This window comes from Asanoa sp. NPDC049573 (assembly GCF_040676615.1).
Lineage (GTDB): Bacteria > Actinomycetota > Actinomycetes > Mycobacteriales > Micromonosporaceae > Asanoa.
The window spans coordinates 119,843-175,844 of sequence record NZ_JBFAPI010000010.1; the positions used below are offsets into that span (position 1 = coordinate 119,843).

52 protein-coding genes and 1 pseudogene (1 of these 53 only partly in view) are annotated in these 56,002 nt (G+C 73.7%); 22 read left to right on the forward strand and 31 right to left on the reverse strand.

The genetic code is table 11. The features are described from left to right. Positions 1–74: 74 nt before the first annotated feature. Both AB0J74_RS22595 and AB0J74_RS22600 read left to right on the forward strand, forming a co-directional pair. Positions 75–881 (forward strand): SDR family NAD(P)-dependent oxidoreductase, encoded by an 807-nt coding sequence (locus AB0J74_RS22595; RefSeq protein ID WP_363450956.1) that lies wholly within the window; start codon positions 75–77, stop codon positions 879–881. A gap of 16 nt (positions 882–897) precedes the next feature. After that, entirely contained in the window at positions 898–1,764 is an 867-nt protein-coding gene (locus tag AB0J74_RS22600; RefSeq protein ID WP_363450958.1) for a fumarylacetoacetate hydrolase family protein, read from the forward strand. Here the strand turns inward: AB0J74_RS22600 and AB0J74_RS22605 are convergent. Beyond that, positions 1,739–2,158, reverse strand: coding sequence for a MarR family transcriptional regulator (locus AB0J74_RS22605; protein WP_363450960.1), 420 nt, complete (start codon positions 2,156–2,158; stop codon positions 1,739–1,741). The genes AB0J74_RS22600 and AB0J74_RS22605 overlap by 26 nt on opposite strands. Positions 2,159–2,251: 93 nt before the next feature. Between AB0J74_RS22605 and AB0J74_RS22610 the strand changes: the two genes are divergently transcribed. Continuing rightward, positions 2,252–3,148 (forward strand): NAD(P)-dependent oxidoreductase, encoded by an 897-nt coding sequence (locus tag AB0J74_RS22610; protein WP_363450962.1) that lies wholly within the window; start codon positions 2,252–2,254, stop codon positions 3,146–3,148. Here AB0J74_RS22610 and AB0J74_RS22615 read toward each other — a convergent pair. Next, complete coding sequence (locus AB0J74_RS22615) at positions 3,145–5,214, reverse strand: MFS transporter (RefSeq protein ID WP_363450964.1); 2,070 nt, start codon at positions 5,212–5,214, stop codon at positions 3,145–3,147. The two genes, AB0J74_RS22610 and AB0J74_RS22615, sit on opposite strands and share 4 nt — an antisense overlap. A gap of 91 nt (positions 5,215–5,305) precedes the next feature. On the opposite strand from AB0J74_RS22615, the gene AB0J74_RS22620 reads away from it, so the two are divergent. Next, positions 5,306–5,752: a MarR family transcriptional regulator gene (locus AB0J74_RS22620; RefSeq protein ID WP_363451246.1), complete on the forward strand. Its 447-nt coding sequence runs from the start codon at positions 5,306–5,308 to the stop codon at positions 5,750–5,752. Here the strand turns inward: AB0J74_RS22620 and AB0J74_RS22625 are convergent. Continuing rightward, positions 5,742–6,530 (reverse strand): endonuclease/exonuclease/phosphatase family protein, encoded by a 789-nt coding sequence (locus AB0J74_RS22625; protein ID WP_363451248.1) that lies wholly within the window; start codon positions 6,528–6,530, stop codon positions 5,742–5,744. The genes AB0J74_RS22620 and AB0J74_RS22625 overlap by 11 nt on opposite strands. A 121-nt stretch (positions 6,531–6,651) precedes the next feature. Here AB0J74_RS22625 and pgm point away from each other — a divergent pair, with 121 nt between their 5' ends. Further along, positions 6,652–8,304, forward strand: a complete 1,653-nt coding sequence (pgm, locus tag AB0J74_RS22630; protein ID WP_363450966.1) for a phosphoglucomutase (alpha-D-glucose-1,6-bisphosphate-dependent) — start codon at positions 6,652–6,654, stop codon at positions 8,302–8,304. Here pgm and AB0J74_RS22635 read toward each other — a convergent pair. Beyond that, positions 8,301–8,726 carry a DUF1810 domain-containing protein gene (locus AB0J74_RS22635; RefSeq protein ID WP_363450968.1) on the reverse strand — a complete coding sequence of 142 codons (426 nt, stop codon included), beginning with the start codon at positions 8,724–8,726 and terminating at the stop codon, positions 8,301–8,303. The two genes, pgm and AB0J74_RS22635, sit on opposite strands and share 4 nt — an antisense overlap. Before the next feature lie 100 nt (positions 8,727–8,826). Between AB0J74_RS22635 and AB0J74_RS22640 the strand changes: the two genes are divergently transcribed. Beyond that, positions 8,827–9,297 carry a GNAT family N-acetyltransferase gene (locus AB0J74_RS22640; RefSeq protein ID WP_363450970.1) on the forward strand — a complete coding sequence of 157 codons (471 nt, stop codon included), beginning with the start codon at positions 8,827–8,829 and terminating at the stop codon, positions 9,295–9,297. Here the strand turns inward: AB0J74_RS22640 and AB0J74_RS22645 are convergent. The 5 genes from AB0J74_RS22645 to AB0J74_RS22665 all read right to left on the reverse strand — a co-directional run bounded on the left by AB0J74_RS22645 (position 9,294) and on the right by AB0J74_RS22665 (position 14,902). Further along, positions 9,294–9,869 (reverse strand): helix-turn-helix domain-containing protein, encoded by a 576-nt coding sequence (locus tag AB0J74_RS22645; RefSeq protein ID WP_363450972.1) that lies wholly within the window; start codon positions 9,867–9,869, stop codon positions 9,294–9,296. The two genes, AB0J74_RS22640 and AB0J74_RS22645, sit on opposite strands and share 4 nt — an antisense overlap. 58 nt (positions 9,870–9,927) lie before the next feature. Further along, positions 9,928–11,166, reverse strand: coding sequence for an MFS transporter (locus AB0J74_RS22650; RefSeq protein WP_363450974.1), 1,239 nt, complete (start codon positions 11,164–11,166; stop codon positions 9,928–9,930). Positions 11,167–11,249: 83 nt separating this feature from the next. Next, positions 11,250–11,735, reverse strand: coding sequence for an SsrA-binding protein SmpB (gene smpB, locus AB0J74_RS22655; protein ID WP_363450976.1), 486 nt, complete (start codon positions 11,733–11,735; stop codon positions 11,250–11,252). Positions 11,736–11,780: 45 nt separating this feature from the next. Continuing rightward, a complete protein-coding gene (locus AB0J74_RS22660; RefSeq protein ID WP_363450978.1) occupies positions 11,781–12,161 on the reverse strand; it encodes a hypothetical protein in 381 nt (126 codons plus the stop codon). 77 nt (positions 12,162–12,238) lie between these two features. Continuing rightward, complete coding sequence (locus AB0J74_RS22665) at positions 12,239–14,902, reverse strand: caspase family protein (protein WP_363450980.1); 2,664 nt, start codon at positions 14,900–14,902, stop codon at positions 12,239–12,241. A 59-nt stretch (positions 14,903–14,961) separates the two neighbouring features. Here AB0J74_RS22665 and hrpB point away from each other — a divergent pair, with 59 nt between their 5' ends. From hrpB to AB0J74_RS22690, 5 genes are all read left to right on the forward strand, one after another. Further along, positions 14,962–17,370: an ATP-dependent helicase HrpB gene (hrpB, locus tag AB0J74_RS22670; RefSeq protein ID WP_363450982.1), complete on the forward strand. Its 2,409-nt coding sequence runs from the start codon at positions 14,962–14,964 to the stop codon at positions 17,368–17,370. Between the two features lie 75 nt (positions 17,371–17,445). After that, positions 17,446–18,843: a M1 family metallopeptidase gene (locus AB0J74_RS22675; protein ID WP_363450984.1), complete on the forward strand. Its 1,398-nt coding sequence runs from the start codon at positions 17,446–17,448 to the stop codon at positions 18,841–18,843. Continuing rightward, a complete protein-coding gene (locus AB0J74_RS22680; protein ID WP_363450986.1) occupies positions 18,840–19,856 on the forward strand; it encodes a nitronate monooxygenase in 1,017 nt (338 codons plus the stop codon). The genes AB0J74_RS22675 and AB0J74_RS22680 overlap by 4 nt, the downstream gene beginning before the upstream one ends. Before the next feature lie 30 nt (positions 19,857–19,886). Continuing rightward, positions 19,887–20,831, forward strand: a complete 945-nt coding sequence (locus AB0J74_RS22685) for a serine/threonine-protein kinase (protein WP_363450988.1) — start codon at positions 19,887–19,889, stop codon at positions 20,829–20,831. Between the two features lie 254 nt (positions 20,832–21,085). Next, entirely contained in the window at positions 21,086–21,634 is a 549-nt protein-coding gene (locus AB0J74_RS22690) for a GNAT family N-acetyltransferase (RefSeq protein WP_363450990.1), read from the forward strand. A gap of 3 nt (positions 21,635–21,637) precedes the next feature. Here the strand turns inward: AB0J74_RS22690 and AB0J74_RS22695 are convergent, their stop codons facing one another. The 3 genes from AB0J74_RS22695 to AB0J74_RS22705 form a co-directional block, all read right to left on the reverse strand. After that, the gene (locus AB0J74_RS22695; RefSeq protein WP_363450992.1) at positions 21,638–23,611 is read right to left on the reverse strand and encodes an AarF/UbiB family protein; all 1,974 of its coding nucleotides are present in this window, start codon (positions 23,609–23,611) and stop codon (positions 21,638–21,640) included. Positions 23,612–23,661: 50 nt separating this feature from the next. Next, the gene (locus tag AB0J74_RS22700) at positions 23,662–24,678 is read right to left on the reverse strand and encodes a LacI family DNA-binding transcriptional regulator (RefSeq protein WP_363450994.1); all 1,017 of its coding nucleotides are present in this window, start codon (positions 24,676–24,678) and stop codon (positions 23,662–23,664) included. A gap of 80 nt (positions 24,679–24,758) precedes the next feature. Further along, positions 24,759–25,271: a MarR family winged helix-turn-helix transcriptional regulator gene (locus AB0J74_RS22705; RefSeq protein ID WP_363450996.1), complete on the reverse strand. Its 513-nt coding sequence runs from the start codon at positions 25,269–25,271 to the stop codon at positions 24,759–24,761. A gap of 88 nt (positions 25,272–25,359) precedes the next feature. Between AB0J74_RS22705 and AB0J74_RS22710 the strand changes: the two genes are divergently transcribed. Beyond that, positions 25,360–26,220 carry an EamA family transporter gene (locus AB0J74_RS22710; protein WP_363450998.1) on the forward strand — a complete coding sequence of 287 codons (861 nt, stop codon included), beginning with the start codon at positions 25,360–25,362 and terminating at the stop codon, positions 26,218–26,220. A gap of 5 nt (positions 26,221–26,225) precedes the next feature. Continuing rightward, entirely contained in the window at positions 26,226–26,876 is a 651-nt protein-coding gene (locus AB0J74_RS22715) for an NAD(P)H-binding protein (protein WP_363451000.1), read from the forward strand. 6 nt (positions 26,877–26,882) lie between these two features. On the opposite strand, the gene AB0J74_RS22720 is transcribed toward AB0J74_RS22715, so the two are convergent. The 4 genes and pseudogenes from AB0J74_RS22720 to AB0J74_RS22735 form a co-directional block, all read right to left on the reverse strand. Next, positions 26,883–29,435 carry a DUF3376 domain-containing protein gene (locus AB0J74_RS22720; RefSeq protein WP_363451002.1) on the reverse strand — a complete coding sequence of 851 codons (2,553 nt, stop codon included), beginning with the start codon at positions 29,433–29,435 and terminating at the stop codon, positions 26,883–26,885. Positions 29,436–29,498: 63 nt separating this feature from the next. After that, positions 29,499–29,663: pseudogene (locus tag AB0J74_RS22725) on the reverse strand (UBP-type zinc finger domain-containing protein); the annotation flags it as partial. A 243-nt stretch (positions 29,664–29,906) separates the two neighbouring features. Further along, entirely contained in the window at positions 29,907–30,344 is a 438-nt protein-coding gene (locus tag AB0J74_RS22730; protein ID WP_363451004.1) for a hypothetical protein, read from the reverse strand. A gap of 71 nt (positions 30,345–30,415) precedes the next feature. Beyond that, the gene (locus AB0J74_RS22735; RefSeq protein ID WP_363451006.1) at positions 30,416–31,657 is read right to left on the reverse strand and encodes a beta-ketoacyl-[acyl-carrier-protein] synthase family protein; all 1,242 of its coding nucleotides are present in this window, start codon (positions 31,655–31,657) and stop codon (positions 30,416–30,418) included. A gap of 29 nt (positions 31,658–31,686) precedes the next feature. On the opposite strand from AB0J74_RS22735, the gene AB0J74_RS22740 reads away from it, so the two are divergent. Continuing rightward, entirely contained in the window at positions 31,687–32,337 is a 651-nt protein-coding gene (locus tag AB0J74_RS22740; RefSeq protein WP_363451008.1) for a TetR/AcrR family transcriptional regulator C-terminal domain-containing protein, read from the forward strand. Here AB0J74_RS22740 and AB0J74_RS22745 read toward each other — a convergent pair. The 5 genes from AB0J74_RS22745 to AB0J74_RS22765 all read right to left on the reverse strand — a co-directional run bounded on the left by AB0J74_RS22745 (position 32,313) and on the right by AB0J74_RS22765 (position 36,765). After that, entirely contained in the window at positions 32,313–33,089 is a 777-nt protein-coding gene (locus AB0J74_RS22745) for an ABC transporter permease (protein WP_363451010.1), read from the reverse strand. The two genes, AB0J74_RS22740 and AB0J74_RS22745, sit on opposite strands and share 25 nt — an antisense overlap. Continuing rightward, positions 33,086–34,039 (reverse strand): ATP-binding cassette domain-containing protein, encoded by a 954-nt coding sequence (locus tag AB0J74_RS22750; RefSeq protein ID WP_363451012.1) that lies wholly within the window; start codon positions 34,037–34,039, stop codon positions 33,086–33,088. Before AB0J74_RS22750 ends, AB0J74_RS22745 begins: the two co-directional genes overlap by 4 nt. Positions 34,040–34,125: 86 nt before the next feature. Continuing rightward, positions 34,126–34,968, reverse strand: a complete 843-nt coding sequence (locus AB0J74_RS22755; protein ID WP_363451014.1) for a DUF4097 family beta strand repeat-containing protein — start codon at positions 34,966–34,968, stop codon at positions 34,126–34,128. Between the two features lie 32 nt (positions 34,969–35,000). Further along, the gene (locus tag AB0J74_RS22760; RefSeq protein ID WP_363451016.1) at positions 35,001–35,519 is read right to left on the reverse strand and encodes a toxin-antitoxin system HicB family antitoxin; all 519 of its coding nucleotides are present in this window, start codon (positions 35,517–35,519) and stop codon (positions 35,001–35,003) included. Positions 35,520–35,586: 67 nt separating this feature from the next. Further along, a complete protein-coding gene (locus tag AB0J74_RS22765) occupies positions 35,587–36,765 on the reverse strand; it encodes an FAD-dependent monooxygenase (protein WP_363451018.1) in 1,179 nt (392 codons plus the stop codon). A gap of 121 nt (positions 36,766–36,886) precedes the next feature. Between AB0J74_RS22765 and AB0J74_RS22770 the strand changes: the two genes are divergently transcribed. Further along, positions 36,887–38,002, forward strand: a complete 1,116-nt coding sequence (locus AB0J74_RS22770; protein WP_363451020.1) for a Ku protein — start codon at positions 36,887–36,889, stop codon at positions 38,000–38,002. Positions 38,003–38,040: 38 nt separating this feature from the next. After that, positions 38,041–39,396 (forward strand): AI-2E family transporter, encoded by a 1,356-nt coding sequence (locus AB0J74_RS22775; protein ID WP_363451022.1) that lies wholly within the window; start codon positions 38,041–38,043, stop codon positions 39,394–39,396. Here the strand turns inward: AB0J74_RS22775 and AB0J74_RS22780 are convergent, their stop codons facing one another. Next, complete coding sequence (locus tag AB0J74_RS22780) at positions 39,397–40,044, reverse strand: NAD(P)H-binding protein (protein WP_363451024.1); 648 nt, start codon at positions 40,042–40,044, stop codon at positions 39,397–39,399. 10 nt (positions 40,045–40,054) lie between these two features. Further along, entirely contained in the window at positions 40,055–40,840 is a 786-nt protein-coding gene (locus tag AB0J74_RS22785) for a helix-turn-helix domain-containing protein (RefSeq protein ID WP_363451026.1), read from the reverse strand. A gap of 63 nt (positions 40,841–40,903) precedes the next feature. Between AB0J74_RS22785 and AB0J74_RS22790 the strand changes: the two genes are divergently transcribed. Both AB0J74_RS22790 and AB0J74_RS22795 read left to right on the forward strand, forming a co-directional pair. Further along, a complete protein-coding gene (locus AB0J74_RS22790) occupies positions 40,904–41,470 on the forward strand; it encodes a TIGR03086 family metal-binding protein (RefSeq protein ID WP_363451028.1) in 567 nt (188 codons plus the stop codon). A 97-nt stretch (positions 41,471–41,567) separates the two neighbouring features. Next, positions 41,568–44,492 carry a glycosyl hydrolase gene (locus tag AB0J74_RS22795; RefSeq protein WP_363451030.1) on the forward strand — a complete coding sequence of 975 codons (2,925 nt, stop codon included), beginning with the start codon at positions 41,568–41,570 and terminating at the stop codon, positions 44,490–44,492. A gap of 21 nt (positions 44,493–44,513) precedes the next feature. Here the strand turns inward: AB0J74_RS22795 and AB0J74_RS22800 are convergent, their stop codons facing one another. From AB0J74_RS22800 to AB0J74_RS22815, 4 genes are read right to left on the reverse strand one after another with little or no spacing between them, the layout of a single operon-like run. Beyond that, positions 44,514–44,849, reverse strand: a complete 336-nt coding sequence (locus AB0J74_RS22800; RefSeq protein ID WP_363451032.1) for a DUF952 domain-containing protein — start codon at positions 44,847–44,849, stop codon at positions 44,514–44,516. Continuing rightward, entirely contained in the window at positions 44,846–45,403 is a 558-nt protein-coding gene (locus AB0J74_RS22805) for a GNAT family N-acetyltransferase (RefSeq protein WP_363451034.1), read from the reverse strand. The genes AB0J74_RS22800 and AB0J74_RS22805 overlap by 4 nt, the downstream gene beginning before the upstream one ends. Positions 45,404–45,449: 46 nt before the next feature. Next, the gene (locus AB0J74_RS22810) at positions 45,450–46,280 is read right to left on the reverse strand and encodes an ABC transporter permease (protein ID WP_363451036.1); all 831 of its coding nucleotides are present in this window, start codon (positions 46,278–46,280) and stop codon (positions 45,450–45,452) included. Next, complete coding sequence (locus tag AB0J74_RS22815; protein ID WP_363451038.1) at positions 46,277–47,119, reverse strand: ABC transporter ATP-binding protein; 843 nt, start codon at positions 47,117–47,119, stop codon at positions 46,277–46,279. Before AB0J74_RS22815 ends, AB0J74_RS22810 begins: the two co-directional genes overlap by 4 nt. Before the next feature lie 146 nt (positions 47,120–47,265). Between AB0J74_RS22815 and AB0J74_RS22820 the strand changes: the two genes are divergently transcribed. From AB0J74_RS22820 to AB0J74_RS22830, 3 genes are all read left to right on the forward strand, one after another. Next, a complete protein-coding gene (locus AB0J74_RS22820) occupies positions 47,266–48,180 on the forward strand; it encodes a helix-turn-helix domain-containing protein (protein WP_363451040.1) in 915 nt (304 codons plus the stop codon). A gap of 164 nt (positions 48,181–48,344) precedes the next feature. After that, a complete protein-coding gene (locus AB0J74_RS22825) occupies positions 48,345–49,130 on the forward strand; it encodes an MHYT domain-containing protein (RefSeq protein ID WP_363451042.1) in 786 nt (261 codons plus the stop codon). A gap of 18 nt (positions 49,131–49,148) precedes the next feature. Further along, positions 49,149–50,372, forward strand: a complete 1,224-nt coding sequence (locus AB0J74_RS22830) for an FAD-binding protein (protein WP_363451044.1) — start codon at positions 49,149–49,151, stop codon at positions 50,370–50,372. A gap of 4 nt (positions 50,373–50,376) precedes the next feature. On the opposite strand, the gene AB0J74_RS22835 is transcribed toward AB0J74_RS22830, so the two are convergent. From AB0J74_RS22835 to AB0J74_RS22845, 3 genes are read right to left on the reverse strand one after another with little or no spacing between them, the layout of a single operon-like run. Beyond that, complete coding sequence (locus AB0J74_RS22835; protein ID WP_363451046.1) at positions 50,377–52,632, reverse strand: FUSC family protein; 2,256 nt, start codon at positions 52,630–52,632, stop codon at positions 50,377–50,379. After that, positions 52,632–54,041: a GMC oxidoreductase gene (locus AB0J74_RS22840; protein WP_363451048.1), complete on the reverse strand. Its 1,410-nt coding sequence runs from the start codon at positions 54,039–54,041 to the stop codon at positions 52,632–52,634. The genes AB0J74_RS22835 and AB0J74_RS22840 overlap by 1 nt, the downstream gene beginning before the upstream one ends. A 35-nt stretch (positions 54,042–54,076) precedes the next feature. Then, positions 54,077–55,390: an MFS transporter gene (locus AB0J74_RS22845; RefSeq protein ID WP_363451050.1), complete on the reverse strand. Its 1,314-nt coding sequence runs from the start codon at positions 55,388–55,390 to the stop codon at positions 54,077–54,079. Positions 55,391–55,409: 19 nt separating this feature from the next. Here AB0J74_RS22845 and AB0J74_RS22850 point away from each other — a divergent pair, with 19 nt between their 5' ends. After that, positions 55,410–55,967, forward strand: coding sequence for a CGNR zinc finger domain-containing protein (locus tag AB0J74_RS22850; RefSeq protein ID WP_363451052.1), 558 nt, complete (start codon positions 55,410–55,412; stop codon positions 55,965–55,967). Here the strand turns inward: AB0J74_RS22850 and AB0J74_RS22855 are convergent. Continuing rightward, a protein-coding gene (locus tag AB0J74_RS22855) for a Gfo/Idh/MocA family oxidoreductase (RefSeq protein WP_363451054.1) crosses the window boundary here: on the reverse strand, positions 55,934–56,002 show its final stretch. 909 nt of this gene lie beyond the right edge of the window; only the last 69 of its 978 coding nucleotides appear in the window; its start codon lies beyond the right edge, outside the window — the gene reads right to left on this strand; it ends in the stop codon at positions 55,934–55,936. The genes AB0J74_RS22850 and AB0J74_RS22855 overlap by 34 nt on opposite strands.

Here is a 56,002-nt window from a genome sequence, read left to right on the forward strand (position 1 = left end):
GACCCGGTCCGCTGCCCGCGGACCGGGTCGCCGGCCCGGCGTTTCGATCAACGATGCCGGGGAAGCCGGGTGTCATGGCTTTCGACGCGCGCTCGACCGCTGCCGAGGTGGTCGCCGGCATCGACCTGAGCGGGCAGCGGGCGGTGATCACCGGGGGCGCCTCCGGCATCGGGCGGGAGACGGCCCGGGCCCTCGCCGCGGCGGGCGCCGAGGTCACCATCGCGGTGCGTGACCCGAAACGGACAGCCGGATTCACCGTGGAGCGGCTCGACCTGGCCGACCTGGACTCGGTGCGCGCGTTCGCCGGCCGCTGGGAAGGCCCGCTGCACATCCTGGTCAACAACGCGGCCGTGACGGGGCCACCGCGGTCGCGCACGGCGCAGGGCTGGGAACTCCAGTTCGGCGCCAACCACCTCGGGCACTTCGCGCTGGCCACGGCCCTGCAACCGGCGATGGTCGCGGCTGACGGTGCGCGCGTCGTCGAGGTCACCTCGGCCGCGCACCTGCGGGCCGACGTCGACTTCGACGACCTCAACTTCGAGCGGCGCGGGTACGACGCGCAGGCCGCCTACGACCAGTCCAAGACGGCCAACGTGCTGTTCGTGGTCGAGGCGGCGCGGCGCTGGGCACACGACGGCGTCACCGCCGACGCGGTCAACCCGGGCCCGGACGGCAAGACTCCCCAGCAGGGCGCCGCCACGTCGGTCTACGTCGCCACCGCGCCGTCGCTGGCCGGGGTGTCGGGGCGCTACTTCGAGGACTGCCACGAAGCCGGCCTGCACCAGCCCGGCGGGACCGGCGGCGTCGCGCCCTACGCGATCGACCCGGCCAACGCGGCCCGGCTGTGGGAGATCTCCGCGGAGGCGGTCGCCGCCGGCTAGCCGTACGCTCCCGGTCATGCACATCGTTCGTTACCGCCGGGACAACGACGACATCGCCCGTGTCGGCGTCCGCACCGACGGGGTGGTCCGGTCACTGCCGGTGCCGTCCGTCGCCGCGTTGTTGGGCGAACGCGTCGCCGACATCCGCGCGCTGGCCGAGTCGCCCGGCGAGGTCGTCGACGACGCCCGCCTGCTCGCTCCGGTCGACGGCGCCACCGAGGTTTGGGCCGCCGGCGTCACCTACCTGCGCTCGCGCCAGGCGCGGATGGAGGAGAGCAGCGAGGCCGACATCTACGGCCGCGTCTACGACGCCGCCCGCCCCGAGCTGTTCTTCAAGTCCGCCGCCTGGCGGGTCGTCGTCGACGGCGAACCGGTCGCGATCCGCGCCGACTCGGGCCTCGACGTGCCCGAGCCGGAACTGGCCATCGTCGTCAACCGGTTCGGCGAGATCGCCGGCTACCTGGTCTGCAACGACATGAGCTCCCGGTCGATCGAGGGCGAAAACCCCCTCTACCTACCCCAGGCCAAGGTGTACGCCGGGGCGTGCGCCCTGTCGGCCGGCATCCGCCCGGCGTGGGAGGTCGACGGCACCGATCTCCCGGTGGCCGTCCGGGTCACCCGCGACGGCGTGACGGTCTGGACCGGCGCCACGTCGACCGCACGCCTCAAGCGACCGTTCGCGGAGCTGGTCGACCATCTCTTCAGGGCCGACAACTTCCCGGCGGGTGCGGTCCTGTCCACCGGCACCGGCCTCGCGCCGGCGATGGACTTCACCCTGCGCGAGGGCGACGTCGTCACCATCACGATCGACGAGGTCGGCGAGTTGACCAACCCGGTCGTCGTCGGCCGCGAGCACTTCACGTTCCTGCGTCCATCTGTTTGACGATCTTTTCCAGGGCGCTGGTCAGGTGGCGCAGCTCGGTCGGGGTGAGGGTGGCCAGGGCGTGGTCGGCGATGCGGCGCCGGGCGTCGGAGATCGGCGCCCGGGCCGCCCGGGCCGACGGCGTGAGGTAGAGCCGGACCAGGCGGCCGTCGCGCGGGTCGGGGCGGCGGTCGAGCAGGCCCGCGGCCTCCATCCGGGCGGCGGTGTTGACCACCGTCGGGGTGGTCACGCCCATCCGGGCGGCCAGTTCACCGGGCGTGAGGCCGTCGTCCTGCCAGAGCACCTCGAGCACCAGGTTCTGCCCGATCCGCACGCCGTGTGGGCGCATCGCGTCGTCGGTCGCCGCGCGCAGCAGCTTCTGCGCCCGGGTGAGCAGCCGGATCACGTCGGTCACCGAGCCAGTCTAAAGGTCGTTTGCCGGCTAACGACCTCGCGGCTATGCTCTTCGTTAGCCGGCTAACGAACCCGGCCCGGGGGGAGAGCGACGATGATTCTGGTTACCGGCGGCCTCGGCTTCATCGGCTCGCACACCGCGAACGCGCTGCGCGACCTCGGCGCCGACGTGCTGCTCGGCCAGCGCCGGGCGGCCCCGCCCGACCAGGCCGGGCCGGTCGTGCGGGTCGACTGCACCGATCCCGCCAGCCTGCTGGCCGTGGGTGAGCGCCACCGGGTGACCGGCGTCGTCCACCTCGCCGCGGCGGCCCTCGGCGCCGGTCCCACCCTCGACAAGCTCTGGGCCGACACCCGCGCGCTGTTCGCCGTGCTGTGGGCGGCCCAGGAGTGGGCGGTGGAGCGGGTCGTGCTGGCCAGCACGATCGGGGTCTACGCCGGGGTTCCCGACGGCGCCCTCCGGGAGGACCTGCCGCTCCCGATGGCCAGTCCGCACGCCATCCCGGCCGCGAAGAAGATCACCGAGGTGGTCGCCGGCGCGCTCGACGGGCTGCCGCTCGTCGCCGCGCGGATCGGCGCGATCTGGGGGCCGCTGGGCCGGACGTCGTCGCCGTTCTTCGGCGCACCGCAACTGATGCACGCCGCCGTGCGCGGTGCGCCGGCGCCGCCGGGCCTGCGCGCCGGCGACGCCGTCGACATGCTCTACGCCAAGGACGCCGGTCGCGCGCTGGCGTTGCTGGCGACCGGCGGCGGGTTGCGGCATCGGACGTACAACGTGGGCAGTGGCCGGCTCACCAGCAACCGCGAGGTGGCCGCGGCGATCGCCCGGGTCGTGCCCGGCGCCGCGGTGGAACTGGCCGAGGGCGACCGGCCCGCCCACGCCGCGGCGCTGGACATCTCGCGGCTGCGGGCCGACACCGCGTTCGCGCCGGGCTACCCCCTCGACGCGGCCGTCGGTGACTACGCGGCCTGGCTCCGCGACCACGAGCGCTAGGTCGTGACCGGGCCGACCTCGGGAAGCCCGTTGTCGCCGGCCGTGGTGGGTGCCAGCCGGGTGACGGCGTCGGGCATCGGGCCGACCATGAACACCTGGGTGAACCCGCCGACCGTGACGCCCGCGAACGACGCGACGGACGGCACCTCCGCCGGCAGCGCGACGACGTGCGAGCCGGCGTCGAGGCCGCCCTCGAAGACACGCGCCGACGCGCTCCTGGGCTCCGGCGGCGTGAACGTGGTGCCCCACCACGCGTCGACCGTGACGGCGGCGGGCGCGTCGAGCGTGACCAGCACCGCGCGCCGGGACTCGTCGTAGCCGAGCCCCTCGACCGGCGCGGCCGAGGTGGCGGCGCGCACCTGGGCGGCGATGAGGCCGGGGATGCCGGCGAGCCCCTGCACGAACGTGACGCCGGGGTTGCGGGCGGAGATGTCGTCGCGCAGTCGCTGCTTGGTGTCGGCCGGCACCATGCCGCCGAAGACGAGCACGTCGAGGTCCGTGACGTCGTAGTCGTCGAGGACGCGGTCGAACTGGTTGGTCGCGTCGGCGACGTAGCCGTCGGCGCGCAGCAGGTCGACGGCCTCGATCAGCACGTTAGGGCTGCGGCCGACCACGAGGACGCGTTCTGGCCTGGTCATGGGTGGTTCTCCTTCGTGTGTGTCGACCGTCGCGAGTGCGACGATCGCGGCGGCCACCGCGAAGGCCGCGCCCGCGCCGAGGGCGTAGCCGAGGCCGGACGTGGTGGCGACGGACGCCGGTGAGCCGGTGGCGAGCAGGTGGTGGGTGCGGGCGGCGCCGGCGGCGGAGAAGATCGCGAGGCCCAGGGCGCCGCCGATCTGCTGCGTCGAGTTGAGGATCGCGGCGGCCAGGCCGGCCCGGCTCGGGCCCACGCCGGCGTTGGCCGCGCTGGTCACCCCGACGAACACCGGCCCGACGCCGAAGGCGACCAGGAGGAGTCCGGGCAGGATGTGCGCCAGATAGCCGCCGCCGGCCGGGACCCGGCTCAGCAGGAACAGGCCGGCCGCCGCGACGAGGGCGCCGACGCAGATCACCGCGCGGCTGCCGACCCGGGCCAACAGCCGGGCGCCGACGCCCGCGCCGACGCCGACGCCGGCGGTGAGCGGGAGATAGGCCGCGCCCGCGGCGATCGCGGAGTAGCCCAGGACGGTCTGCATGTAGAGGGTCAGGAAGTAGAACATCGAGAGCATGCCGGCGAACCCGATCAGTCCGGTCAGGTTGGCCGCGAGCAGCCCCGGCACCCGGAAGATGTCCAGCGGCAGGATCGGGTCGCGTGCGGTGCGTTCGACGAGGACGAACGACGCGAGCAGCGCCGCCGCGCCGGCCAGTTCGAGCCAGGTGCGGGTGGCGGCCCAGCCCTGGTCGGGTGCCTTGACGAGCGCGTACACCAACAGCAATGTCCCGGCGGTGACCACGGCGCTGCCGAGCAGGTCGAAACGGGTGGTGCGCGCGGCCGGCCGGTCGCGCGGCAGCAGGGCCAGGACGGCCGGGATGACCAGCACGCACGCGATCGGGTTGACGAACATGACCCACCGCCAGCCCAGCCCGTCGGTCAACAGGCCACCGGCCAGGATGCCCACGGCCGACGCGAGCCCGGCCACGCCGGCCCAGACGCCCAGTGCCGAGTGCCGGTCCTTCGACGTCGTGAACGTGGTGGTCAGGGTGGACAGCGCGGCGGGCAGCATCAGCGCGGCACCGAGGCCCTGCACCAGCCGGGCGGCGACGAAGACGCCGGTGTTCCCGGCGAAGCCGCCGGCGAGCGAGGAGAGGCCGAGCAGCGCGGTGCCGGCGAGCAGCACGTCCCGGCGGCCCAGCAGGTCGGCGAGCCGGCCGCCGAGCAGCATGAACCCGCCGTAGGTGAGCAGGTAGGCCGAGGGCACCCACTGCAGGCTCTGCACCGAGAAGCCCAGGTCTCTCATGATGTGCGGCAGCGCCACGTTGGTGATCGACGCGTCGACGAAGTCGAGGAACGCCACGGCGCACAGCAGCGCCAGGATCCGCCGGCCATGCCAGACCCGCAGCGTCAAGGATGGGGAAACAGTGGTCACGGCGGCTCCAATGTTGGTCTCGCCAATGTTGGCCTCGCCAACATAGCAAGTGTTGGGGCGACCAACAAACTGTTAGGCTTGCCGGGTGCCAATGCCGCAACACGACCCTGGCCGCACCCCCGCGCGGCTCCAGGGACGGGCGACCTGGCTGGTCAGCCGGGCCCAGGCGCGGTCATCGGGCCTGCTCGGCGCTGCGTTCGAGGCCGCCGGCGGCGGGCTGCGCAGCTACCACTACCGGCTGCTCGCGGCGCTGGAGGAGTGGGGCCCGGTGAGTCAGGCCGAGCTCGGCCGCTCGACCGGGATCGACCGCAGCGACATCACCGCGGCCCTCACCGAGCTGGAGGCGCGCGGGCTGGTCGCGCGGGAGGTCGACCCCGAACACCGGCGCCGCAACATCGTCACGATCACCGCCGACGGCGTCGCGCGGCTGGTCGAGCTGGACACGCTCGTCGACGGCGTCCAGGACGAGTTCCTGGCCCCGCTGACCGCTGCCCAGCGCCGCCAGTTCCTCGACCTGGTGGCCCGACTCAGTCGCTGAGGTCGGCGACCACCGCGGCGTGGTCGGAGGGCCAGACGCCGTCGACCGCGGCCGTTCCGGCGCGGTGCACACCGAGCACCCGGCCCGCGCGGTGCGCGGTCTGCAGCACGTGGATGTAGTCGATCCGGCTGCTCGGCGCGACCCAGGCGGCCGCGTGCGGGTTGGCCCGGTCCCAGGTGAAGCCCGGATCGCCCGGGTCGCCGTAGAGCCAGGCGTCGAGCAGCACCTGGCCGGGCACGGACGGCACGGTCAGCGCGCCGGCGAAACGGCGCATCTCGTCGGAGTCGGGCATCGCGTTGAAGTCACCGATCACCAGCGGCGGGTGCTCGTCGGCCGGCAGGCCGGCCACGTGCCGGGCCAGCCAGTCCAGCTGCGCCGATCGGCCGGCCGAACCGCTCAGCACGCTCAGGTGGAGGGTGACCACCGGGATCGTCGCGTGTGGAGCGTCGACCAGCACGCTGAGCGCCGCGCGGCTGCTGTCGCCGGGCAGGTCGTAGGTCTTCTCCGCGCGGATCGGCCACCGGCTCAGCACCGCGACGCCGTTGCGCAGGTCGGGCCCGCCGTCGACGCGGACCCGCCAGGTCTCCTGGTCGCTGGCCGCGCCGAAGGCCCAGTGCAGCCCGAGCTGGTCGGCCAGCGTGCCGGCCAGGTTCTCGTCGCCGTCGGCCCACACCTCCTGCAGGCCCAGCAGATCGGGTCGCTGCTCGCGCAGCACCGCGAGGATCGCCGCGCGCCGCCGGTCCGGCTCGCCGAACCGCCACCAGAGGTTCCACGTCATCACCCGCACGCCGATCACGTTCGCACATGTCCGACCAGCCGCGCTCGCCCCACCCCCGGCTCCCGCATCGACGGCCGGGTCGGGCAGCAGATCCAAGCCCGGCACAGTGCCCGGCGTTACGATGCGGGACGTGCCAAACAACCCCCGCGCCGGTCAGCCGGCCGAGCCCGGCGACCTGATCGACGTCGACGCCGTCCTCGCCGCCTATCACGACCTGCACCCCGACCCGTCGGTCGCGGCCGAGCGGGTCGCGTTCGGCACCTCGGGCCACCGCGGTGCCAGCCTCAAGAAGGCGTTCAACGACGACCACATCGCCGCGACCAGCCAGGCGATCGTCGAATATCGCGCCGCGCAGGGCACCACCGGTCCGCTGTTCCTCGGCCGGGACACCCACGCGCTCTCCGAGCCGGCCACCCGGACCGCGATCGAGGTGTTCGCCGCCAACGGCGTGACCGTGCTGATCGACAGCCGCGACGGGTTCACCCCGACGCCGGCCGTCTCGCACGCGATCCTCACCTACAACCGGCGCGGGCCGGCCGCCCGCGCCGACGGTGTCGTCGTGACGCCCTCGCACAACCCGCCCGACGACGGCGGCTTCAAATACAACCCGCCGCACGGCGGCCCGGCCGACACCGACGCCACGAGCTGGATCCAGGACCGGGCCAACGAGTTGCTCCGGGACAAGCTGGCCGGCGTACGCCGGATGCCCTACGGCCGGGCCCGGGCGGCCGAGACGACCCAGGAGTTCGACTTCACCGCGTCCTATGTGGATGATCTGCCGTCGGTCGTCGACATGGTGGCGATCCGCGACGCGGGCGTGCGGATCGGCGCCGACCCGCTGGGCGGAGCGAGCGTCGGATACTGGGCCGAGATCGCCGAGAAGCACGGGCTCGACCTGACCGTGGTCAACCCGGCGGTCGACTCGCGGTTCGCGTTCATGACGCTCGACTGGGACGGCAAGATCCGGATGGACTGCTCGTCGCCGTACGCGATGGCGTCGTTGATCGCGAAGCGCGACCAGTACCAGATCGCGACCGGCAACGACGCCGACGCCGACCGGCACGGTGTGGTCACGCCCGACGCCGGCCTGATGAACCCCAACCACTATCTCGCGGTCGCGATCGACTACCTGTTCCGCAACCGCGAGGGCTGGCCGGCGGCCGCCGCGGTCGGCAAGACGCTGGTCTCGTCGTCGCTGATCGACCGGGTCGCCGCCGACCTGGGTCGCCGGCTGCTGGAGGTGCCGGTCGGCTTCAAGTGGTTCGTGCCCGGCCTGCTCGACGGCTCGGTGGGCTTCGGCGGCGAGGAGAGCGCGGGCGCCTCGTTCCTGCGCCGCGACGGTGGCGTGTGGACCACCGACAAGGACGGCATCATCCTCGACCTGCTCGCTTCGGAGATCATCGCGAAGACCGGGCGCACGCCGTCGCAGCACCACGCCGACCTGGTCGCCCGCTTCGGCGACCCGGCCTACGCGCGGGTCGACGCGCCGGCCACCCGTGAGCAGAAGGCGGTGCTCGGCAAGCTGTCGCCGTCGCAGGTGACGGCGACGTCGCTGGCCGGCGAGCCGATCACCGAGATCCTGACCGCGGCACCCGGCAACGGCGCCGCGATCGGCGGCCTCAAGGTGACCACCGAGAACGGCTGGTTCGCCGCCCGCCCGTCGGGCACCGAAGACGTCTACAAGATCTACGCCGAGTCGTTCCGCGGCCCCGACCACCTGGCCCGCATCCAGGAAGAGGCCCGCGGAGTGGTGGGCGCGGCCCTCTCCGGCTAGCTCAGCCGGGCCAGCGTGGCGTCGTCCTCGACGCCCGCGTAGAAGCGGCCGAGGACGGCGCGGAACGCCAACTCGGCCGGCGCCGCGTGGCTGAACAGGGTCATCGACGAGCGCAGCTTCATCGCGTCGACCGGGCCGAAGATCCGCTCCTCGTCGGCCTCGTCGCCCTCGACCAGGGCGGTGGCGCACTCGCGCAGGCGCGGCCCGAGCACCGGGTGGTCGAGGTAGGCGCGCGCCTCGTCGAGCCCGGAGATCGCGTAGGCCTGCGCCATCGAACTGCGGCCCAGGCCGGCGATCTGCGGGAAGATGAACCACATCCAGTGGCCGCGCTTGGCGCCGGCGCGCAACTCGGCCAGCGCCTGGTCGTAGACGCCGTCCTGCGCCTCGACGAAGCGGCCCAGGCGGTAAGGATCGTCAGTCACGACCCCAGCCTCACGACTGGGCGCCACACCGGTCAAGCCGCCGCTCCGTGGCCGCCGCCGGCGAACTCGTGGCGACGGCGCGGATATTCTGGACGGCATCATGGCCTTCACGCTGGTTCCGTTCACCGCGGACCGCGCGGCGCTGGTCGCCGGTTGGGTCCGTTCGGCCGACGAGGCCGACAGGTGGTGCTCGCGCGCCGAGCACCCGTTCCCGCCCGAGGCGGTCGCCTCCTGGTCCACCCAGGACGACGTCGCCGCCTACCTGTTGCTCGACGGCGGCCGGCCGGTCGGCTACGGCGAGGTCTGGTCCGACGACGAGGAAGACGAGGCCGAGGTGGCCCGGCTGCTGGTCGCGCCGGGGGAGCGGGGCCGGGGCGTCGGAAAGGCGCTGGCCACCGCGCTGGCCGGGCGGGCCGGGTTCGACGACGTGTTCCTGCGGGTGCGGCCCGACAACGCGGTCGCGCTGGCCGCCTACCGCGCGGCCGGGTTCGCCGACGTCGCCCCGGAGTTGCAGGACGAATGGAACGCGGGGCAGCCCCGGCCCTACACCTGGCTGCGGTTCACCGGCTAGCGGTCGGCGCCCAGGGCCGCGTCGAGCAGGGCGGCCGCCGTCGCGCGGCCGGTGGCCAGGGCCGCGACCGGGGTGCGGTCCATCCGGGCCGTGATGGCGACGCCGTCGTACACCATATGCAGTTGCTGGCCCAGCGTGGCCGGGTCGGCGGCGCCGGCCTGGGCGGCGAGGTCGACGAAGAGCGCGCGTACCCAGGCCCGGTAGTCGTCGGCCGCGGCGACCGCGGCCGTGCCGCTGCCCGCCTCGGCGGTGGCGGACATGAATGGGCAGCCGCGGTAGTCGGGCGCAGTGAAGCGGGCTCCCTGGATGTCGAAGACGCCGAGGATCTTCTCGCGTGGCGTCGGGTAGGCGACCAGGCCCTCGGTCACCCGCTTCTCGATCGCCGCGTGCCGGCCGCGCAGGTAGGCCCGGATCAGCTCGTCCTTGCTGCCGAAGGTGTTGTAGAGCGAGGCCTTCGCGACGCCGGCGTGCTCGATCACCTTGTCGATGCCGACGACGTGCACGCCGTCGCGGTAGAACAGTTCGTCGGCCGCGGACAACAGCCGCTCGCGGGCCGACGGTCGCGTCGCCATGGGACCCACCGCCTCTCGACCACGTTGTCGCGTCGTCCGCCGGTCATTCATCGTACGGTCAGCCAGCCGTCCGGATCCGCGGCGCCCGGCGACGGAGCAGGCCGGCGCCGGCGAGCGCGGCCAGCACGATCACGGCGACCCCGTACTCCCGGGCGGTGTCGGTCAGGCCGCCGGCGTGCACGACCAGGTAGCCGGCGATCACCGCGGGCACGCCCAGACCGAGGTAGCAGACCACGTACAGCAGGGCCAGCACGCCGGCCCGTTCGTGCGCGGCGACCAGTGGCACCACCATCCGGATCGCGCCCTGGAAGCCGCTGCCGAAGCCGATGCCGGCGACGCCCGTCGCGATCAGGAACGCCACGACCGACCCCGCGGAGATGGCGACCAGTGTGCCGGCCACGCCGACGATCAGGCCGACGATGCCGACGGCGAGCGCGGTGTGCGCCGGTCGCTTGTCGACGGCCAGCACCGTCACCGCGGCGACGGCGGCGAGCACGAACAGGCCGAGGCCGCCGTAGACGGCCGAGGTCGAGCCGGCCAGGCCGCGGACCAGTGCCGGGCCGAGCGAGGCGTAGAAGCCGGCCAGCGCCCAGACCGCGAACAGCGCCGGCGCGGCGATGGCGACCGGGCCGCGGACCTGGCGGGGCAGCCTGACCTCCGGGACCAGCGAGCGCCGGGCGCCGGGCGCGCGGGTGACGGTCTCCGGCATCAACGCGACGCCGACGGCCTGGATGCCGAGCACGACCAGCAGGAACAGGTAGATCAGGTGGGTCGGCGCCGGGAGGAACTGCACGACCAGGGCGGAGAGCAGGGCGCCGCCGCCGGTGCCGACGCCGGGCGCGACCGCGTTCGCGGTGGTGCCGCGGGTGCGGTCGATGTCCAGCATGCCGGCACCGAGCGCGGCCAACGCGGCGCCGGTGGCCAGGCCCTGCACGACCCGGGCGGCGAGCAGTTCGGGTACGCCGCCGGCGAACGCGAAGCCGACCAGGGCGGCCGCCTGCACGAGCAGGGCGACGAGCAGCACCGGGCGGCGGCCGAGGTGGTCCGAGAGGCGACCGAAGGTCAGGAGGGCGAGCAGCACCGCGACCGCGTACACGCCGAAGACGATCGTCGTGGTCATCGGGGAGAAGCCCCATTCGGCCTGGTAGGTCGCGTAGAGCGGCGTCGGCGCGCTGGAGGCGGCCAACAGCGACACGACGATCGACGCGAGCAGGACCAGCGAGCCGGTGCGGCCGAGGCGGAAATGTCCGGTGGTGCCGGAGGGTGTTGCCGGCCGGTCGACGGTGCGGGTGCTCACGGACAACTCCCTGGATAGACCTGTCTGTCTAGTGCGTGGCCAACACTAGACAGACCTGTCTGTCCGGAGCAACGAGAGCCGGGTCACCGCCCGACGGTGCGGCCCTTCAGGTGGCGGCCCATCGCGCGGGCGATCTCCCGGTCGGCGTCACGCCGCGCCAGCACCTGGCGCTTGTCGTAGGACCGCAGGCCCCGGCCGATGCCCAGCTCGACCTTGGCCCAGCCGTTGTCGAAGTAGAGCGCCAGCGGGATCAGGCTCAGGCCCGGCTCGCGGATCTTGTCGAGGATCCGGTCGATCTCGGCCCGGTGCAGGAGCAGCTTGCGGATCCGGCGCGGGCCGTGCGGCGAGAAGCCGTGCAGGCCGTACTCGGCGATGTGCAGGCCGTAGAGATGCAGCTCACCGTCGCGCTCCTGGGCGAACGCGTCGACCAGCGAGGCGTGCCCGAGCCGCAGCGACTTGACCTCGGTGCCCAGCAGCACGAGCCCGGCCTCGTAGGTCTTGAGGATCTCGTATTCGTGCCGGGCGCGCTTGTTGGACGCGATCAGCTTCCGCGGCGTCTCCCGGCTCATGACGGACCAGTCTGCCAGGGGTGTGTCGTCGTCACCGCTGAATAATCAGCGCTCGCGGAACCCGTCGCGCATCCGCCGGAAGAAGCCGCCCTCACGGGGCAGCGCGGGCGCGGCCGGCACGGGCCGGGTCGCGCGGCGGGCCACCGGCTGGTCGTAGTCGGTGTTGGCGATCGTGTCGATCACCTGGGCCTCGGTGAAGTCTTCGGAGCCGGGGATCGCCGGCACGAAGCCGACCAGCATGCCGTCGCGCATCACCTGCGCCTCGAGCCCGGCGGTGCCGTCGGTGTCCCACAGCGCCTCGCGGTCACCGGGTAGGACCACCCGGACGCCGGTCTCGGACCGGCCGGCGCTGGCCTGGGCCATGTGAGCCGGGACACCACGGTCGCGCAACGCGTCGACCACCCGGCGGGCGCGGTTCTCGTCCATGACGTGGAAGGTAGCGCGCGGCGGTGGGAATCGGCTGAACGCCGGCCGGTATGAAGCTGAGAACGCGCTGGGGGCACCTAGAACTTCCAGGCCAGCCAGTCGCGTACGTGGGTCGCGGCGTCGGTGAGCGGCGGCACGAACCAGCCCAGCGCCAACCCGGCGACGGCGGCGCCGATCGTCGCGACCCTGACGACGGTGTCATGCCCGGCGCTCTTCGACCTGCGGACGGCGACGGTCGCCGCGGTCCGCAGCAGCAGGAGCGTGACCACCGTCGTGGCCGCCCACGCGGCCCAGTTGCCGGCGCCGAACCCGCTGTGGCCGAACACCCGGGTCAGCGAGGCCGTCACGAACAGGATCACCACGCACACGGCCGTGATCGCCGCGCGGGCGAGGGCCCGGCGCATGGTCGCCCGTCTCGCCCGCGACCGCCGCGCGGCGTCGCCGCGCGTGGTGAGCGCGATCAGCTGCTTCGCGAACTCGGGTGTTTCCGGTGCGGCCGCGGGGACCTGCTCCCAGCGGACCGCCGGCACCGCCTGGAGGAACCTCTCGACGATGGCCGGCGCGTTCGCGCGGTGCAGACCCGCGAGCACCGCCGGGAGCGTGGCGTGCGGGTAGCGCGCGGCCCTCGTCACGAGCACGTCGACCAGGGCCGGCGACGGGTCGGTGGCCAGGGCGGTGACCAGGTCGATGAGCTCGTGCGACGGGCGGTGCGCGGCTTCGCCGACCATCCGCTCCGCGGCGGCCGCGTGGCCGGCGTCGACGAGGGCGCGGACGAGCCGGCTGACGGTTTCGACCGGCGAGGCCACGGCCATGGTCGCGAGCCGCGCGAGGACCGCCGTCGATCTGGCCGGCCCCGTCACGACGAGGTGCCTTCTCAGCTCGTTGGCCCGCGCCACCGCACCGTCGCCGACCGCGGGCGGCATCAGATCCAGGCGGCGTAGCAGCGTGGCCAGGTCGGCGGGCGACCGGCGCGCGGCCATCTCGAGCATCGGACCGATGTGGTCGGCGTGCGCGGACACCGCCGCGTGGAGGATGTCGTGGATGTCGTCGAGGGTGCGCGACTCGGCCGACCGCAGCACGGCGCCGACCGAGTCGGTGCGCCCGGCGGCGTCGAGGGCCGCGACCAGCGCGGCGACCAGTGGCGGTGGCAACCGCCACCCGGCCCAGTGCAGCACCGTCTCCGCGTCGTCGGCCGCGCCCGCCGCGCGCAACCCCTCGACCAGGTCGACGACCTCGCCGACGGGCAGCCCGTCGACCCAGCCGAGCACCCGGTCGGCGGTCGTGTCGTCGCCGGCGTTCCGCAACGCCGTCACGACGACCGCGACCTGCGCCGCGGGTCGGGCCCGGACGCCGGTGAGGACCGCCGACACCGCCGCCTTGGACGCGCCGGTGAACAGTTCCGCGACCTCGGTGCCGCTGCGTACCTTGCCGAACTCGTGGAGCACCAGCTGGCCGCGCTCGGTCGGGAGCAGCCGGGCCAGCGGGCGGACCTCGGTGACCGGCCTGGTGCGGGCCGCCCAACCGAGGACGGTGGCGACGTCGTCCTCGGGCTGGGCCGGGTCGGCGCACAGCCGCACCACGTCGGTGACCTGGCGGCTGGTGCCGACGGCGGCGAGCAGCACGTCGGCGTCGGCCGGGTGCGGCCCGCCGCGGGCGGCCTCGACAAGCGCGATGATCTCGTCTATCGGCCGGACCGTCGCCGCGATCCGAAGCACATCGCCGGCGCGGTCGGCGAGCCCGCTGGCGCGTACGGCGGCGACGACCGTGACCACGTCACCGACCGGACGCTCGCGCAGCGCCCTCTCCAGCACGGCCTGATCGTCGAAGGCCCGACGGATGGCGCGCAGCGTGGCCAGTTCGGCGGCCGGACCATCGGTCGGCGGCGCCTGGCCGGACGCCCCGACCGGCGCGGGTGCGGGCGTCAGCGCCATGATCTCGGCAGCCTCCGCGACCACCCGGACCGTCGGCTGCGCGGGCACCACGACCGGACGGATCCCGACGGGGCTACGGGCCAGCTCGATCTTCCCGACACCGCCGACGACGGTGTGTGTCGGCGTCTGGTTGGCGCCGACCGCGCGCAGGTAGCCGTTGACGTAGTCGTAGGCCTCGTCGGTGGTGATCACGCCGTCGTTGTCGAGATCGGCCTCGCCGGTGCGCAATCCGTGCACCAGCGCCGTGGTGAACACCGAGCCAGCCAGCGCTCCGCCGTCGACCGGCTCGCCCTCGTAGGAGTATTCGGTGGCCCTCGACGCGGTCAGCACCACATGCCCGCGGCCGCCGCCGTGCAGCGTCTCCACGCCCACCTCGGCCGCGCCCTTGCCGCCTTTCACGAACGCGCCGCTGAAGCAGCAGTCGAGCAGCACGAGCTGGCGGGTGGCGCGGCAGTTCTCCAGCCGTTCGCGCAGCCACGCCGCGCCGATCGCGGTGCTGCCGAGCAGGTTCTTGAGCGTGTCGCCGGCGGCGAACCAGAGCTGGCCGCGGGCGTCGAGCAGCCCGTGGCACGACAGGTAGACCAGCGCGAAGTCGTCGGGCCCGCAGGCGGTCAGGAACCGCTCCACCGCGATCCGCACGTCGCGCTCGGTGCCGTCGAGCACCGGGGTGACGGTGAAACCGCCGATCGCCTGGTCGCCCAGCACCTCGACCAGTTCGGCCGCGTCCTGCGCCGGCGCACGCAGCCGCCGCAGTCCCGCGTCCTGGTAGTCGCTGGTCGCGACCACCAGCGCGAGTCGTCGACCGTCCACAGTCGGCAGGGTAGCGGGTCACCGCGCGATCACGGTCGGCTGCCCGACATCATGGTGCGGTGCTGCCTGACGAACCCGACCTGCCGATCCGCCGCGTGCTGCCCCAGGTGCGCGCGGCCCTCGACGGCCACGGCAGCGCCCTCCTGGTCGCACCACCCGGCACCGGTAAGACCACGCTGGTGCCGCTCGACCTGGCCGGGCACGGGAACGTGCTGGTCGCCGAGCCGCGGCGGCTGGCCACCCGGGCGGCGGCCCGCCGGATGGCCGCGCTGGTCGGCGAGCGGGTGGGCGAGCGGGTCGGGTACGCGGTCCGGGGCGAGCGCCGCACCGGGCCGCTGACCCGGGTGGAGGTGGTGACAACGGGGCTGCTGGTCCGCCGGATGCAGCACGACCCGGCGCTGGACGGGGTCGACACGGTGATCCTCGACGAGTGTCACGAGCGGCACCTCGACTCCGACCTGGCCCTCGCGTTCTGCGTCGACGTGCGCGCCAACCTGCGGCCCGACCTGCGGCTGCTGGCCACCTCCGCGACCGCCGACACGGCCCGGCTCGGCGCGCTGCTCGGCCCGACCGTCGCCGCCGACGACGCGCTGCACCCGGTCGAGGTGGTCTGGGCGCCGCCGCCGAAGGTCGATCCGCCGCACGGGCTGCGGGTCGACCCGCGGCTGCTCGACCACGTCGCCGCCACCACTCGCCGGGCGTTCCGCGAGCGCGACGGCGACATTCTGGTGTTCCTGCCCGGTGCGGGCGAGATCAACCGGGTCGCCGAGCGGCTGCGCGACCTGCCGGTACATCCGTTGCTGGGCCGGCAGGACGCGGCCGAGCAGGACGCCGTGCTGCGCCCCTCCGGCAGCCGCCGGGTGGTGCTGGCCACGGCGGTCGCGGAGAGCAGCCTGACCGTCCCGGGCGTACGGGTCGTGGTCGACGCCGGGCTGGCCCGGGTGCCGCGCACCGACTACGCCCGCGGGCTCGGCGCGCTGGTCACCGTGCCCGTTTCGAAGGCAGCCGCCGAGCAGCGCGCGGGCCGGGCCGGGCGCGAGGGGCCGGGCACCGTCTACCGCTGCTGGTCGGAAGGCGCCCACGACCGCCTGCCGGCCCGCCCCGAGCCGGAGATCGCGGCCGCGGACCTGACCGGCTTCGCGCTCGACCTCGCGATGTGGGGCGCGCCGGGCGGTTCGGGGCTGGCGCTGCCGGATCCGCCGCCGGCCGGCCCGCTGACGGTCGCGACCGAGACGCTACGGGCGCTGGGCGCCGTCGACGATGCCGGCCGGGTCACCGAGCGCGGCCGGCGGCTCGCCGGCGTCGGCACCCACCCGCGGTTGGCCCGGGCGTTGCTCGACGGCGCGCCGGTGGTCGGCGCCGACCGGGCCGCGGAGGTGGTCGCGCTCCTGGACCAGGAGGCCGCGGGGGAGGACCTGGTCGCGGTGTGGCGGCGGGTCCGCGCTGACAATGCCTTCCAGCAGGGGGTACGCCGCCTGCGTGCCGACCTCGGCAGCGTGCGCGCCGGGCGGGGACCGCGGCTGACCGACGACCTCGCGGCCGGGCTGGTGGTCGGGCTGGCCTACCCGGAGCGGCTGGCCCGGGCGCGGGGTGCCGGCTCCACGGCGTACCTGATGAGTGGCGGGACCGCGGCGGAGGTCGCGCCAGGGTCGCCGCTGGCCGGCGCCGAGTGGCTGGCTGTCGCTTCGGCGGACCGACCGCCGGGGCGGGCTTCGGCGCGGGTCCGGGCTGCTGTGATCATCGACGAGGCGACCGCGCGGGAGGCGGGCGCGGCGCTGCTCGCGACCTCGGAGGAGGTCGCCTGGGTCGGCGGCGACGTGGTGGCCCGGCGGGTGGAGCGGCTCGGCGCGGTGCCGCTCGTCGAGCGTCCACTGTCGACATCGTCGCGCGCGCTGGTCGCCGCCGCGCTCCTGGACGGGTTGCGGCGGGAGGGTCTCGGGCTGCTGGCCTGGGGCCGTGGTGCGGTGGCTTTGCGGCAACGGCTGGCGTTCTGTCATCAGGCGCTCGGTTCGCCGTGGCCGGACGTCAGCGACGCCGCGTTGCTCGACGGTGCGGCAGCCTGGCTCGGGCCGGATCTGGCCGCCGCCCGCCGGCGCGCCGACCTGGCTCGGATCGACGTCACCGCGGCGTTGCGGCGGTTGCTGCCCTGGCAGATCGCCGGGCGGCTGGAGCAGGTCGCGCCGGAGCGGGTCGAGGGGCCGGGGGAGCGGCGGCTGCGGGTCGACTACAGCGATCCCGAGGCGCCCGTCGTGGCGTTGAAGGTGCAGGAGGCGTTCGGCTGGCGCGACACGCCGACGGTGGCCGAGGGTCGCGTACCCGTGCTGCTGCATCTGCTTTCGCCGGCCGGCAGGCCGGTGGCGGTGACCCGCGACCTCGCGTCGTTCTGGCGCACGGGCTACCCGCAGGTCCGGGCGGAGCTGCGCGGTCGTTATCCCCGGCACGCCTGGCCGGCCGACCCGACCGGTTGATCGACCCGCCGCGGTGGAGTTTTGTCGGTGGGTGGTGCGAGGATCCTGCTTGTCGTTCTACTGAGGAGGCGCCCCGTGCCGTCTGTCCTGTCGCGACGCGCCCTGACCGGCGTGCTCGCCGCGCTGACCGCGCTCGCGGTCGCTGCGCCGGCAGCTGCTTCGAGTGGCTCGACCGTCGGCTCGTCGGGGCTCGGCGACCCCTATTTCCCGCTGGCCGGCAACGGCGGTTATGACGTCAGGCACTACTCGCTCGACCTCGACTACACCCGCGCCGGCAACCACCTCGACGGCACCGCCGTGATCAGTGCGCGGGCGACGCAGAACCTGAGCCGGTTCGACCTCGACCTGCGCGGTTTCACGATCAGCTCGCTGCGGGTCGACGGCGCCCCGGCCCGGTTCACCCGCGACGGCCAGGAGCTGGTCATCACGCCCAAGCACCAGGTGCGGGCGGGTCGCTCGTTCACGGTGCGGGTCGACTACGCGGGCGAGCCGACCGAGGTGATCGACCCCGACGGCAGCAGCGAGGGCTGGGTGACCACCGAAGACGGCGCGTTCGTGGTCAACGAGCCGCAGGGCTCGCCGGGGTGGTTCCCGGCCAACGACAACCCGCGCGACAAGGCGACCTACGACGTCTCGATCACCGTGCCCGAGGGGATCACCGCGATCGGCAACGGCAGGCTGGTCTCCAAGCGCGACCACAAGGGCCGGACAACCTGGCGCTGGCGCGAAGACTCGCCGATGGCGACCTACCTCGCGACGGCCACCAACGGCGTCTTCGAGCTGCGGGTCAGCAAGGTCGGCCGGATCCCGCTCTACCACGCGGTCGACCCGGCCGAGGTGCCCAAGGGCGCGTTCGACCGGCTCGGCGCCGAGGCCGAGGTGATCACGTTCTTCTCCGGCCTCTACGGCGCCTACCCGTTCAGCAGCGGCGGCGGCATCGTCGACAACGCGCCCGAGGTCGGCTACGCCCTCGAGTCACAGACCAAGTCGCAATACGACCAGACGCCCGACGCGTCGACGGTCGTGCACGAGATCTCCCACCAGTGGTTCGGCGACAGCATCAGCCTGACCTCCTGGCAGGACATCTGGCTCAACGAGGGCTTCGCGGCCTGGTCCGAGTGGATCTACGCCGAGCGGCACGGCGGCGAGACGGCCCAGCAGTCCTTCGACGCGTCGTTCGCCCGTCCGGCCAACGCCTCGTTCTGGCGCCGCCCACCGGCCAACGTCGGCGGCCCGGAGTTCATGTTCGGCAGCGCGGTCTACGACCGCGGCGCCATGACCCTGCAGGCGTTGCGCGTGAAGATCGGCGACCGCGCGTTCTTCGCCCTGCTCCGCGACTGGTACGCCAAGAACCGCGACGGCAACGTCACCACCGCCGACTTCATCCGCCTGGCCGAGAGGCACGGCGGCCAGCAGTTGGACGCCTTCTTCGACACCTGGCTCTACCAGCCGGTCAAGCCGACGACCTGGTGAGCCAGCCGATCCTGGGCGCCACGCTCCCGGTCATCGCGGCGCCGATGTCCGGCGGCGCCGGCACCACCGACCTGGCGATCGCCGCCGGCCGCGCGGGCTCGTTCGGCTTCGTGGCCGCCGGCTACCAGCCCGCGGCGGCGTTCGCGGCCGACATCGCGTCGGTCGCGGCGGCCGGCGTGCCGTTCGGCGTCAACCTGTTCGCGCCCAACCCGGTTCCGGTCGACCCGGCCGCCTACCGCGACTACGCCGTGCTGCTCGCACCGGAGGCGAGCCGCTTCGACGTGCCCCTGCCGGCCACGCCGGTGGAGGACGACGACGACTGGCGGGCGAAGGTCGACGTGCTGCGCGCGCGTCCGGTGCCGCTCATCAGTTTCACCTTCGGCCTGCCACCGGCCGCCGACCTGGCGCTGCTGCGTGCCACGGGCGCGCTGCTCGCCCAGACGGTCACGTCGGTGCCGGAGGCCCGCGCGGCGGCCGAGGCGGGCATCGACGTCCTGGTCGTCCAGGCGGCCGGCGCCGGGGGCCACTCGGGCACCTTCACCCCGGAGCGCTCGCTGTCGGAGGCGCCGCTGCCCGACCTCGTCGCGGCCATCCGGGCGGCCGTCCGCCTGCCCGTCGTCGCGGCGGGTGGGGTCGGCACGGCCGCCGACGTCACCGCGGCGCTGGGCGCGGGCGCGTCGCACGTCGCGGTCGGCACCGCGCTGCTGCGGTCGGCCGAGGCCGGCACCGCGGCGGCACACCGAAGGGCGCTCACCGAACCCCGGCCGACCGTGGTCACCCGCGCCTTCACCGGCCGTCCGGCGCGCGGCCTGCGCAACACGTTCACCGACCGCTACGGCGACGCGGCGCCGCTGGGCTACCCGGCCCTGCACCACCTGACCCGCCCGATCCGCCGCGCCGCGGCGGCCGCCGGCGACCCGGAGCCGATGCACCTGTGGGCCGGCACCGGCTACCGGCACACCACCGACGAGCCGGCGGCCGCCATCCTCACCCGGCTCAGCGCGGGCGCCTGAGGGTTTCCGCATTCGCCCTGGTGGGTAGCTATGCCGGCGATGGATGGCGAGGGCATGCGGCTGCTCAATGACCGCTACCGGCTGGAGCAGCGGATCGCTGTCGGTGGGGTCTCCGAGGTGTGGCGCGGCCACGACGAAACGCTAGGCCGGCCGGTCGCCGTCAAGATCATCGCTTCGGGTTCGCCCGACGACGTGGTGACCGAGGCCCGCTCCGGTGCCGCGCTGGCCCACCCCAACATCGCCGAGGTGTTCGACATCGGCGTCTGGCGGGCGTTCCGCTACATCGTGATGGAGTATGCCGAAGGCGAGACCCTGGCCCAGCACCTGCGCGCGGGCCCACTCGACTGGCGCATCGCGACCCGCGTCTGCGCCGAGGTCGGCGCCGCACTGGCCGCGGCACACCTGACCGGCCTGGTCCACCGCGACGTCAAGCCGGCGAACGTGGTGCTGACCCCCTACGGTGCCAAGGTCCTCGACTTCGGCATCTCGATCATGGCCGGCAGCCACGACCGGCTGCCCGACGGTTCGATCCTGGGCACGCCGGCTTTCATGCCCCCGGAACGCTTCCGCGGCCTCCCGGCCGCTCCGGCCAGCGACGTCTACGCCCTGGGCGTCCTGCTGTTCCTCTGCCTCACCGGCCGGCTGCCGTTCACGCCGCGGTCCGGACCCGACAACCGGATCGCCCCGCCCACGGCCGAGCCGCCCCTCCTGCCCCCGATCAAGGACCTGCCGGCGGAGGTCGCCGAGGTCTGCCTCTCCAGCCTGAGCCCGGACCCGGAGACCCGCCCCAGCAGCTTCGCCGCCGCGGTGCTGCTGGCCGCCGCCGTCGACGCCCGGGTGCAACTGCCGCCGGTAGCACCGCCGCCGCCGGTGGTTAAACCGGAAGACGAGGTGTCGCCCTGGACCCGCGCCGCGGCCGAGGCAGCCACGGGCGTGGCGCCCGAACCCAACGGCGTCGGCCGGCACCGCGCCTGACCTGGCGATCGTTTCGGCTTGAGCCGTGCGGTGGCTGAGGTGGCGAGCTGGGGCGACGTCGTCGTGCGGGGGCTTAGGTGGCGACCCGGAGCGACATCGTCGGCCGGCACCGCGCCAGGCCGGGCGGTCGTATCGGCTCGGACCGGTTGCGGGGGCTGAGGCGGTGAGCCGGCGTGACGTCGTCGGCCGGCACCCGGGTGGCCGCTCGGCTATATCGGTTGGTGACTTGCGCGCGGTTGGCCCAGGATGGGCTGGTGTCCGATCAAGGCGTCACCACTGCCCGCCTGACATTGCGGGAGCCGAGGTCGGAAGACCTGCCCGACCTGTTCGCGCTCTATTCCGATCCACAGGTGTGGGCGCCCGACCCGGTGAGCCGGCAGGACACGATCGCCCAGACCGAGACCATGCTCGCCAACTGGCGGGCCGCCTGGGCGCGCGACGGCCTCGGCATCTGGGCCTGCCACCTCGCCGACGGCACGTTCGTCGGGATCGGTGGCTGCTTCGTCCGCTACGGCGTGGCCTGGAACCTCGCCTTCCGGCTGGTCCCGCGGTTCTGGGGCCAGGGCTTCGCGCAGGAGATCTCCCGCGCGGCGCTGGCCGCGGCGCGTGAGCTGCGGGCGGACCTGCCGGTGACCGCCTACCTGGTGGAGAGCAACGACCGGTCCCGCCGGTCGATCGAGCGCCTCGGCCTCGAGCTGGTCTGGCGCGGTCCCGACGCCGGCAACCCCGACACCTCGGCCGTGCGGCTGCTCTTCAGCGATCGGCCGCTGTCCGCGGCAAGCACGCGGGCGCTGGCCGGCTGAGGCTCATTCCCGCCGGAACACCACGACCAGCACCCGCAACACCAGGACGACGGCGACGATGAGCAGGCCGTAGCCGAGCAGTGGAAAGAGGCCGACCGTGGTGCCGACCCGGGGTCCGTCGCCGGCGCCGAGCAGCACCACCGCTACCACCCCCGCCGCCGATCCGATGACCGTCAGCAGCGCCCGGTGCAGCAGGTCGGTGACCAGCCGGCGGTCCTGGTCGTCGGCGAAGAGCCTGACGTTGACCCGCAGCCGCCCGTGTTCGAGCGCGTCGCCGATCCGGTCGATCCGCCGCGGCAACCGGCGCAGCACCGGCAGCAGCTCCGCCAACTCGTCTTCCAGCGACCCGCGCAGCCGCTCCGGACCGAGCGCCTCGGCGATCCGCCGGCTGCCGACCGCGCGGGCGTGCGCGACCAGGTCGAAGCCGGGCCGGACCAGGCCGAGCGTGCCCTCGAGCGTGGCGAACGCCCGGAACACGGCGGCGACGGCCGGCGGCACCCGCAGCCCGTAGGACGTGAAGGTGCGCAGCAGCGCCGGTACCGCCGCCGCGCCGGCGGTGCTGCCGGGCCCGGCGAAGCGCACGAGCAGGGCACCGATCGCACGCTGCAGCTCGCGCTCGTCGATCTCCTCCGGGCGGTCGACGACCTGCAGCAGGGCGTCGCTGACGGCGACGGAGTCGCCGCGCCCCAGCGCGCCGAGCAGTTGGCCGATGCCGGCCCGGGTCGCCGCGTCGAGCCGACCGACCGAGCCGAGGTCGAGCACGCTGAGGCGGCCGTCGTCGCTCACCAGCACGTTGCCCGGATGCAGGTCCACGTGGAAGATCCCGTGCACCAGCACCTGGTCGAGCATCGTGTCGACCAGGCCCGCCGCGATCTCGGCCCGCCGGTCGTCGCCGAGCCGGTCGAGGGCGGCGGTGGCGGCGCGCAGGGGAGTGCCGTCCATCCGTTCCATCACCAGCACCCGCTCGGAGCTCAGATCGGGGTGCGGCGCCGGCACGCGGACGCCCCGGTTCGGCGAGGTGGCCAGGGCCGCCGCCATCGCCTGGAGGTTGTCGCGCTCCACGGTGAAGTCGATCTCCTCCCGCAGCGCCGCCGCGAAACCCTCGGCCAGTGCGCGCAGCCCCAGCGGACGCCCCCACGACGTGCGTTCCTCGAGCGTGCCCGTCAGCCGGAGCAGGATGTCGACGTCGCGCTCGACCACGGCGGCGATGCCGGGCCGGCGGACCTTGACCACGACCTCGGTGCCGTCGGCCAGCCGGGCGGCATGCACCTGCGCCACCGACGCGGCGGCGAGCGGCTGCCGGTCGAAGGCGGCGAACGCCTCTTCGACCGGCCGGCCGAAGTCGTCGGCGAGCACGGCGGCCACCTCGTCCCACGGCACCGGCGCCGCCTGGTCCTGCAGTGCGGTCAGCTCGTCGGCGATCTCGGCCGGCAGCAGGTCCCGCCGGGTCGACAGGAGCTGGCCGAGCTTGACGAACGTGACGCCGCCCTCATCGAGCGCCGCCCGCAGCGAACGGCCGAGCCGCCGGCGCGCGGCGGCCGACGAAGGCCCGGGCGCCGGCCGGCCACGCAGAAAGCGGCCGAGGCCGTGGCGCAGCGCGATGCGCACGATCGCGGCGTACCGGCGGCTGCGGGCGATCCGCCGGCGCGTGCCGTGCCACAGCTCGAACGGGCCGGGCATCGAGCCGGTCGGCAGCAGCACTTCGAGGACCACCAGCGCCGCCATCGCCAGCAGGGCCGACACGACGATCGACAGGATGCCGAAGAGCAGCACCTCGCCGCCGCTGACGCTGCGCGGGTCCGGTGGCGCGAGCGCACCAAGAATCGGGGCGGCGACGAAGAGGGCCAGCACGCCGGCCAGCAGGGTACGCACGACGCCGACGCGGACACCCAGCAGGCGCCGGATGACCGCGGCGAACAGCAGCACCGTCACGACCATCGTGGGCACGAACAGCAACACGGCGATCGTGGTTTCCACGAACGAGGACGATATCGGGATCCCCGAACGTACGTACGCCCGCGAAAACGTCAGACCGGTGCCGCGGTGCTGCCGCGGACGACGAGGTGCGTCGCCAGCTCGATCCGGGTCGACTCCAGGCGCTCGCCGTTGACGATCCGCAGCAGGGTGCGCGCGGCGGCCACGCCCATCTCGTGCAGCGGCTGCCGCACCGTCGTCATCGGCGGCGCCGTCCACTCGGCGAAGTTGAGGTCGTCGAAGCCGACCACGCTGACGTCGCCCGGGATGGTCAGGCCCGCCCTGCGCACCGCCTCGTAGACGCCGGTCGCCTGCTGGTCACTGCCCGCGAAGATGGCCGTCGGTCGTGCCGGCAGGGCCAACAGCGCCTGGGCACCGCGCAGGCCGCCCTCGTGCATGAAGTTGCCGTAACGGACCAACTGTCGGTCGGCGGGCAGGCCGGCCGACTCCAGCGCGGCCCGGTAGCCGGCGATCCGGGCCCGGGTGCACTGCAACCGCTCCGGGCCCCCGATCGCCCCGATCCGCCGGTGGCCGAGCGTGATCAGGTGCTCGGCCGCCACATAGCCGCCGGCGAAGTTGGTCGCCCCGATCGAGGCCACGTCGGGCGGTGGCTGGCTGACCCCGTCGACCACCACGATGGGCAACCCGCGACGGTCGAGGTCGGCGCGTTGCCGCTCGGTCAACTCCGACAGCACCAGGATCGCGCCCTGTGAACCCCGGGCGAGCGCCGACTCGACCCAGCGCCGGGTCAACGACTGTCGGTTGTGGACTGTGGAGACGACCAGGGCGTGGCCGGCGGCCTCCAGCACCTCCTCGACCCCGGAGAGGATTTCCAGGCCCCAGACGCTGTCGAGGTCGTTGATCACCAGGTCGACGAGGTCGCTGTGGCGGCCGGACCGGCGCACCGCGCGCGGGCGGCGGTAGCCGCGTTCGGCCAGCAACCGCTCGACCCGGCTGCGGGTCGCGGCCGACACGTCGGTGTGTCCGTTGAGCACTTTGGACACCGTGGAGATCGCGACGTTGGCCTCCTTGGCGATCTCCGCCATGGTGGGCCGGCCGGTGGCTGCCATAGTTTCGAAAACCTTCGATACGAGGGGCTGTGTCGGGCACCGTACACCCCTTGTCGGCAGACCGAAACAGCTCTCGAAACTCAAGGCCCGGCGGGGCGCTCCGGGGTGTCGCCGAGCGCGGTCAGCAGGGTGCGCAGCAGGTCGGCCAGTTGCTTCTGCTCGCGCGGCCCGAGTGCGCCGATCAGCCGGGACTCGTTGGCGACGTGATCGGCCATCGCCTGGTCGACGAGGTCGTGACCGGCGCCGGTCAGGGTGATCAGGACGCTGCGCCGGTTGGCCGGATCGGTTTCCCTGCTGACCAGGCCGCGGGCGACCAGGCGGTCGATCCGGTTGGTGATGGCGCCCGAGGTGATCATCGAGGAAGCGGCGAGGTCGCCCGCGGTCAGCCGGTAGGGCGGCCCGGAGCGCAGCAGCGTGGCCAGGATGTCGAACTCCCAGAGCTGCAGGTCGCGTGCCGCGAAGTGGTCGCTCAGCCGCCGTTCCAGCAACCGCGACGCGCGCTGGACGCGGCCGACCACACCCATCGGGCTCGCGTCGAGGTCGGGGCGCTCGGCCCGCCACTGGTCGAGCAACCGGTCGACGTTGTCGGCCATCTCACTCCTCAACGTTGAACTGTTTGACATGAAGATAGCACGCGTGCTTCTCTCTCAACGTCAAAACGTTCAACGTTGAGAGGTCCCGGTGCTGAGGAGTCGATGGTCGGTCACCGGCCTCACCGCGGTCGCGCCCGTGACATGGGGAACCACCTACCTGGTGACGACGCAGTGGTTGCCGCCGGACCGCCCGCTGTTGTCCGGTGTCCTGCGCGCCCTGCCGGCCGGCCTGCTCGCCCTCGCGATCACCCGGCACCTTCCGCACGGTGTCTGGTGGTGGCGCGCGGCCGTCCTCGGCACGCTCAACATCGGGGCGTTCTTCGTGTTGCTGTTCGTCGCCGCGTACCGGCTCCCGGGTGGCGTCGCGGCCACCCTCGCGGCGGCACAACCGCTCGTCGTCGCGGCCCTCGCCCTGCCTCTGCTGGACGAGCGCCCGACCCGGTGGCGGCTCGGCTGCGGCCTGCTGGGCATGCTCGGCATCGCCCTGATGGTCCTGCGTGGACGGATCGGCTTCGACCCGGTGGGCCTCGCCGCCGGCCTCGGCGGCACCACGGTCATGGCCGCCGGCACCGTGCTCGCCAAGCGGTGGGGCCGCCCGGCCGGTGTCGGCCCGGCCGCGTTCGCCGGCTGGCAGCTCACCGCGGGCGGGTTGCTGATCGCGCCGGCCGCGCTGCTCGTCGAGGGCCCGCTACCCAGCCTCGACGGGGCGGCGCTGGCCGGCTACGCGTGGCTGTCGCTCGTCGGGACCGGCCTGGCCTACACGCTGTGGTTCGCCGGGCTGGGCCGGCTCCCGGTCGCCGCCCTGTCGTTCCTTCCCCTGCTGTCACCGGCCGTCGCCGCACTGCTCGGCTGGCTGGCACTCGGGCAGACGCTGACCGGCACCCAGTTCGCCGGCTTCGGCCTGGCCATGATCGCCGTCTGGACCGCCCAATACCCGAGAAAGAGCTGACCACGATGCACATCACCGTTTTCGGTGCCGCCGGCGCCGCCGGCAGCCGGATCGTCGCCGAAGCGCTGCGCCGGGGCCACCGCACCACGGCCGTCGTCCGCGACCCGGCCCGTTTCGCCGACCTACCCGCGGCGGCGACCCACCGGGTCGGCGACGCCGCCGACATCCGCAGCGTGAGCGCACTGAGCGCCGGCCAGGACGTCGTGGTCGCCGCGACCCGTCCGGCGCCGGGCCAGGAACACGAGTTGGCCGTCGTGGCGAGCACGCTCCTGGCCGGGCTCGCCGGCACGGGCGCCCGCCTGGTCGCCGTCGGTGGGGCGGGCAGCCTGACGGTTCCCGGCAGCGACGGCACCCTCGCGGTCGACGACCCGGTGCACGTCCCGCCGGCCTGGCGCGACATCGCCCTCGCCGGCAACGAGCAACTCGCCACCTTCCGCGCGAACGCCGACGTGGACTGGACCTACCTCAGTCCGCCCGCGCTGCTCGAGCCCGGATCCCGAACAGGGCGCTACCGGTCGGGCACCGATGCCCTGCTGCTCGACGCCGCCGGCGTATCCGCGATCTCCATCGAGGACCTGGCCGTGGCCCTGCTGGACGAGATCGAGCGGCCCCGGCACCGGCGCACGCGGTTCACGGTCGCGGCGGCTCCCGCCTGAGCAGGCTCAGGGCCCGGCGGCGGCCGGCGCCGGCTCCGGTTCGCTGCGCGGTGCCACGGTCGACTTGCGCGCGGCGACCGCCAGGATCACGGCGATCACCGCGAGGGCAATCCCGAACACCGTCCAGTGCGCGACCTCGCCGCTGCTGGCGAACAGCGCGATCACCGCGACGCCGAGGCCGCCGACCGCGACCACCAGGAAGGCGGCGAAGACCAACATCATGATCAGCCGGGTACGCAGCCGCTTGGCCAGACTCGTCGGGTCCTGCGCCAAGCCGTGCCAGAACGCGCCCCGCAACGGGCCGGTCAACCAGCGGGCCGCCCGGTTGCCCAGCGTCAACCCGTCGGGCTCGGCGACCGCGACCATCGCCTCCAGGGTCCGCTGCGCGCCGGTGCGCATCCGGGGCGACGGCGCCGCCGGGTCGCAGGCGTCCAACCGGCCGTGGGTGAGCAGTCGGGTCACCACGCCGGCGAGTTGCACCGCCGTCGTCCGGCCCAGGTCCGAGCGCAGGAACGAGCGGACCAGTTCGCGGTCGTCGCCGGCCACCCGCTGGTGCGCCGCGGCCAGCCGGGCCAGCAGCGCGGCCCCGCCGAGCCCGCCGTAGAAGCGGTCGGCCTCGTCGGCGAGGACCGCCCGCTGCACCGACTCGATCTCGCGGCCGACGTCGGGCCGGTCGTCGAGCACCAGCCGGGTGAGGTGGGCGGCGGCGTCGAGCCGACCCCAGAGCCAGTCGTGCTGTCGGGCGCCCTCGGCCGCGAACGCGCCGAAGTGCCCGACCCGGGTGCCGAACAGCTTGCGGTCGCCGGCGCCGGCGTACTGGCCGAGTTCGCGCAGCGGGCTGTCGACGTCGGGCCCGATCCGGACGAAGTCGAAGGGCGGCGTGTGTACGCGCACCGACGGCACGGCGAACGCCCGCGCCAGCACCTCCGCGGCCAGCGCGCGCTCCACGACGGCCTCGGCGTCGCCGTAGCTCTCCGCCGCGGCGCGGACGATGACCAGCAGGTGCTCGCGGACCCGCAGGTCGACGAAGACGGCGTTGAGCAGCGTGGCCAACTCGGTGTCCGGCGCCGAGGCGGACAGCCGGCCGGCGTCGGCCCGCTCGACGACGGCACCGGAGACCGCCTCCTCGATCGCGAGGATCCGGTTGAGCGCCGTGCTGAGCCCGACGGCCACGTTCGTCGGGTTGGCGAACGTCGGCCCGCCGGGCACGCCGTTGAGCTGGTCGCGCACCTCCCGCAGCATCGCCGTGACGACCTGCTGGGCCGCCGAGATGCCCCATGTCCACAACGGACCGTCCAGCGCGTTGCGCAACCCGGCGCCGGCCGGCGGCAGCCACAGGTTGTCGGTCTGGAGGAGCCCGTCGGCGTCGATCCGCGCCTGCCCGCCGAGGTCGGTGGCCAGCGGCCGGCGGCGCAGCACCCGGCGGACCCGCCAGACACCGTCGACCACCCGGGCCCGCCGGTACTCCGGCACCAGTTCGGCCGCCGTGGCCCGCAGCCGGGGGCCGTCGCCGCCGCGCAGCCGTTCGAAGAGGCGGGCGGCGGGCGACTCCGCGGCCACCGAGAGCCGGTCGTCGAGTTCGTCGACGTCGCTGCGGAAGTCGACCTCGCGGGGCAGGCTCAGTGAACCGGAGATGACCGCGTGCAGCGGCGGGCTGAGCCGGGCGACGTCGTTGGCCGGCACCCCGCCGCCGGCCGCCCGGTGACCGGAACTCGGCACCACGTAGGCCAGGATCCGCCGGTAGGGCCCGGTGACCGGGCGGTGGGCCATCTCCTCGACCACGGGGCCGAACGGAGCGTTGTCGAGCACGCCGCCGTCGACGAGGAACGTCGGGTGCTCGGCGTCGCGGGCTGCGGGCTGCACGCGTACCCCCGCGTCGAGAAGGGGTTGCTCGTATTCCGGCGCGAAGGCGCCGGGGAAGCAGGCGGACGCCCGGGCGGCGGTGACCAGCGCCCGGGTCTGGCGGAAGTCGTTGCGGCACTCCTCGCGCGGCCCGCCGTCGCGGTGGTGCACCTGCCGCGCGCCGTCGGCGACGAACCGGTAGAGGCGGCGGTGGTCTTCGTAATCGAACCGCTGGCCGAGCGCATCGGTGCCGCGCGGCTGCTGGCCGCCCGTCGCGGTCGCGGTGACGAAGAGGGTGACCGGCGTTGCCGGGCGCGGCGCGTCACCGGCGATCGGCGCGATGGCGTCGCCGACCGTCCTGGTGAAGTAGCGGCCGTCGAGCAGGCTGAGCGGGTTGTCGTCGGTCTCGTTGAGCAGCTTGCCGCTGGTCAGCGCGGCGTCGTCGAGCCAGAGCGAACGGAGCCCGTCGGGCAGCGGCTTGCCGGCGGCCACGGCCGAGGCCAGGAGGGTGCCGTTGAGACCGCCGGCGCTCGTACCCGCGATGATGTCGACCGTCACCGTCGCGTTGGCGTCGCCGCACAGGTCGCGCCAGGGCCCCTCTTTGCGGCGCAGCCGGTCGATCTCGTGGGTGACCCCCGCCATCCAGACGGCCAGGCTCACACCGCCGTTGAAGACCAGCGCCAAGCGCAGCTCGGTGGGGTGGGTGGTGGTCGACATTGCCGCTCCCGCTGAGTGTGCCCACGGACTAATCGGGCATTCTTCGCAGAAGTGTACGGGTCGTCAGCCCAGCAGCTCGTCGGGATAGCACCAGCGCCAGGACTCGCCGACCTCGGCCGACTGGATCACCGGATGCCCCGTCGCGTGCGCGTGCTTGGTCGCGTGCCGCGGCTGTGACGAGTCACAGCAGGCGACGTGCCCGCAGGTCAGGCAGACCCGCAGGTGCACGACGGGCTCCTCGGTGGGCAGGTGGTCTTCGCAGGCCGTCGGCCGGCCGACGTCGCGCGCCGGAGCGGCGGCGAGGTGCTCGCACAGCTCCGGCTCGTAGATCGGCAACTGCCCGGACCGGACCAGCTGGCGAAACAGTCGTAAGGGCTTATCGTGCCGTTCGTCGTCGGGCTCGTCGGACCCGCCACGACGGCGCCTCAGCATGGTGTCGCTCCCACAAGGTCAACGTACCGCGCCGGCCCGTCACTCGGCGTTCTGCGCCAACTCGCGCGCGGCGCGTTCGAGCCGCGCGGCGAACGCCGCCGGGTCGACCAGGTGGGCCACCAGCAGCACGGCGTGCCGGGCGGAGACGTCGGCCCTGACCGGCCGCTCGTCGGGGTCGGTCTCGAGCACGCCGAGCGCGCCGGCGAGCAGCATCAGCACCACCTGCGGGTCGACCGCGTCCACCCATTCGGTGGCCTGCTTCACAACACCGGCCAGCGTGTCACGCACGTCGTCGCTGTCGAGCCCGTCGGGATGCCCTTCCTCGAGCGCCTGCCGCACGACGGTGCCGAGCAGCAACCCCACCTGCGCCACGTCGAACCCGGCCAACCGCCCGACCGCGGCCTCGAACGCCGCACGATCCCGCGCGCCCGCCGCGTCGACCGCGTCGACTGCGGCATCGGCGATCGGCCGCGCCACCGCCGGAACCTCACTCCACCGCCCCACGCCTGGACAGTACCGGGCGTTGATCAGCGGGCCGGGCGGCGACCTCAGGCCGGGGTGAAGATCAAGGTGACGTTCTGGCCGCCGAAGCCGAAGGAGTTGCTCAGGACCGGGCCTGGGCGGGTCTTGCGGGTTTCGCCGGCCACCACGTCGAGCGTCACGTCCTTGTCCTTCTCCTCCAGGTTGAGGGTCCGGGGGATCACGCCCTCGGTGGCGGACAGCAGCGCGACCACGCCCTCGACCGCGCCGGCCGCGCCGACCAGGTGGCCGATGCTCGATTTCGGAGCCGTGAGGACCGCGTCGGGGCCGAGCGCCGCCAGGATGGCCGCCGACTCGCCGACGTCGCCGACCACCGTGGACGTGGCATGGCAGTTCACGTGGACGATGTCGGCCGGGGTCAGGTCGGCGTCGGCCAGGGCCTTGCGGATCGCGCGGATCTGGCCCGCGCCGGTCGGGTCGGGACCGGTGATGTGGTAGGCGTCGGCTGTGATGCCGAAACCGGCCAGGCGGCCCAGCACCCGGGCGCCGCGGGCGGCGGCGAAGTCGGCGCGTTCCAGGATCATCGCGGCCGAGCCCTCGCCCAGGACGAAGCCGTCGCGGGCCGTGTCGAACGGGCGGGACGCGGCCTCGGGGTCGTCGTTGCGCCGGCTCAGCGTGCGGGCCTGCGCGAAGCCGGCGATGGTCAGCGGGGTGATCGCCGCCTCGGTGCCGCCGGCGATGACCACGTCGGCCTCGCCGTCGCGGATCAGCCTGGCGCCCAGCGCCAGCGCCTCGGCGCCCGACGCGCACGCCGAGACCGGTGTGAAGACGCCGGCCTTGCCGCCGTATTCGATGCTGATCCAGGCCGCCGGGCCGTTGGGCATCAGCATCGGGACCGTCAGCGGCGAGACCTTGCCCGGGCCGCGGTCTTCGATCACGTCGTCCTGGTCGAGCAGGGTGTTGACGCCGCCGATCCCGGTGCCCATCGCGACCGCCAGGCGCTCGGGCTCGACCTCGGGGGTGCCGGCCGCGGCCCAGGCCTCGCGGGCGGCCACGAAGGCCGCCTGCTCGGCGCGGTCCATCCGGCGGGCCTGCACCCGGGTCAGGGCCTCGGCAGGTGAGACCGCCATCGGTGCGGCGATCTTCGTGGGCAGGTCGTCGGCGAAGGCGAACGCGGCGAAGCGGTCGTCGATGCGGCGGACGCCCGAGCGGCCGGCGAGCATGCCCTGCCACAGGGCGTCGACGTCCCCGCCGAGTGGGGTGGTGGCGCCGAGGCCGGTGATGACGACTTCGGCTGGGGTGGTGGACATGCCATAGTTGTATCGCATACAACTTAGAGATGTCCACCGCACAGCCGCCCAGGCTCCGCGGGCGGCGCACCCGGGCGCTGCTCCTCGACGCCGCCGTCGACCTGTTCGCCGCGCGCGGCTTCGACGGCGTCAACGTGGCCGATATCGCGGCCGCCGCCAAGGCGCACCCGAACCAGGTCACCTACTACTTCGGGTCGAAGGACGCGCTGTTCGTACACGCGGCGTTCCTGATGTTGCTCCGGGACGCGGCCCGGCTCGAGCCGATCGGCCGGCGCCAGCGCACCCCCGCCGCGTTCCGGGCCGCGCTGTCGCGCACCGCGCTGGCGCTGCCGTCGGTGCCGGCGGTGGTCGAGGCGATGTCGATCACCCGCCGGCGGCCGGAGCTGAGGGCGCTGGCCGAGCAGAACCTCACGGTGCTGTTCCGCCAGGCCGAGCACTATCTGACCGGGATCCTGGACCGTCGCGGCTGGGCCATCGACCGGCCGGCCGAGGTGGAGACCCGCACGTTCTGGAGCGCGGTCCTCGGCGCCCGGCTGATCGCCGAGTCCGGCTATCCGGGCACCTCGGCCGACGTCGACGTGGCCGGCGTGCTGACCGTCCACGACGGACGGACCCGGCGCGCCGAGGAGGCCGCGCCGGGTCCGGAAGGCGAGCGTCAGCCCTTGCGGGGCCGGTCGTAGAGGTAGCGCGCCCAGAGGAAGCCGGCGCCGGCGAGCACCACGCACCATCCGATCGACCACCAGGCGGCGTCGCCGATGCCCGAGCCCATCAGCAGGCCGCGCAGGGTCTCGATGATCGGCGTGTAGGGCTGGTGCTCGGCGAACCAGGCCACCCCGGCCGGCATCGACCCGGTCGGCAGGAACGCGCTGGAGATCAGCGGCAGGAACTGCAGGATCAGCGAGAGGCTGTTGGCGCCGGCGACCGTCTTCGTCGCCAGGCCGAACGAGACCGCCAGCCAGGTCAGCGCGAACGTCAGCATCGCGAAGACGCCGAGCGCGGCCAGGTATTCGACCGGGGTGGCCGACGGCCGGAAACCCAGGGCCAGGGCGACGAGCACGACCAGGATGACGCTGAGCAAGGTACGGATGAGGCTGCCGATCACCTGCCCGGTGAGCACCGACATCCGGGCGATCGACATCGTGCGCAACCGGGAGATGATGCCTTCCGTCATGTCCTGGTTGATTTTGATCGCGGTCGCCGCCGTGCCGGTGCCGGCGGCCATCAGGATGATGCCCGGCGTCACGTAGTCGATGTAGCGGCCAGCGCCGGCCGGCAGGAAGTCGGCGCCGAGCGCGTCGCCGAACACGCCGACGAACAGCAGCAGGAAGATCACGGCGGTGCCGATGCCGCTGACGGTCATCATCGGGAACCGCATCGCGTGCTTGAGGTCCCGCCGGAACATCGTCACCGAGTCGAGCATCGTGGTGGTCATCGGGCACCGTCCTTGGTGTATTCGCGCGCGGCGGGTGCGCTGGCGGTCAGGGCGAGGAAGACGTCGTCGAGGTCCGGGGTGTGCACCGAGAGCCCGTCCGGCTCGACCCGTTCGCGGGTCAGGCGGTCGAGCAGGGTGCGCAGCGTGGCCACCCCGCCGTCGCCGGGCACGTCGAGGGTCAGCGCGTCGTCGTCACGGGTGCCGTCGGCGAACCGGGCGGCCGCGTGGTCGAGGCCCTGCGGATCACTGAATTGCAGGCGTACGTGGCCGCCCGGCACCAGCCGCTTGAGCTCGGCCGGGGTGCCCTCGGCGACCAGCACGCCGCCGTTGAGCAGGGCGATCCGGTCGGCGAGGCGATCGGCCTCGTCGAGGGTCTGCGTGGTCAGGAAGATCGTGGTGCCGCCGGCGACCAGGTCGCGGATGCTCTCCCACATGGTGTGCCGGCTGCGCGGGTCGAGGCCCGTGGTCGGCTCGTCGAGGAAGATCACCTTCGGCCGGCCGACCAGCGTCATGGCCAGGTCGAGCCGGCGCCGCATGCCACCGGAGTAGGTGACGGCCATCCGCTTGGCCGCGTCGACCAGGTCGAAGCGTTCGAGCAGTTCGGCGACCCGCCGCCGGCCGGCGGCCTTGCCCAGGTGCAGCAGGTCGGCCATCAGTTGCAGGTTCTCCACGCCGGTGAGCAGGTTGTCCACGGCCGAGAACTGGCCCGTGACCCCGATCGAACGGCGTACGCCGTCGGGGTCCCGGGCCAGGTCGTGTCCGGCCACGGTGACCTGTCCCGCGTCCGGGGCCTGCAGGGTGGTGAGGATCTCGACGGTGGTGGTCTTGCCGGCGCCGTTGGGACCGAGCAGGGAGAACACGGTTCCTTCGGCGACGCGCAGGTCGATGCCGTCGAGCACGGTGTGCTTGCCGTACGCCTTGCGCAGGCCGGACACCTCGATCGCGGTCATGATGATCCTTTCAAGGGCAGCGCTGGTAGCCATGACAGCAGTGCTGCCGCGGCTGGGGCGGGGTGGAACGGGGTGGGGCGGGGCCGTCAGGCCCGGTGGATCACGATGTCGCCGAAGTAGGTGCGGGCGCGCACCTCGACCTTCTCGTCTCCCTCGACCGGGCCGGACGCCCCGCCGAGGCTGTTGCGCACGCTGCCGTTCTTGACGTCGAGGTCGAGCCAGGCGGCGGTGCCGGCCGGGATGCCCACCTCGAGCGAGCCGGCGGCGGTCTCCAGCGAGACCCGGCCGCGCACCGCCTCCAGCACCCGCAGGCTGCCGCAGGCGGTCTTCAGGGTGGCGCCGCCGCGCGCCTGATCGACGGCGATGTCGCCGTTGGCCGAGTTGGCCCGCAGCGCGCCGCCGGCCTCGCCGACCCAGGTCTCGCCGCTGGAGTTCTTCAGCGTCGCGACGCCCTCGACCGCCCCGACGTGCACGCGGCCGGTGCCGGTCGTGACCTCGGCGTCGCCGCTCACCCGGGCGACCGTGATGTCGCCGGCGCCGGTGGTGAGCCGCGCCGGGCCGGTCTGACCCAGCCGGATCTCGCCGAAACCGGTCTTGTAGCGGGTGTCGCCGAGCAAGCCCTCGGCGTGCAGGTCACCGGCGCCGTTGTCGCCGTCGAGCCGGGAGCCCGCGGGCACCGCGATCTCGACCTCGACCCGGCCGTTCTTGGCGCCCAGCCACCGGCTGAAGTTCCTGGGGGTGCGCACCTTGAGTTGGCCGTCGGCGAAGTCGACCTGGGTCTCGTCGGCCAGCTTGGCCGAACTGGCCGACGCGCTGCCCGGCCGGACCTCGACCTCGGTCGTGTCGCGGTCGCTCGCGGTGATGCGCACGTGCCCGCACAGCAGGCTGAGGCTGATGTCGATCGGGCCGGGGGTGTTGAACGTGGGCATGGTGGTCTCCTCGTTTCGCGAGTCGGAGCGGGTCAGCGCACCCAGCCGGTGAACCGCTGGCTTCCGTCGATGCCGATGTGGGTGCTGGCGGTGCGCTGCTGCTGGTCGGTGTCGAGGGCGGCGGCGGCCGCGCGGACGAGCCAGGTGTTGACCGAGACGTGGCCCCGGCCGGCGGCCGCTTCGACGCGGGCCTTGAGGTCGTCGGGGAGGCGCAGGTTGATCCGGGCGGACGTGGCGCCGGCGGTCAGCGTGTCGTCGACCGGTGCGGCCGCCGGCGGCGCCACGGTTGGTGCCGTCGTGGTGCCATCTGGCATCACCGAGACCACGAACTGCGGGTCGCGGCCGCGCAGGCGCACGTCGACGGAGCCGGGTGCCAACTCGCGGGTGATCTCGTCGGCGGCGGCCGAGAGTGCCTCCAGCAGGGCCAGCCGGATGGCCGACTCCAGTGGGGCGGTGAGCCGCTCGGCGAGGGCGCGGGCCTCGTCGCCGCCGGCCTCGGCGGCGACGGCGAGCTCGTCGCGGAGCTTGTCGACGTAGGGCGTCAGGTCCATGGCAGTACTATGACACCACGATGGCACCATGCGCAAGGGCGCATGGTGCCATCGGTCTCGAAAGCCGTCAGTAGCTGGGCAGACTGATTGCGTTCGCCGCCCGGTTGATCGGCTCGACCACCTTGGCCAGCATCCGTTCCTTGCCCGGCAGCCGATTGACCACCGCGAGCATCCGCATCGACACCCGGACCCGGCTGCGGCTGCGCAGCACCATGTGCTTGATGTTGGCCGGGCCGAGGTGCTGGTTGGCGGCGACGAAGGGGCGCATCCGCTCCTCGTAGCGGCGCGGGCCCTCGTCGAGGCCGGCCGCGGCCATCTCGCCGGCCAACACGTAGGCGCCGACCAGCGCGAGGCTGGTGCCCTGGCCGGAGGCGGGGGAGGCGCAGTAGGCGGCGTCGCCGATCAGCGTCACCCGGCCGCGCGACCAGCTGTCGAGCCGCACCTGGCTGATCGTGTCGAAGTAGAGGTCGGGTGCGTCGCCGAGCGCGGCGAGCAGCTTCGGCACCTCCCAACCCTCGGTCGCGTAGGCCGCGCGCAGGAACGCCCGCTGCGCGTCGAGGCCCCGGGGCCGCTCGCCGCCCGGATCGGCGAACAGGAACATCGCCTTGGCGTCGGCCTGGCCGGCGGTGCTGTAGACCAGGGCGGTGCGCCCGGCGCCGACATAGGTCAGCTCCTCGCGGTCGAGGCCCAGGTGGTTGGGCACCGAGCAGATCGCGATGTAGTGGCCGAGGTCGTGCACCCCGGCATCGCCGAACGCGAGCGCGCGGGTGCGCGAGCGCAGCCCGTCAGCGCCGACCACCAGGTCGTAGGACCCGCGCTCGCCGCTGTCGAAGACCACCTCGCTGCCGAGCGAGGCGATGGCGTCGCCGAAGCGGTAGGCGACCCGGTCGGCCGTCAGCTCGTAGAGCATCGTGGCCAGGTCGCCCCGGAGCAGTTCGGCGTCGTCGTGCACCCGGCCGCCGAAGGTGTCGGCGTCCATGCTGGCCACCCGGCGCCCGGTGGCGTCGACGACCGAGCCGGTGCGCACCCCGGTGCGGGCCGCGCGGACCCGCTCGAGCAGGCCCATCCGCTCGACCACGGCGAGGGCCGCACCCCGGATGTCGACCTTGTAGCCGCCGTCGCGCACGCCCGCGGCGCGCTCGACCACCGTCACCTCGGCGCCGTGCTCGGTCAACCACCAGGCCAGCGCCATGCCGGCGATGCCGGCTCCCGAAACGAGGACCTTCGCGTGCTCGATGCGTGTCATGCTGCGATGGTACGCACGTCTTAGACGATTGTGCAAGACGAATGTTCGTCAGCGGCTGACCGTGTTGCGTGCGAGGCTCGCGGGTAGTACCGGGGGAGTTTCCACACTGGAGGTGGTGGCGATGGCGCGCCCGATCTGGACCGGCGTGATCAGCTTCGGACTGGTAGCGGTGCCGGTCCGGATGTATTCGGCGACCCGCGAGCACGAGGTCTCCTTCCACCAGTTCGAGAAGGGCACCAGCGACCGGATCCGTTACCAGCGGGTCAACGAGCGCACCGGGAAAGAGGTCGACTACGCCGACATCGTCAAGGGCGCCGACGTCGGCGGCGGGCAGTACGTGATCCTCGACCAGGACGAGCTCGACGCGGTCGCACCGGGCCGGTCCCGCAGCCTGGAGATCCACGCCTTCGTCGACCTCGACGAGATCGACCCGATCTACTACCAGAAGGCCTACTACCTCGGCCCCGGCGGCGAGGAGTCGAGCCGCACCTACGCGCTGTTGCGCGACGCGATGGCCGACGCCGGCCGGGCCGCGATCGGCACGCTGGTCATGCGGGGCAAGGAATACCTGACCGCGATCCGCGCCGACGGCGACGTCCTGGTGCTGCTGACGATGTTCTTCGCCGACGAGGTGCGCGATCCGGACGACGTCGGCGACGTGCCGGGCAAGATCAAGCTCAAGCCGGCCGAGCTGAGCATGGCGGGGCAGCTCCTCGACTCGATGACCGGGTCGTGGAAGCCGAGTGAATACCGCGACACCTATACCGATCGGGTCAAGGAGCTGATCGAGGCGAAGAAGTCCGGCGAGGAGCTCACCGAGACCGCCGCCGCGCCCGAGGCGACCGGAGTCAGCGACCTGATGGAGGTGCTCCGCCGCAGCGTCGAGGAGGCCAGTTCCCGCCGGAGCGGCCGGGCGGACAAGGCGCCGGCCAAGGAGGCGCCGGCCAAGAAGGCGGGGGCCAATCAGGCCGCCGCGAAGAAGGCACCCGCCAAGAAGGCGGGGGCCGATCAGGGCGCCGCGAAGAAGGCACCGGCCAAGAAGACCGCCGCGAAGAAGGCAGCCGCCAAGCAGGCCGCCGCGAAGAAGGCACCCGCCAGGAAGACCGCCGCGAAGAAGGCGCCGGCCAGGAAGACGGCGACCGGCAAGACGGCCGCCAAGAAGGCCTCGACCTCGGCGAAGAAGACCGGCACGGCCAGGAAGGCGGCGGCGAAGAAGGCCGGCCGGCGGGCCGCCTAGGGTTTCCAGACCCTTGCGGTTGGGCAACGGAGTCCGGCATGACCTGGGTCGACTCGGTGCGCCAGCGCGCCCGCACCACCTTGCGCACCGCCGGCCGCGGCGCGCCGCCGCCCTTCACACCCAACCAAAGCTTGGCGCCGAGCGCCACGCCGGTCGTCCTCGTCGACCAGAAGACCTCGGTCGACGACGGCGTTCCCCGCGGGATCCGGCTCGCCGGGGCCTGGGCCTGGCGGATCGTGCTGCTCGTCGCGGCCGCGTACCTGCTGCTGCGGGTGATCGGTCTGCTCCGGGTGGTGCTGATCCCGGTGGTGGTCGCCATCCTGCTGGCGGCCCTGCTGGAGCCGGCCGCCGGCGGGCTGCGCCAGCGCGGGGTCAACAAGTCACTGGCCGCCGCGTTGGTGCTGATCGGCGGCCTGATCGTGGTCTTCGGCGGGCTCAGCCTGATCGTGCAGACCTTCGTCTCCCAGTTCGACAGCCTCTCCTCCCAGGTCAGCGAGGGCATCGACGAGGTGCAGAAGTGGCTCGCGCAGAGCCCGCTGCACATCTCGCAGAACCAGGTCAGCGACGCGATCGAGCAGACACAGAAGCAGTTCATGGCCAACCGGGGCGGGCTGACCACCGGCGCGCTGAGCACGGCGACCACCATCGGCGAGGTCGTCACCGGCTTCTTCCTCGTGCTGTTCACGCTCTTCTTCTACCTGCGTGACGGCGAGCAGATCTGGACCTTCCTGTGCCGGCTGCTGCCCCGTGGTGCGCGGGTGCCGGTGGCCCGGGCCGGGCACTACTCCTGGCACACCCTGGTGTCCTACGTGCGGGCCACGGTGCTGGTGGCCTTCGTCGACGCGGCCGGCATCGGCATCGGGCTGGCGATCATGCGGATCCCGCTCGCCCTGCCGCTCGCGGCCCTGGTCTTCCTCGGCGCGTTCGTCCCGGTCGTCGGCGCGACCGTCACCGGCGCGGTCGCGGTACTGGTCGCGCTCGTCACCCACGGGCCGATCAGCGCGCTGATCGTGCTCGGCATCGTGATCGGCGTGCAGCAACTCGAAGGGCACGTCCTGCAGCCGCTGATCATGGGTCGGGCCGTCGCGCTGCACCCGCTGTCGGTCATCCTCGCGATCGCCAGCGGCATCGTGGTCGGTGGCATCGTCGGCGGCCTGGTCGCGGTGCCGATCCTGGCGGTCGCCAACACGGCGGTGCGCTATCTGGCGGACCATCCGGCCGGCGAGCCGACGGCCGATCGCGAACCGCCGGGCACCGAGCCGACCGACGACGACGAGGCGGCGGCCGAGGCCGAGGCCGAGCGGCGCGAGGAGCCGGCCGAGCCCGCCCTGCCGACCGCGGAGTCCTCGGTGGACAGCGAACCGGCGCCGCGGCCCCGCTCGGCGGCGGACTGATCAGAGGGCGGCGAGCGCCTCTGCTATCGGGGTCTGGCCGGTGGTCACCTCGAACTGCCGGTGCACGGCGAAACCACCGGTGACCAGGGCGGCGATCACGGCGGCGACGTCGGCCCGCGGGATGCTGGCCCGGGTGACCGTCTCGCCGGCGGTGACCCTGCCGGTGCCGGGCTTGTCGGTGAACCCGTCCGGTCGCATGATCGTCCAGTCCAGGTCCATATCGCGCACGGCACCGTCGGCGGCGCTCTTCGCCTCCAGGTAGACCTCGAAGTCGTCGTCGAGCGATGGGTCGAAGTCGTCCGCGCCGATCGCCGAGAGCAGCACGAACCGGCGGCAGCCGGCCGCCACCGCCGCGTCGGCGAAGAGGATGGCGGCGTCGCGGTCGACCGTGCGCTTGCGGGCCGGGCCGCTGCCCGGGCCGGCACCGGCCGCGAAGACGGCGGCGTCGGCACCGGCGAGGACCAGTGCGACCTCGTCCCGACCCGCCTTCTCCAGGTCGAGCACGACCGGCTCGGCGCCGGAGGCGACGACGTCGTCGGTCTGCTCGGCCTTGCGGAATATCGCCACGGGGGTGTGCCCGGCGTCGGCGAGCTGCCGGTTGAGCAGCCGGGCCACCTGGCCGTGGCCGCCGGCGATCACGATCCTCATACCCGCGACGCTACGCCGGCCCCGGCTGGGCGCGCGCATAGCGGGCCGGTGGCTCGCCGACCACGGCGGTGAAGTCGCGGGTCAGGTGGGCCTGGTCGGCATAGCCGAGGGCGGCGGCCAGCGCGGCGACGTCGAGCCCACCTCCCGCGGACTCCGCCGCCGCGGCCGCCTCGTGCAACCGCCAGCGCCGGATCACCCACTTCGGCCCGACGCCCACGTATTCGGCGAACTGCCGCTGCAGGGTGCGGACGCCGGAGGCGTCGACGAGCTGGTCGACCCGGGTGACCGCGGAGTCCCGCGCCGCCCGCGCGATGACGCGCTCGACGGTCCCGGCCGCCGCGTCGGGCTGGTCCGGCGCGCGCTCGGACAGGAACCGGTCGAGCAGCCCGACGGCGCCGGCCTCGTCGGCGGCCAGCACGGCCTCGGCCAGCCCGCGGCCGTCGGCACCGAACACCGCCTCCACCGGCCGGAAGCGGTCGGTGAGCGTCGACACGGGACCGTCGAGGAACGGCCGGAAGCCGGTCGGCCGGAAGCGTGCCCCGACCACTCGGCCGGTGCTGGTGAGCACCTCGGTGAACCGGCCGCGCGGCACGCCGGTGACCCGGCAGCGGCCGGGCATGAAGGTCACGTTGACCGCGGGGTACGGCAGCACGTGCTGTTCGTGCGGCGGCTGCCCGCGCAGGTCCCAGTGGATGACCCAGTAGTGGGTGACGAACGGGACGAGCCGTTCGCCCGGCGGGTGGGTGGTGAACCGGAACCGCCGATGCGCGATGTCGGCATGCAGGATCCCCGGCATCGCTCCAGGTTATGTCGCGTTTGTTCAAGCCCGGCGGCCGGCCGCGCACCTAGCGTGTCCGGTATGCACCTCGACAGCGTGATCTCAGGCGCCGCCGGCCACACCGCACGGGTGGTCGGCGGCGTGCGTCCGGCCCAGCTCGGCCGCCCGACCCCGTGCGGCGACTGGGACGTGCGCACCCTGGTCAACCACCTGCTCCAGGTGGGCAGCGCGCTGGCGCTGGCCGGCCGGGGCGGGCCGGTGCCGAGCGAGCTGTGGAACGCGGACCTGTTCGGCGACGACTACGCGGCCCGCTTCGACGCCGACCGGGCGCGGGCGGCGGCCGGTTGGGCGACGCCGCCGGCCGCGCCGATCACGCTCGGCACCTACGAGATGCCGCCGGCGGCCGTCGCGTCGATGCTGACCACCGACCTGACCATCCACGGCTGGGACCTGGCCCGTGCGACCGGCCAGGACTACGAGCCGGACCCGACGGCGGTCGACCTGACCGCCCGGTTCATGACCGAGATGGCCGAGCAGGGCCGGGCGATGGGCATCTTCGCGCCACCGGTGCCGGTCGACCCCGGGGCCGGGCCGTTCGCGGCGGTGCTGGCGGTCAGCGGGCGGGATCCGGGCTGGCGGCCTGCGTGAGAGCGCTCTCTCGCGTACTGAGAAGGCATTGACATCTGCCGTTGGGTTTGATGGCCTGCACTGCAACAGAACGCCCCCGCCCGTCCCCGGAGGCATCATGAAACCGCTTTCCCGTCGATGGCGCGCGTCCGCGGCGGTGCTCGCCGTCGCGCTCGTGACCACCGCACTCTCGTTCACCATGCTCGACCCGGCCGGCGCCGCGCCACTGGGCGCCGGCAGCTACGCCACCAGCCGGCCCGCCGGCGGCGCGGCACCGGTCGCCTGCGCCGGCATCTCCGGCAACCCGCGCCTCTACGTCACCGCCAACGCGCCGGCCGGGCCGGTGCCGACCAACGACTGGTGGTCGTCGCTGCTCTACAAGCGTGACAACGTCGGCTGCCAGTTCTCCGCGCCGCTGCACGCCCACCCGATGTCCTTCCAGCCCGCCGCCGACGGCCTCGGCGTCTCCTACACCACGACGGCCACGGTCTCCGGCACACCGACGACCGTGGGGGAGTACCACTATCCGTACAGCCGGGAGTTCACCCTCGGTGTCGCCGGGCTCAGCTCACCCGACGTGAAGGTCGACGGGTGGAGCGACTGGACCGTCTCGCCCTACTGGTCCGGCGCCGGACGCACGCTGCGCACCACCATCGGGCACGGCCTGCCGTTCGTCTACGCCCAGGTGACCGGCGGTGACGCGGTGCTCTCGTTCCCCAGCACACCCGCGGTGTGGGTCAACAGCGGCAACCGGGTCGGCTTCACCATGCGCGGCCACGACTACGTCGCGTTCGCGCCGACCGGCGCGACCTGGACGGTCAGCGGCACCACGATCCGGTCCACACTGGCCGGTCGGGGCTATCTCTCGGTGGCCCTGCTGCCGAGCACCACCTCGACGCCGGCCGCCGAGCGCACCGCCCTGGCCGACAGCTACGCCACCTACGCGCACCGGCACGTCACCGGCACCACGGTCAGTTGGTCGTTCAACCAGGCGACCAGCACCGTCAACGCCACCTACGCGGTCACCACTACGGCCCGCGAGGGCAGCGGCGGCGGCACCGTGCTGGCGCTCTACCCGCACCAGTGGAAGAGCCTGGCCGGCGGGACGCCGATCACACCCACCTATGTCTCGGCCCGCGGACCGATGAAGGCGCTGGTCGGGGTCTCCTCGTTCACCACCGCCATGCGGTTCAACGGTGTCCTGCCCGAGGTGCCGGCCGTCGCCACGTCGACCGGCGCCGACCTGACCACCCTGGGCGGGCTGCTCGACCAGGTGGCGGGCGGCGACCCGCTGGCCGGCGTCGGCAACGACACCTACTGGACGGGCAAGGGCCTCGGCCGGGCAGCGCGGCTCGCCGAGATCGCGGACCAGTTGGGCCGCACCGCGCAGCGCGACCGGATGCTGGCCGCGATCCGCACCCGGCTCACCGACTGGTTCACCGCGTCGACGGGCAAGACCCAGCGCGTTTTCGCGTACGACGCCGCCTGGGGCACGTTGGTCGGCTATCCGGCCTCCTACGGCTCGGACACCGAACTCAACGACCACCACTTCCACTACGGCTACTTCATCGCCGCGGCGGCCACCCTCGCCCGGTTCGACCCGCAGTGGGCGTCGCAGTCCCAGTACGGCGCGATGGTCAACCTGCTGATCCGCGACGCCAACAGCTGGAACCGGGCCGACCCGATGTTCCCGTTCCTGCGCGACTTCGACATCTACGCCGGCCACGACTGGGCCTCCGGGCACGCCGCGTTCGGCGCCGGCAACAACCAGGAGTCGTCGTCGGAGGGGATGAACTTCGCCAACGCCCTGATCCAGTGGGGCATCGCCACCGGCAACACCGCGGTGCGCGACGCCGGCCTGTTCATCTACACCACCCAGGCGCAGGCGATCCAGGAATACTGGTTCGACTCCTCGGACACCAACTATCCGGCGGCGTTCGGGCACAGCGCGGTCGGCATGGTCTGGGGTGACGGCGGCGCCTACGCCACCTGGTTCAGCGGCGAGCCGGAGATGATCCAGGGCATCAACCTGCTGCCGATCACCGGCGGCTCGCTCTACCTCGGCTACCGTCCGTCCTATGTGAACACCAACTGGGACGAGATGGTACGCAACAACGGCGGGCAACCGACCGCCTGGCAGGACGTGTGGTGGTCGTTCCGGGCGCTGGGCGCGGGCTCCGGTGACGCGGCCCTGGCCGCGTTGCGGGCCAACCCGGGCTACGCCCCGGAGGACGGCGAGACCCGGGCGCACACCTTCCACTTCGTGCGCAACGTGGCCGCGCTCGGCACGGTCGACACCACGGTCACCGCCGACACGCCGCTCTACGCGGTGTTCAGCAAGAACGGTGCCCGCACCTACGTGGCGACCAACGTCTCGGCCAACCCGCTGACCGTGCGCTTCTCCGACGGCCGGACGCTCACCGTACCGGCCGGGCGCACGGCCACCACCGGCGCGTTCACCTGGAGTGGCGGCGGTGGGGTGGCGAACCCACCGACGGATCAGCCCACCGACCCGCCGACGAGCAACCCGCCGACGAGCAACCCGCCGGTGGCCTCCAACCGGCTGTTCGTCCGGTCCGCTGGCGCACTGTCCACATCGGCCGGTGCTGGCGCCGCGACGGTCACGCTGCCGGCGGCCAACGGCAACTGGGACGGCACGCCGCACAACCAGGCCACGTTCGCGCTCTGCGGGTTGCGGGGGCAGGTCTCCGGCACGACCGCGTTCAGCCTCCAGGTGGACGCCGGCGGCGCCGTCGGACAGGGCATCCAGGCCCGGGTCTCCTACGACCCGAGCGGCTCCGGCGCGTTCGGCCGGACCGAGACCTACCACTACTTCGCCACCGACCCGGTGTCCGGCACCGAGGTCTACACCCAGGCTGCCGGTTTGCGCGCATCGACCGGCGCGCTCGCGGCGATGACCGGCGGCTGCGTGCGGCTGGAGCTGTGGAACGCGATCGGCAACGCGCCGACGACCGTGCGGGTGGACGCCACGGCGGCGGAGGGGAGGCAGTCGACGCTGACGGTGCCGTTCACCCTGTCGTGAGCGAGTCGGCCGCGGCGCTCGCTAGAGCGCCGCGGCCACCGCCTCGTCGACCGGGATGTCGTCGCGCAGCAACACGACCGCGACCACCGCGTGCAGCGGCATCGGCCCGTAGAGGTGGGGGAACAGGGCCCCGCCGCGGGAGACCTCCCAACGCAGGGCGGCGCCCAGCACGTCGGGGTCGACGGTGAGCATGGTCAGCCCGGTCTGGCCGGCGAACACCCGGGCGGCGGTCTCGACCACCTGGTCGGCGGCGGAGAAATGGATGAACCCGTCACCGCGGTCGAAGTCGGAGCCACCGTAGACCCCGGCCGCTTCGGCGGCCCGCCACTCCGCGGTGGTCAGCAACTTGTAGATCATTGGGCCGAGCCTACCGCCGTGGTCGGCACCCAGAACCGCAGTTTGCCTTTGCGCTCGTCGTCGAGGACGCCGCCGTTGCGTTCGATCACCCGGCGGGAGCCGACGTTGTCGACGTCACAGGTGACCAGCACGGGGTCGATGCCCAGGGCCCGGGCCACCGGCAACGCCGCTGCCAGCATCGCGGTGGCGTGCCCCCGCAACCGGGCGCCCGGCCGCACGTCGTAGCCGATGTGCCCGCCGACCTCGAGCAGGAAGTCGGTGAGCCGGTGCCGGATCGCCAGCCGTCCGAGGTAGGCCTCGCCGTCGACCCACCAGAGCGTGGTCGACGGCACGTGGGTCGGCGGCCGCGGCGACTCCTCCAGCGCCTGGGCGCGCAGCCAGGCGGTGTATTCGGCGAACACCTCGGGGTCGTCCCAGCGGTCGCCCCAGGCTTGGATCTCGGCGCCGATCATCGACCGGTCGTCGGCCGCGCCGCGTCCTTCGGCCTGGAACTCGGTCATCGCCGTCAGGAACGAGCGGCGTACGTCGACGGTGGGTGGCAGCAACTCGGGCACGCCCCTTCCTATCCTGGGCCGGGCCGCGCGCGCACCGGGATTTACGTCACCCGACCCGTTGCAGCGCACGTTCGCGGCGCGCCGCCACCCGCGATCCGGACTCCCGCCGGGCCACCCGGCGGAGCACGGCGGGGGGGAGCAGCAGCCCGGCCACCGCCCACAGCGACAGCACGCCGACCGTCTCCAGGTGCCGCCACGAGTCGCCGAGCTCGACCGTGACCGCGGCGTCCGGGAGCAGGGCCGCGCGCATGCCCAGGCCGAGCCAGTAGAACGGGAACGCCTGCCCGACGGCCTGTAGCCAGCCGGGCAGCGCGGCGATCGGATAGAAGATCCCGGAGACCGCGACCAGGCCGAGGATCGGCAGCGTGAGCAGCCCCTGTGCCCGCGGGCTGCCGAAGACAGCGCCGAGCACGATGCCCAGCGGCAGCGTCGCGGCCAGGGCCAGCGCGAGCAGCCCGGCGACGGCTGGCCAGGTGCCGGCGCCGCCGGTGACCAGGCCGGGCACCAGGAGCGCGGCCGGCACGAGGAAGACGGCCAGGTCGGCGAGCAGGCCGCCGCCGACCAGGATCAGCGTGCCGACCAGGTAGGCCGGCACGCCGTGCGGGGTCGCCTTGGCCCGCAGCAGGGTGCCGTCCTCGCGGTCGGCGGTGAGCTGCTGGCTCAGCGCGACCATGCCGAAGGCGGCGTTCATGCCCAGGATGCTCGGCACCGCCAGCGCGCCGAGCGAGAACGGGCCGAAGTCGCGGCCGCGCAGCAGCAGCACGGCGCCGACCATCAGCAGCGGCCAGAACAGGTGCGCGAACAGCTCGGCGCCGTTGCTGAACGACTGGCGCAGCAGGATCAGGCCGCGCCGCCGGCCGAGGCGCAGCGCGGTCACCGCGGCACCTCGGCCCGCTGGACGAGCGCGAGGTAGGTCTGCTCCAGCGATGCCCGGTACACCTCGAGCTCTTCGACCGCGCTGCCGTGGGCCGCGAACAGCTCGCGCACGAAGCCCGTGGAGTCGGCCGTCGACCGGGTGAACCGCTGGTCGGCGACGCGCCAGCGGACCTCGTCGGCACCGACGATCCGCTTGGACAGGTCGGGCGGCGTCCCGTCGGCGACGACCCGCCCACGGTCGAGGATGACGATCCGGTCGGCCAGCCGCTCGGCCTCGGCCAGGTCGTGGGTGGTGAGCAGGACCGTCGTGCCGAGCCCGGCGACCAGGTCGTGGAACTCGTGCCGGGCGACCGGGTCGAAGCCGGCCGTCGGTTCGTCGAGGAACAGCACGTCGGGCCGGCCGACCACACCGATCGCCACGTCGAGGCGGCGCCGCTGGCCCCCGGAGAGCGTGCGGATCTTCTGGCCGGCCTGCTCGGTCAGGCCCACGGCCGCGAGCAGCCGGTCGACCGGCCAGGGCCGCGGGTAGTAGCCGGCGAGGTGGCCGAGCAACTCGTGGACCCGCCACTTGGCGTGGTCGCGCCACGACTGCAGGACGATCCCGACCCGGGCCCGCCAGGCGTCGTCACCGCGGGTCGGGTCGACGCCGAGCACCTCGACCCGGCCGGCGCCGCGCTCCCGGAAACCCTCGAGGATCTCGATGGTCGTGGTCTTGCCGGCTCCGTTGGGCCCGAGCAGTGCCACCGTCTCGCCGGCGCCGACCCGCAACGTCACGTCGTGCAGCACCTCGGTGGCGTCGTAGCGCATGCACAGGCCCTCGATGTCGATCGCGGTTGTCATACCGGCGGACGCTAGTTTTCCGTTTCCCGGACCGTCAACGCTAAAGTCCTTTGCTGACAACAGATTTCGGCAATCATTGCAATGGCGATGGGAGAGAACGCAACGCCCGTTGCAATGGGCTGCCGGTGAACGCAACGGAGGCCGCGATGCCGGGTGGCAGGCTCACGCACGACGAGCGGGTGCGCATCGCGGCCGGGCTCACCGAGGGCTTCGGCTACGCCGAGATCGCCCGGGACCTCGGGCGGCCGACCTCGACGGTGACCCGCGAGGTGGCCCGCAACGGCGGTGCCCGCGGCTACGCCGCCGACCGGGCACACCGGGCGACCGCGCGCCGGGCCGGGCGCCGTCCTCCGACCGGGCCGGCCGGCGCCGGCCCGGCCGACGCCGAGGCCCGCGAGGCGTTCGTCGAGGAATTCGCGACGATGCTGACCGTCGCCGGCATACCGCGGATGGTGGCCCGGGTGCTGTCCTGCCTCTACACCACCGACTCGGGCAGCTTGACCGCCCGCGACCTGGTCGAGCGGCTGCGGGTCAGCCCGGCGTCGGTGTCCAAAGCGGTCGGCTATCTCGCCGGCCTCGACCTGCTCCGCCGGGAGCGGGCCGGCCGGCGGGAGCGCTACGTCGTCGACGACGATGTCTGGCTGCGGGCCTGGGCCGGCAGTGCGCGGGCCCACCTGGCCTGGGCCGAGGCGGCCGAGCGGGGTGTGGCCGTCTTCGGCCGCGACACCCCGGCCGGGGTGCGACTGGCCGAGATGGCCGGCTTCTTCGCCCGGCTCGGCGACGACATGTCCGGTGGGCCCTCCGACGCCGCCGTCGCCGACGTGCTGACCGTCACTGCGGCGCTGGTGCAGGTGGGCGCGCCGGTGCGCGCCGCGACGCTGGCGGCGGCGCTCGGCTGGGCCGGCGGGCGGGTCGACGCCGCGCTGCACGACGCGGCACGCCGGTCTGACCTGACCGGGCCGGTGTCAGTGCGCCGGGGCCGTGGTGGTGCTTACGCCGCCATCCCCGAACTGACCGAGGCACAACGTGCCAAATTGCCGCAGATTACTCGGTCATCATGACGCTACCCAGCGACTTATAGCCGAACGTGGCATGGTGATCGTCCCATTGGTAGGACATTGTTGATCTCGCACCCAAGGCGGCCGGACAACGAAAGCGAATCATGGCGCACATAGACCAATTCGGGTATGGCTGGATTACTCCGGCATTGAGCTACGCGCTATCGGTGTTGGGATCGGTCCTCGGGCTGATCTGCGCCCAGCGGGCCCGTGAAGCGACCGCCACCGCGCAACGGGCCTGGTGGCTGATGCTCGCTGCCTGGGCGATCGGCGGCACCGCGATCTGGAGCATGCATTTCATGGCGATGCTCGGCTTTTCGGTCACCGGCGCCCCCATTCGTTATGACATCGGGCTCACCGCCGCCAGCGCACTCATCGCGATCGTGATGGTCGGCATCGGCCTCTTCATCGCCGGCCTGGGCCGACCGCTGCTGATCAAGGTAATCATCGGGGGCGTGATCGCCGGCGCCGGGGTCGCGGCGATGCACTACACCGGGATGGCCGCGATGAGGGTCAATGCCGAAATCCACTACGACAGCACGCGAGTGGGCCTGTCGATCGCCATCGCGGTCGTGGCGTCGGCGGTCGCGCTGTGGCTCGCGCTCAACGTCAAGGGCGCCCTCGCGGTTGTCGGTTCGGCCCTGATCATGGGCGTCGCGGTCAACGGCATGCACTTCACCGGCATGTACTCGATGTCGGCGACGCTGCACGAGGAGCACGGCGCGCTGTCCGGTGCGACCGCGTCCAACCTGCTGGTGCCGATCGTCCTCGCCGTGATCCTGGTGGTCATCGGCCTGGTCTACGCGGTGCTGGCCGCGCCCAATGCCGACGACCGCGCGGGCATGGCCTACCTGCAGAACCGGATGGCCGACCGCGACGACAACCCGCCGGCGGCGCCGGCGCCGGCGCCCGACCCGCACGGCCTGGCGGCGCGGTTCCAGAGCCGGCGCTGACGCAATACGGTTGCGCCCATGGAATGGAACTGGGCAGGCAACCATCGTTACGCCGCCGCGCGGCTTTCCCGGCCGGCCTCGGTCGCCGAGGCACAGGAACTGGTCGCCGGCGCCGACCGGGTCCGGCCGCTGGGCACCCGACACTCGTTCAGCGGCATCGCCGACACTCCGGGCCTGCTGCTGTCCACCGCTGACCTGCCCGCCGACCTCACCGTCGACGAGGCTGCGGGGAGCGTCACGGTCGGCGGCGGCGCCCGTTACGGCGACGTCGCGGTGGCCCTCGACGCGCGCGGGTGGGCGCTGGCGACCATGGCGTCGCTGCCGCACATCTCGGTCGCCGGCGCGGTGGCCACCGGCACCCACGGCTCGGGCGACCGCACCGGGTCGCTCGCGGCCGGCGTACGCGCCGTCGAGGTGATCGGCCCCGACGGCACGCTGCGCACCGTGCGCCGAGGCGAGCCTGACTTCGCCGGCAGCGTGGTCGCCCTCGGCGCGCTCGGCGTGGTGACCCGCGTCACCCTCGACGCCGAACCGTCCTATGTGGTGCGCCAGGCGGTCTACCGCGACCTGCCCTGGTCACTGGTCGACACCGACTTCGACGCGCTCACCGGCGCGGCGTACAGCGTGAGCCTGTTCGTCGACTGGGCCGGTGACCGGATCGCCCAGGTCTGGTTGAAGAGCCGCGCCGATCTGCCCGACGAGCTGTTCGGGGTCCGCGCGGCCGACGAGCCCGTGCACATGCTGGCCGGCGCGCCGACCGCCGCCGTCACCGGGCAACAGGGCGTGCCCGGCCCGTGGCACGAACGGCTGCCGCACTTCAGGTTGGCGTTCACGCCGAGCCGTGGTGAGGAACTGCAGAGCGAATACCTGGTGCCCCGTGCGGCGGTGCACGAGGCGTTCGCCGCACTGCGCCCGCTCGGGCCGCGGATCGCGCCGGTGCTGCAGATCTCCGAGATCCGCACGGTCGCCGCCGACGACCTCTGGCTCAGCCCCGCCTACGGCACCGATGTGGTCGGCGTGCACTTCACCTGGGTCAAGGACACCGAGCGGGTGTTCGCGCTGCTGCCCGACATCGAGGCGGCCCTGCTGCCGCTGGGCGCCCGGCCACACTGGGGCAAGTGCTTCGCCACCACCGACGTGGCCGCCAGCTATCCCCGGATGGCCGACTTCCGCGCGCTGCGAGCCCGGGTCGACCCCGCCGGCAAGTTCGGCAACGCCCTCGTCGACGCGCTCGTCGGCTAGCCGCTCACCGCGTGCTGCGCTCGGCCGCCCGGGCCGGTGCGGTCAGGGTGACCTCCAGCCGGCGGGCGGCGTCGAGGTGGTCGGCCGTCCAGATCACCCGGACCGCGGCCGAGGTGGCGTCGCCGTCGTCGCCGTGCAGGTCGCGGCGGACGGCGGCGACGAGCCGGTCGTCGGCCGCCCGGTCGGGCGGGGCGGGCGCGGGTGCCGTCCGGCCGCTGGCGAGGGTCTCGGCCAGGTCGCCGTACCAGCGCTCGATGTCGTGGCTGGTGTGCAGCAGCAACGAGCGCGCGGCGGCGCGGTCCCCGGCGGCGGCGCTGTCGCGCTGCCACAGGTCGAGCACCGCGTCGGCGGTGATCCGCAGCGCGGCCACGCCGTTGACCAGGCTGGTGACCTCGGCGAGCGCCATCGACTTGGCGCCCCGCTCGGTCAGGTAGGTGCGGAACGTGTCGTCCAGCCGGCGCGCGGCCGCCGCGGCCCGCTGTGCCTCGTCCGAGGGCGCGCGCGGCGCGGCGCCGTCGCAACAGGACGCGGCGTATGCGACGGTGGCGTTCAGGTAGCGGGCGCTGTCGGCGTAGGCGTCGGCCAGCGCACGGCGCAGTTCCCTGCGGGCGCCGCGCGGCCAGAGCAGCAGCCCGACCAGGATGCTGATACCGACCCCGATCGTCACGTCCTCGATCCGGATCAGGCCGAGTTGCCAGCCCGCCGGCTGGATGATGTTGAAGAGGATGAGCAGCGCCACGGTGAAGGCGGCCTGCCCGGCCGCGAACGAGATCCGCGCGGGTGCGATGCCGGCCATCAGCACGGCCACCGGCAGCAGCGCCCAGAGCACGGTGAAGTTGGTGCCCACGCCGATCAGGATGACCGCGCCGATCACGAAGCCGGCGACCGTGCCCAGGATCGCGCGGACCGCGCTCTGCCCGGTGGCCAGCGCGTTCGAGCGCAGCACGGCGAGCGCCCCGAAGATCACCCAGAACGAGTGCTGCACGTCGGTGTAGTGCACGACCACGACGGCGGCGGCCACCCCGACCGCGCCGCGCAGGCTGTTGTGCAGCCAGGTGGAGTGCGGCTCGAGGTGGGCCAGCGCGCGCTCGCGGGCCGAGGCGACCGGGCCGGCCAGCCCGCCCGGCTGCTGGCCGAGGATCCGCTGGACCCAGGTGCGCCGCTCGGCCGCCACGCTCAGGTCGACGTTGCGGGCGACCAGGTGAACGGCGTACGCCAGTTCCTGCACGCGGAAGGTCGGCGCCAGCGCGCTGAGGAACTCGCTGACGCGGCCGTTGCCGGTCAGGTCGCGCGGGAGGGTGATGACCGCCTCGCGGGCCATCCGCGCCCGCGCCGCGTCCAGCCGGCCCTGTGCCGCGTGCAGCGGGTCGGCCGGGGCGTCCGGCCGCTCGAGCAGGTTCGCCGCCTCGTCGAGCAGGTCGGCGGTGGCGTCCTTGACCGCGTCGACCGACCCGGCGCCGCCGCTGCGGGCGGCCGGGCGTTCGAGCACGTCGCGAATCCAGGCCAGCTCATCGATCAGGCGGACCCGGGTGCGGGCGGAGGTGGTCAGGCTGGTCGGTCGCGACGGCGCGGCCAGGAACGCCCGGCGCAGGGCGGTGACCGCGGCTGCCGCCCGGCCGTCCAGGGCGGCCACGTCGTCGGCCGAGACGCCGGGCGCGCCGCGCCAGCGGGCCGCGCCGGCATGCACGGCGGCGGCCAGCGCCCGGCACGAGGCGACCGTCGGCGCCCGCAGCGGGTCGGTCACCGGCGCCGGCCAGAGGAACCGGATCGCCAGCAACGAGGCCCCGGCGGCCAGCGCCCAGCCGGCCAGCCGGGGACCGACGGCCGCCGGGCCGGCCGGCAGCGAGACCGCCAGGATCACCGCCAGCAGCAGCGAGATGCTGGCGCTGGCGAGCACCGAACTGACCACTCCTGAGAACAGGATGGCGAATGCGATCACCAGCACGACCGGGGCGGCCAGGGCGACGGGCGGCGAGATCAGCGTGCCGATCGCGATCAGGGCCGCGCCCGCGACGATCAGGCCCAGCTCCGCCTGGATCCGTTCGCGCATCGGGCCGCCGAACTCGACGAGCAGCAGCAGGCAGAACACGCCGATCACGGCGAACGTGCCGATGGCGACGTTGCCGACCAGGTGCAACCCGACGGCGAACATGGCCGGCGCCACGACACCGGCCCGCGCGCCGCGACGGACGGCTCCGTCCCACCACAGCCGCTTGCAGAAAAGACCCGCCCGTCTCGCCCAGGTAACGGGCCCGGCCATCACCCGGACCCGCTGACCAGGCTCGCCGCGCGCTCGGCGATGGCCAACGTCGGTGCGTGGGTGTTGCCGCTGACGATCGACGGCATGACCGACGCGTCGGCGACCCGCAGGCCCTCGACCGCGTGCACCCGCAGTTCCGGGTCGACGACCGCGTTGCCGTCGATGCCCATCCGGCACGTGCCGACCGGGTGGAAATAGGGCGTGACGGTGTCCCGCACGTACTGCGCCAGCACCGTCGCACTTGCCGCACCCGGGCCCGGGTACTCCTCCTCGTCGCGGACGCCGGCCAGCGCCGGCGCGGCGCCGATCTCGCGGGCCATCCGCAGCCCCGTCACCATCCGGTCGACGTCGCGCTCGTCGTCGAGCAGCGCGGGGTCGATCAGCGGCGGTGCGAAGGGGTCGGGCCCGGACAGGCGCACGGTGCCGCGACTGTCCGGGCGGGTCAGCGCGAACACCACCGAGTAGCCGTCTTCGGTGCCGGGCGCCCAACGCGGGTGGACGGCCTGCTCGACCAGGACCATGTGCAGGTCCGGCGGCGCGCCGGGGTCGGCCCGGGTCAGCACCCGCGGCCTGCGCGCGGCCGCCGGGTTCGGCACGGGTTGCCGTGCGGCGTAGGCCACCTGTGACTTCGGGTGATCGTGCAGGTTGCCGCCCACACCCGGCAGGTCGGCGACGACGGGAAGGCCGACGTCGCGCAGGTGTTCGCCGGGCCCGATGCCGGAGAGCATCAGCAGCCGCGGCGACCCGATCGCACCCGCGGCCAGCAGCACCTCGCGGTCGGCCCGGCTCACGCCGGTATGCCCGTCGACCCGGTAGGCGACGCCCCGGCACGTACCGCCCTCGACCACCAGCCGCACCGCGTCGGCGTCGGTCAGCACGGTCAGGTTGGCGCGATCGGCGGCCGGTGCGAGGTAGGCGTCGGCGGCGCTGAGCGCCGGCCCGGCATCGTCCCAGGCGGCACCCTCGGCATCCGGGCCGTCGGTGTCCGGATTCGGCTGGTGCCCGGCCTGGACCGCCGCCGCGTAGAAGGCCTCGGAAAGTGGATCGGTGGTGACCGCTCGGCCCGCGTCGCTGCCCTGCTCGAAGAACGGAAGCAACGACTCGTAGGTCCACCCCAGCGCGCCCGCGTCGGCCCAGGCGTCGTAACTGGAGGCGTCACCCCGGATGTGCATGAGGCCGTTGGTGCCGCTGGAGCCACCGAGGAGCTTGCCGCGCGGGTACGGCAGTTCCTGCCGGTCGGCGTTGGGCTGGGGCACGGTGGCGTAGTGCCAGTCGACGTCCCTGTCGGCCGGGAACGCGGTGCCGGCCTCCAGCAGGAGCACCCGCACGCCGGCATCCTGCGACAAGCGCGCGGCCAGCACGCAGCCCGCGGTGCCGGCGCCGACCACGATGTAATCGAAAGAGCGCATGGCGATCCTCCCGGGATCGGCCCGTAGCGTCGATGCTAGGCCGGCACCTGGCCGGATTTCTCCGGATTCGCGGAACCCCGGACGGTGGTCCTGGCCCGCGAGGAGGATGCACCGCGCAGCAGCGGCAGCGCGGCCACCTGCACGGCCCCGACCAGCAGCAACACCCCGCGCGGCGGCAACCAGCCGAGGACCGGCCCGGTGGCGGCCGCCCCGAGGGCATAGGCGCCGACCTTGATGCTGGCCGCGGTGGCCACGACCTGGCCGTACCGTCCACTGGGTACCGACTGCTGCCGGACCGCGAGGGTGGCGGCGAGCATCGGCCCGATGGCGACGCCGCCCACGACCGCGATGGCCAGCGCGACGGGGAGGGTGGGCGCGGCCGCCATGCCGGCCAAGGCGATGCCGAGGGTCGCGAGCGCGCCGGCGAGCACCGGCACCGGCTGGTGGCGGACCAGCAGGCGCGCGGAGCCGAGCGCGCCGGCCAGCGAACCGGCGCTCAACGCGGTGAGAAACCATGCACCGTGCGCCGCCGGATGTCCGAAGTGGATGGCGAGCAACGGGAAGGTGACCGGCAGCAGCCCTTGCGCGGCATGCCCGAGGGTGGTGGCCGCGGTGGTCGCGCGCAACGCCGGTGCCCGCCACAGCAGCGCCAGCCCGTCGCGTACGTCGCCGAGCAGAGGCGTCGGGCCCGAACCCGACAGCGATCCCGGGCCCGCGGTGGGACCGGGCATGGGCGCCGTCGCGGCCAGCAGCACGCCGGCGGCGGCGAGCCCCGCCGCGGCGGTCAGCGCGGTTCCGGCGCCGGCCAGGCTGGCGATGGCGGCGACCACCGCGGGCCCGCCCAGCCCGGCGACGTCATAGCTCGCCGCGTCGAGCGCATTGGCCTTCGCCAATCGGGGACCGTCCGGCGCCGCTCCACCGCGGCGGCCGGCGACAGCCACACCACCGCGCCCGGGCCCCGTATCGCGATCGGACAGGCGGGGGACCAGGGCGCTGTAGCCGCCGGTGAGGACGGGGGCGGTGAGGCCGGCCAGGAGGCCGAGGGTGATCAGGAGCCAGCCGGGTGCGCGGCCGGCGAGGAGCAGGATGCCGGCCAGCGCGGCGGCCAGGACAGCCTGGTTCGTCAGGAACAGCCCGCGGGGCCTGCGCAACCGGTCCAGGACCGCGCCGAGGAGGGGGCCCGTGGCCAGGGTTGGCAAGGCGAAGGCGGCCACGACCAGGCCGGCCAGGCGGGGGTCGCCGGTGCGGGACACCACGTGCAGCACCACCGCGACCGCGGCGGCTTCGTCGGCCAGCCGGGAGCCGGTTGCCGCCGCAAGGAGGCGGGTCGTGGCTGTAACGGGTTGCACGTGGGATACCGTAACAGTAATGAGCGGGTTCGGGTTCAGTCGATGGGCGGGCCTTGCCGTGGCGCTGGCCAACACCGCGCCGGGGCAGCGGCACGGTGACCTGCTGACCAGCGCCGACGAGCTGGCGGCCCTGCTGCGGGCGCACGGCGAGCCGGAGCCGGTCGACGTCGAAACCGGGGACCTGGCCGGCGTGCTGGTCGCGCGGGACGCGTTCAACGGCGTGTTCGACCTGGCCGGCGACGAGGCCGCCCTGGCCGAGCGGCTCAACGCGCTGCTCGACCGCGCCGCGCGGCCGCGTCTCGTCGCGCACGCGGGCGTACCCCTGCATCTGCATGTCGACGCGCCCGGGTCGAGCTGGGGTGGCTGGTTCGCCGCATCCGGTGCGATGGGGTTGGCCCTGCTCGTCGCCGAGCACGGCGCCGCCGTGCTCACCCGGTGCGCGGCCGGCGACTGCCGCGACGCGGTGCTGCGCGTCGGATCGGGACCGCCGCGGCGGTTCTGCTCGGCCACCTGCGCCAGCCGGGTCCGCGTCGCGGCGCACCGTCAGGGGCGCAGGGGCAGGCCCGCCGCGGAGTAGATCGCGTCGATCAGCGACATCGTCGCCACCGAGTC

What these genes read in the sequence shown, in the direction of transcription:
- AB0J74_RS22625 (WP_363451248.1), bottom strand. Translation starts at nt 6,530, where the DNA reads ATGACGTGGAACCTCTGGTGGCGGTTCGGCGAGCCGGACCGGCGGCGC.
- AB0J74_RS22755 (WP_363451014.1), bottom strand. Translation starts at nt 34,968, where the DNA reads ATGCCCACGTTCAACACCCCCGGCCCGATCGACATCAGCCTCAGCCTG.
- AB0J74_RS22765 (WP_363451018.1), bottom strand. Translation starts at nt 36,765, where the DNA reads ATGACACGCATCGAGCACGCGAAGGTCCTCGTTTCGGGAGCCGGCATC.
- AB0J74_RS22790 (WP_363451028.1), top strand. Translation starts at nt 40,904, where the DNA reads ATGCACCTCGACAGCGTGATCTCAGGCGCCGCCGGCCACACCGCACGG.
- AB0J74_RS22720 (WP_363451002.1), bottom strand. Translation starts at nt 29,435, where the DNA reads ATGTCGACCACCACCCACCCCACCGAGCTGCGCTTGGCGCTGGTCTTC.
- AB0J74_RS22610 (WP_363450962.1), top strand. Translation starts at nt 2,252, where the DNA reads ATGATTCTGGTTACCGGCGGCCTCGGCTTCATCGGCTCGCACACCGCG.
- AB0J74_RS22785 (WP_363451026.1), bottom strand. Translation starts at nt 40,840, where the DNA reads ATGCCGGGGATCCTGCATGCCGACATCGCGCATCGGCGGTTCCGGTTC.
- AB0J74_RS22645 (WP_363450972.1), bottom strand. Translation starts at nt 9,869, where the DNA reads ATGGCGACGCGACCGTCGGCCCGCGAGCGGCTGTTGTCCGCGGCCGAC.
- AB0J74_RS22780 (WP_363451024.1), bottom strand. Translation starts at nt 40,044, where the DNA reads ATGAGGATCGTGATCGCCGGCGGCCACGGCCAGGTGGCCCGGCTGCTC.
- AB0J74_RS22740 (WP_363451008.1), top strand. Translation starts at nt 31,687, where the DNA reads ATGTCCACCGCACAGCCGCCCAGGCTCCGCGGGCGGCGCACCCGGGCG.
- AB0J74_RS22840 (WP_363451048.1), bottom strand. Translation starts at nt 54,041, where the DNA reads ATGCGCTCTTTCGATTACATCGTGGTCGGCGCCGGCACCGCGGGCTGC.
- AB0J74_RS22760 (WP_363451016.1), bottom strand. Translation starts at nt 35,519, where the DNA reads ATGGACCTGACGCCCTACGTCGACAAGCTCCGCGACGAGCTCGCCGTC.
- AB0J74_RS22660 (WP_363450978.1), bottom strand. Translation starts at nt 12,161, where the DNA reads ATGGACGAGAACCGCGCCCGCCGGGTGGTCGACGCGTTGCGCGACCGT.
- AB0J74_RS22775 (WP_363451022.1), top strand. Translation starts at nt 38,041, where the DNA reads ATGACCTGGGTCGACTCGGTGCGCCAGCGCGCCCGCACCACCTTGCGC.
- AB0J74_RS22735 (WP_363451006.1), bottom strand. Translation starts at nt 31,657, where the DNA reads ATGTCCACCACCCCAGCCGAAGTCGTCATCACCGGCCTCGGCGCCACC.
- AB0J74_RS22745 (WP_363451010.1), bottom strand. Translation starts at nt 33,089, where the DNA reads ATGACCACCACGATGCTCGACTCGGTGACGATGTTCCGGCGGGACCTC.
- AB0J74_RS22700 (WP_363450994.1), bottom strand. Translation starts at nt 24,678, where the DNA reads ATGGCAGCCACCGGCCGGCCCACCATGGCGGAGATCGCCAAGGAGGCC.
- AB0J74_RS22830 (WP_363451044.1), top strand. Translation starts at nt 49,149, where the DNA reads ATGGAATGGAACTGGGCAGGCAACCATCGTTACGCCGCCGCGCGGCTT.
- AB0J74_RS22705 (WP_363450996.1), bottom strand. Translation starts at nt 25,271, where the DNA reads ATGGCCGACAACGTCGACCGGTTGCTCGACCAGTGGCGGGCCGAGCGC.
- AB0J74_RS22715 (WP_363451000.1), top strand. Translation starts at nt 26,226, where the DNA reads ATGCACATCACCGTTTTCGGTGCCGCCGGCGCCGCCGGCAGCCGGATC.
- AB0J74_RS22795 (WP_363451030.1), top strand. Translation starts at nt 41,568, where the DNA reads ATGAAACCGCTTTCCCGTCGATGGCGCGCGTCCGCGGCGGTGCTCGCC.
- AB0J74_RS22640 (WP_363450970.1), top strand. Translation starts at nt 8,827, where the DNA reads ATGGCCTTCACGCTGGTTCCGTTCACCGCGGACCGCGCGGCGCTGGTC.
- AB0J74_RS22800 (WP_363451032.1), bottom strand. Translation starts at nt 44,849, where the DNA reads ATGATCTACAAGTTGCTGACCACCGCGGAGTGGCGGGCCGCCGAAGCG.
- AB0J74_RS22815 (WP_363451038.1), bottom strand. Translation starts at nt 47,119, where the DNA reads ATGACAACCGCGATCGACATCGAGGGCCTGTGCATGCGCTACGACGCC.
- AB0J74_RS22620 (WP_363451246.1), top strand. Translation starts at nt 5,306, where the DNA reads ATGCCGCAACACGACCCTGGCCGCACCCCCGCGCGGCTCCAGGGACGG.
- AB0J74_RS22820 (WP_363451040.1), top strand. Translation starts at nt 47,266, where the DNA reads ATGCCGGGTGGCAGGCTCACGCACGACGAGCGGGTGCGCATCGCGGCC.
- pgm (WP_363450966.1), top strand. Translation starts at nt 6,652, where the DNA reads ATGCGGGACGTGCCAAACAACCCCCGCGCCGGTCAGCCGGCCGAGCCC.
- AB0J74_RS22850 (WP_363451052.1), top strand. Translation starts at nt 55,410, where the DNA reads ATGAGCGGGTTCGGGTTCAGTCGATGGGCGGGCCTTGCCGTGGCGCTG.
- AB0J74_RS22835 (WP_363451046.1), bottom strand. Translation starts at nt 52,632, where the DNA reads ATGGCCGGGCCCGTTACCTGGGCGAGACGGGCGGGTCTTTTCTGCAAG.
- smpB (WP_363450976.1), bottom strand. Translation starts at nt 11,735, where the DNA reads ATGAGCCGGGAGACGCCGCGGAAGCTGATCGCGTCCAACAAGCGCGCC.
- AB0J74_RS22600 (WP_363450958.1), top strand. Translation starts at nt 898, where the DNA reads ATGCACATCGTTCGTTACCGCCGGGACAACGACGACATCGCCCGTGTC.
- AB0J74_RS22750 (WP_363451012.1), bottom strand. Translation starts at nt 34,039, where the DNA reads ATGACCGCGATCGAGGTGTCCGGCCTGCGCAAGGCGTACGGCAAGCAC.
- AB0J74_RS22685 (WP_363450988.1), top strand. Translation starts at nt 19,887, where the DNA reads ATGCCGGCGATGGATGGCGAGGGCATGCGGCTGCTCAATGACCGCTAC.
- AB0J74_RS22595 (WP_363450956.1), top strand. Translation starts at nt 75, where the DNA reads ATGGCTTTCGACGCGCGCTCGACCGCTGCCGAGGTGGTCGCCGGCATC.
- AB0J74_RS22770 (WP_363451020.1), top strand. Translation starts at nt 36,887, where the DNA reads ATGGCGCGCCCGATCTGGACCGGCGTGATCAGCTTCGGACTGGTAGCG.